This is a genomic window from Pseudanabaena sp. BC1403, assembly GCF_002914585.1.
Taxonomy (GTDB): Bacteria; Cyanobacteriota; Cyanobacteriia; order Pseudanabaenales; family Pseudanabaenaceae; genus Pseudanabaena.
Genome location: NZ_PDDM01000025.1, coordinates 1 through 57,671, shown reverse-complemented (window position 1 = coordinate 57,671; position 57,671 = coordinate 1). Strand labels below are relative to the sequence as shown.

Genomic DNA, 57,671 nt, shown 5'->3' with positions numbered 1-57,671 from the left:
GCGATCACATATTTTGCTTCAAAGACTTCATTTTCAGTTTTGACTAACCAGCGATCGCTTTTCCACTCAATGCCAGTAACGCCAGTATTATCTCTAAGCTCGACCCCTAGTTTTTGGGCTTGCTGCACAAGGTAATGATCAAAAACATCGCGGCGCACCATCCAGACGGGTTCTTTGGTTTCTAGGGCAACTAGTTCAGGATCGCCCATTTGCCATGTGTAGCGAATTTGTTGGACTGTCAACGAAACTGCTGGTGAAAAGTCAAAGTCAAACCACTCTTGTACCATTGGCGAAACACCACCACCACAAGGTTTGTAGCGAGGTAGGCTCTCTTTCTCGATCAACAAAACTGAGCGTCCTCGTTTTGCCAAGTGATAGGATGCTGAACCACCAGATGGGCCTGCTCCCACAACAATGCAGTCGTACATAGGATAAGTATTTTGGGTGAATAAGGCAGACAAAACTTTTTAGATTCTAGCTCTTTCTTAGCTCTTTATTTCAAAGAATGGTTAGTTTTGTTTAGCTATTGCAAGTGTATATGAATTAAAAAGCCCAGAAAAAAGATGCCACTCTATAAGAAATCTCTTTTTTATTTTTTGTAGCTATAGAAATGTAATACCAAAGCACAAAGTGGCGCAGCCATTTTGTGCTTTTAAAACCCTTACAGGGTTTGGTTTCTAATTCACAGAAGTGTTGTCACACTTTTGTGAATTGGTATAAGTTCTTGTACAAAACTAAAACCCGAAAAGATAAATCGCCCTCTGCACGGGCGATTTATCTTTTCGGGTTTTAAGGTTTCTTATGCTTAGCTACTTAATATAAAGCAAGACTTTAAAAAAAATTATTGGTTATGGGTTGATCGCAAAGCATAGCAAAAACTTATTGAATTGTATATAAACGCGATCGCGATAGACGATCTAAAAAAGGAGCAAGAAATTTGTCATTGGCTTGCTTCTCTTGAGGATCTTCAGTTTCCAACGCATGGGGTGCTAAACCGCGCAGAGCAGCTGTAGTTACACAAAACATCGACTTTTGGAAAGAAAGACAAATCTTGACCAACAAATCCTCTTCACCGCGATCGCCTTTTTTGTAAATCTCATGTAAATAGTCTGGCAAAAAATGTCGCATATCATGCATCAGCAATGTAGGTGGAATCCCTGCACCGCCTACAGGTAGATGATCGGCGTATAGTACACCATAATTGAATTGCGAAATTTCCGTAGAAATTTGATGCTCTTGGGCATTGTAGGAGACCGTGCCGCGAAATGGGAAAGATCGGAAAAATACGGCCTCCACATAGGGCACAGCTGTATCCATTAGAAACGTCAAATTTGCTGATGCAGGTACGATTTCGTAATCTTTGCCATTAATCGATACTTTATAGATGTAAGGCACACTAGCGTTGTCAACTAGACCATTTTGAACATGCTGAACGACATCGGGAATGCTCTTAATCTCACCGCGATCATAGCGATCGCTTAAGTCTAAAAACAGCGGCGACATAAATGACCAAAAATACCCCAGAGCACTGTAGTAGGTCATTAATCGCACCTGCTCTAGCAAAAAATCTGGAAATAATTGATTTACCAACGCCGTTAATGGATTCCGACCAACTTTTGCAGCGATCGCTAACTTGGCAAGTTTTTTAAATTCTTCGGAATCTAAATAGGCATCTAGACCGCCACCGCCATGCCAAAACATTGCTTTCATGCAATATTCGGCAAATTCAAAATTGATGCGATCGTGCCACCAATGGCGACCGAGTTTACTTAAGGAGAAATCACCATTAAAGAACTTTAAAAACGGAAAAAATACGAGAAACTGATGCTCAGAAATATAGGTAAGATTCCGATAATATTCACCCAGCACGACACCATAGCTTTTGAGGATGCCAACAACCTCTAGCAAGTTCTCAGGGGAATCTGGAAGCAATGCACCACCTGATTGTAGGCGTTGCTTCACCGCAGCAAGGGCTGGATCAATAGTTTTATTTTGACTCGATACACTCATAATCAAATTTTACAATGCTTCTGCCTAAAACCCAATAAGTAAGGTGGGCTATGCACCTTACTTATTGGGCTAATTATTTGGGCAACAGCAATTTTTTTAAACGCTTCAGCAGCTTTCGTAAGATTATTGCCAAAGGTACTAATTTTTTGACCAGTGGAGAGCTAACTTGCAGACTTGCCTCACTCCATGCATTGCGATGCACATTAAAGCCATCACGTTTTGCGATCGCATATTTAATGACATCACCTAAGCGTAAAGGCATTGCCCAATAAAAATGATAAAGCTCATTGGGATCATCAAAAAATGGGCAATCCATGAATGCCTCTGCCTCCTGTTGCGTTGGTGAGTTATTAAAAGCAAGAAACATTTCATCTAAGGCTTCACGCAATAATTTTGGAGAAGTATCAAAGGAGAAATCAGCAGGCGATCGCTCCACAAGATGACGCACAAAAGCAGTCACGGATTGCTGAAAAGATTTTAGACCCCAGCCCAGAGCGGGTTCATTACTTTTATGCTTGAGCAATGGAACTACAGAACCATCAGCTTGCAAAGTATACTCAAGGGTTGTGCCTTCACAGCCTGCACAAAAGACTTCCATCGCCGACACATAGCGATAGTCTATATCATTGCGAAGTCCCACAGAGTTATTTAAATTAAAGAAAAAGGCAAGTGCTTCTCCTTTATGTTTAAGTCCGCCAGTTGGTTTGTCCAAGGCAAAATAGAAACCGACAGGATTTCTAGTTCCAAATATCTCAAAAGCATTTTCTAGAGAAATTTGCAAACTGCCACGCCAGCCTACATCAACCAATCCAAATGCCTGTCCATCAAGCATTTTTTCCTGATGCAAATAAGCTTTTAAAACTTCACGTTTCTGTTCAGCCACTTGGAGAACTAATGATTGCAAAGGTTGATGCTGTTCTAACTTAGCTCGTAGCGAAATTCTTTCTTTTGCCGTTAAATCCTTTTGCCAAGACGCTTCGGGATAGCCCAACGGCTCAAAAATCGGCTTGGCAGATTGGCGATCGAGACACATTCGGGCAAGCAGACTATCAATTGTAAAAAAAGTCGTATCATCAAACATCCATTCCCAAAAAGCTTTGTTAATCTTGGTTAGCCCAGGCATTCTCAATGCTTGACGACTGACATATAGATAGCGGAGTTCTACTTCTGGATAAATCTTGGGAGCAATTTCCTTAGCGATTTGCAGCAACATTTCCCCATCCCTTGCTAAAAAGTAAATGCGGGCGAGTTGCTTAGCCTTTGCCTGTTGCAAAATCCAAATCGTATAGGCTGTTAAGATCGGTGCAGCAACAGAAGCCGCAATATCTCGAATGATTGATTCTTTTGGAGTTCCCGTCTCTCTAGTTAGGCGTGTATAGCGAGATATACCTGCCCAAAGAGAAGTGATTCCATTCGTAACATCGGCATATTTTTGGAGTATTAATTCATAGCGATTAGGATTTGCATCATTAAAGTAAATAGAATTAATCCCTAATGATCTAGGCATAGCAACATCAGGCTGCCAACTATTGCCAATGTGCGTAAGATCTTGGGGCTTTAAGCTTAAATCTTCCAGTACTTTTAAAAACAGATCCCCATTCCCCTTGGATTTCCGCAACTGTGAAGATACATATAGCCGATCGCCTTCTTGCCAAAAGCCATGCTGCTTGAGGCGCTCTTCAAGAAAGGCTTCGGGTAAGTACATATCTGATAGAAACAAAACATTGGGATGTGATCGCCTTGCTTGTTCAATCATTTCGTATGCTTTTGGCACAGGAATAAGATATTTACTTTCAACTTCAAGCTCAAGTTCCTTGAGTTTATGTATTAGCTCTTCAGATAAACCTAGAGTGTCTGCAATCTCATGATAAATTTCATCAAGCGTGTTTTCCCCGCCTTCAACAAACAAGCAAGATCGATCCCTATCCTTGACGCGCACATGTTGAAATTCAAGAGAAGAAATTGTTAGCCATCCGAGTTTTAAAGCGCGAGTCCCACAAACACGGAAAACTTCTGCTGGATCAAGCACTGGTCTTGTTAAAATTGTGTCAAATATATCAAAACTACATCTTCTCATAGTCAATCATCTTACAATTTAAGTTTAGTTTATTTGACTTAGATTTCAGCAATTCTCATTTTATAGAACCAATTTGGGGTTGTCCAACGCCCTAGGCACTGGACAACCCCAAATTAATTTTTTAAAAGCCAGTCTCAGGCTTGCTTTTAAAAAATTAATTGTTAAAATGAGAATTATTGCTTAGATTCAGTAAGCCAACTTATTAAATATTATGCTAATTTTAGGTCTAACTACAGGACAAAAAATGAAAAACAGAACGGTAAAAACGCCTGAAATTCTTGATCTAACATTATGCAGTAAATTTTTTAGTCAAAAGATTTACTGAGAAGGCTTTTGAATCATTTTGTCCCGCACCTAGAAATTAAGAATCAAAATCTATAATGAATGCAATATTATGAGCAGTCAAAATCATACATCACCTCAAAGTGCTGGAAAAATTTTATGCATCTCTCATGTTTTCCCTCCTAAGATTAACCCGCTTACTAATAGAATCAAAAAATTATTAGAACAGTTTCAGGGAAATTGGCAGGTAATTGCATTAACTAGTACAGAGAACGGATTTTTGAATGAGAAAACTAATGTTCAAATTGTTAAAGATCCCTATCCAGCCAAGCTAATTAATTTTTTAAACAAATTGAAGCTCAACAAGTTTACATATTTTTTTATCTGGCCTGACATGGCTATTTTCTGGATTTTACCTGCAATATTAAAAGGGTATCAATTAATTAAAGAACATAAGCCAGATGTAATCTTTGTATTCATGATGCCATATTCATGTTCTTTGGTAGGAATTGCATTGAAGTGGTTGACTGGTATACCTCTAGTCCTTAGCTTGGACGACTCAATCAGTTGTACTGACATGCATCCAGCAACTTCTAGTCGGCTACACCATTATTTGGACTTATGCTTAGAAAAATTCTATGTTCGCCAGTCCAACGCAATAGTTTATGTTTCTCAATTCAATCTAGAATTAGTAAGAAACAATCAGCCTCTCTCCGAGCATTCAAAGTTCCACTTAATCCGATGCGGCTCGGACATGTTAGACTTCAATCTACCTGTTGAAGAATTAACTAATGAAGAAACATTTGAAATTGTTTACACAGGGGGTATGAATGGATGGTACAAGTTTCATGATCCCATTCAGAAGACCAGCTTAATCAAAAAAATTTACAGATTTTGGATGGAGTTGGGTGTTTATAAGTTAGTGGAAATAGATTATCGTACTTCTAGTCCAGTATTTATTGGAAAAGCTGTGCAAAAAATAATTGATCAAAATCCTAATTTGAAAGATAAAATCAAGATCAAACTATACGGCAATAAATGTGCAGAATCTATAGTTAAAGAAGTTTTAGAATTGCATAATCTGTCAAATATAGTATCGGTTTTCGATCCTTTACCTCACACTGAAGTCGTCAAGTTATCTAAACAAGCCGATTTATTATTTATAACATTACCTGATCGTCTTGATGGCTCTGAAGGCGGTCGAATTTCATGTAAAACCTACGAATATCTCACTACTGATCGTCCGATTCTTGCGGCAGTTCCTAAAGGAGAGAATTGGAACTATCTGAATGGAAAATCTGGCACTTGGTTAGTACAACCAAATGATATTGAGGCAATGAGCAAAGTGATTGACGCTGTTTTATCTGCTAAATTTGCTGGAGCACCATTACGATATGACCGTACTAATCTTCAAAAAGAACTTGACTATGTATATTTAGCAAAAGATTACTTGAAAATCTTTGATAAATTGTGTAATAGAAGTGTTGATCTAAATAACATTTAACCAGAATTTATGTCTGATATCGCTAACGTAGTGCCGCATTGCTAATTGCTTAGTGTCAAACTTGTCGGAATATATAAACTGATCATCAACATTCATTATATATTTTTTGCTATCCAAAGCAATGCCGTTATTACGTTTAATCGTTAGATTGACAATTGTTTGTTCAGAAAAATAATTTGGAGGCTCTTTCAGGCTAGCCAATCTTTGTATGGATTCATCCCAATCTAGGGCTTTTTTGAATAGAATAAATCCAGCATTAATTGGATTTTGCTGTTCGATATCCTCATAAATGAGTCGTTTGTCTAGAGAGTTTTTGCAGTCGGGTAAATAATAGGTATGTGGATCCTCTGAAGCCGCTAAGTCAGCTAAATCTGACGCTCCTCGAAAGAACAAAATATCTGAATCTGTGTAAAGTGTTGCTTCATCAATGGGAATGGACATTAGTGCCGCTAATTTTTTGCCCATAGCCTGCTGAGATGCGTAATCATAGACAGATTGTGGCAAATTATCTCTTTGGAAGTTGGTCAGAAGTTGAACATCTACACAGGGATGCACGCGACGCAGCAATTTAATACTCTCATCCGTATAACTTCCATCAGACATGATCGTAAATGCTTTAGGAATTCCCACATGACGAAGGAAAGAGCGAAGACTGGCTACTTGCTCAGGTAAATCTCTTTCACAGGATAGGGCATAAACCTTAATAGGGACTTGGCGCTTTTGGGCGATCGGGAAACTCACTAAACTTGAAAGGCTAGATTTGTAGACGGATCTGAGAAATTTACCTTGGATCTTTGCCGTGTGATAACCAATGTTTACCATTCATCCCTCATCAAAGTTGTTTGTTTTACAGCGCTTAGATTTCAATCCCGAACAAATAACTTTTTTAAAAGTTTATTATGCTTTTTTGATCGTAAATTGCTGTAATTATTATTACAAAGCAATTATAAAGCCTAAATATTACGATCGCGAATAAAATAAAAAGAAAGTAAATGAGTTATTGAATGTTTTATTTACTTTCTTTTTCATTTACCTCGTTTTTGGGATGAGGGATAGAGCCAAAAGGCTAGTATTTTAGTTGTATATGGCATAACTGGATAGGACAGTAAAGCAGATATAAAAATCACAGAAATTAGCAAGCTTAATAATGGTGGTAGTCCTTGCAAAAATGGAGTTAAGAGCAAGTTTGCGAGCAAAATCAGGGGATAAACTGTAATCACACCAATAATTACTTGTTTGTAATACGGGGGCTCAATTGGATTTCCTGATTTGCTCTTAGGTAGGGTAAACCATAGTTCTAAACCATTTTGTTGGTGTTGTTGCGATCGCTTAGAGATAAACTCTTGAGATCTTTTCATCCATTGTTGATAAATAGTTGAAGTAAGCCAGTTTTTACAATGAGCATAGTTGTCAAATTTAACTATAACTACATACTCTGGATATTGATGATCGCGAGGACGAATGATTTCAACCCCCATAAAGCCCTCAAACTGCTGAGCTGATTGATTAATTCCTTTTGTCCAAGTTTCATATTCTTCTATGAGATGTGGTTCAACAACTTCTGAGATAACTAAGGTAATTGGATCCGAATGCTGTCCAAGTTTCTGCATAGAGTAGTTAGATAGTCTAGCTATAGTTGAGCTTATCTAAATTATATCTCTAAATAAAACCCAATATTTGGTGAGGCGGGCGAAGCCCGCCTCACCAAATATTGGGTTTGTGATCTTAACTACGACTAGAAGCCATATTCTCAAACTTAGTTAAGCGTGGTTCAAATAGTAATTTAACTGTACCAACTGGCCCATTACGATGCTTGGCAATAATAATTTCGGCAACTCCGCGATCGGGAGTTTCTGGATTGTAATATTCATCACGATACAAATTAATCACTAAATCCGCATCTTGCTCGATGCTATTATGAACATAAAAATTATTTGCCGTAAAGTTAGCCAAGCTTGGCACTGTCAAGTCATATACCATTTCCTCCTCAAGTAAATCAATAGCTTCTACTTTGTCCCAGTAAATATCACTGGTTGCAAGATTAAGAATTTCCTTTGATTCTAAAATAATTGCTAGTTTGTTCATGCGATCACGACCAATCGCATTTTTATAAAGACTCGAACCGCAATACTTAGTGCCGAGATGAGCTTGCATTTCTCTAGTTGTTAATCCAAGTTTTTCCCTAGCAACATTAATGTGTGTTTTCCACACTTCTTTTGATATTAGATCTCTATTTGTATTAGCACTTCCAGAATTACTGATATACAAGTTAATCTCTTGTAAACTTTCCTGCTTATATTTGCCAACTGCACTAACAAGGTTAATAAATTTTTCTGGGTCAGTCTTTCCTGCTACCCAAATTTGATGTTGATCGCGTCCCTTTTTTCCTTGAGAGACAGTTCTCAATGTTGCATTAATTCCCAATCTTAGTAATAAAGACTGAACTTCTTGAGCTAGTCTTTTACTGCTAGATGCATAGTAAACACTAGGGTATCTTGATTTTTTGTTTGCTCGAATACAGCCATCAGTAGCCCATAGATGACGCAAAAAGATCGCTATCGATTCTTGAGGTTGTTGAAAAACTTGTGACGGTATAAATTTTTCATGCGATCTCAAACCGAATATATCAAGATTTTGTAGCCATTTAGTAATAGGATTCTTAATTCCATGGGTTAAATGATAGGCAGATGACAAATAGACTTGATACCAGTCTCTTTCTTTTTTGATTCTTGGCACTATTTGATCGCGAAATACTTCAGTTGCGAGACTAGCTACTAATTCTGCTAAATCTAACTCTCTAGTTGTGTACTGAATTGCATGGCGCGGTAAAGTACAACCATCGCCAATTAGATGTCCAAGCAAGGCTAATTCAGCATCACTCATTGTTTGTAGTTCTTGGCAGGGAATCTGACGAGGCATGGCAATGCGATCGCCTATTTGTAATTCATCAAGCCTTTTCCATCCCTGAATTGTCAGAAATTTATGGTTTGTAGTCGCTTTGATTGATCGCCCCAATTGAGTTTTGAGTTGATAAACAGGTTTGGAGCCAGTACAAAAAGCATTGCTCACTATTGCTCGTTCCATTTTGAAGGTTTGGGAATTAACTGCCCAGATTGAAAAATGTGACTTGCCGACAAGTTCACGGATGGGAATTTCGGCTCCTGTGTCTGCCATTGTGATTAAGGAATCACCACTGAGACATCCAGATTCTCTCAAGTCAGATAGCATCGGACGCTTATTAGTCCTCGCTTCTACACCTCGACTTAATTGAGATAGAGCAATTACAGGCACATTCAATTCACGGGCTAAAGCTTTAAGCGATCGCGTAATTCTAGAGATTTCCTGCACCCGATTATCGGAACCTGAGCCTTCCATTAATTGTAAATAATCAATCAAAATTAGACCCAGCACGCCTCCCTTTTCTGACTGCAATCGACGAGCCTTAGAGCGTAATTCCGTAATTGGTGGATTGGGAGTGTCATCGATAAATAGTGGTAATTCCGAAAGTCCACTAATCGCCATCGCCACAGTTCCCCATTCATTTTCACTAATTTGTCCAGTGCGGAGGCGATTACTATCTATGCCCATATCACTAGAACGAACTTTAGACTGACTAGCAAGTAGACGATAAACTAACTGTTCCTTCGACATTTCCAAACTAAAGATGGCTACAGGCAGGCGATGGATTTCTGCCATCTTTCTCGCTATTTCTAGCCCGAAGGCAGTTTTGCCCATTGACGGCCGACCTGCGAGGATAATCAAATCCGATCGCTGCAAGCCGTTAGTCATTGCATCAAAATCGTAGAACCCCGTAATTAAACCTGTGGCTGTGGAATTGCCAGTACCCAGAGAATTAAAACGATTTTCTAATTCATAAAAGGTTTTCGTGAGAATATCAGCAGCAGGAGTAAGTCCTTGTTGGGCACGGGATTGGGTAACCGCAAAAATCTTTTGTTCCGATTGGTCAAGTAGCTGGGGCAATTCGATTTCATTGCTGTAACTTATCTCGACTACTCCTCTGGCCGCTTCGGCAAGTTTGCGTCTTGCATACTTGTCAGCGACTAATTGAGCATAAAAATCGATATTGACGGCGCTGACAGTGCGATCGCAAAGTTGGGCGATTTTAGTCTGGCCACCAATTTTTTCGAGCATATCGCGATCGCTTAGCCATGTGGTCAAACTCATCATGTCCGTGGGATTAGACTGATTATGTAACATCAGGCAAGCCCGAAAAATCTCCTGATGTGCGGCTACATAGAACATTTCAGGACGCAAGGTATCTAGTACACGCGAAACTGCCTCTGGATCGATCAAGATACCACCTAAGACAGCCTCCTCTGCCTCAATATTCTGTGGCGGTAGGCGATCGCTGATAGATTCAAAGTCTTTGCTCATATAACTTACTGACTATTTTGCTGTCTGGGAAAAAAGCCTAGAAAGTTGGAGGCTAGGTTTGAGTGCATTCATAATTCTAGGTTTTAATTGCAAAATTAAAACCTAGAATTAATCGCGATCCCGCAATTCTTATTTATGAAAACGATTTTGGTGCTTCCAACACCACAGGCGCTATAAACACCAAGAAAACGATTTTTATCATGAGAATTGCTGGATCGCAAGAACAATAATGGCGATTGTCATATAACAATGCAAGTTTTAATGAGGACATAAAACCAAAAATAAAGAGAGGTGGCGCTTCGCGCCGCCTCTCTTTATTTTTGGTTTTGATTCCAAGCTATCTCTTGCATTGCTATAGTGCTTGTAGTGATGAGCAATTGATATGGGATTTGAGGAAATATTTATTTTTATGGTGGTGGGGTGCATAGCGATCTACTATCAGCGATCGCATCTAAGCACCAGCAATCAGATCCAAATATTTATTTTGTGGGTTATGGCTATTGTCTTACCTAGTTTAGCGATCGCATGGACAACTTTTAATCCTACAGTTTTGCCATTAACTTTTGTTGCGGTTGTGTTTTTGCTTTGCGTAGGGATATATAGCAATTTCTTCACATCCTTCAACTCAACTTCTGAAGTCATCAAACTTGATCTTAACGAAGAAAAACAACTCAAAGATTGCTTCTACTCATCTGTTTATCGTCTGACAGGTTTAGAATATCGTCCTCAAGAAATATACTGTCGGGGCAATCTGCGATCGCAAAATCCTAAATATGCTTACGAAACGATTAACCAAAATATCCAAAAAATATTTGGCGATCGCTTTATCTGTTATTTACAAGAAAGTCCATTAGAAAATATAGGCACAAGTTTTGGTAGCGATCATGATGATCAAGAAAACACGACAAACTATAACTTCTATTTGACACCTAATAATTTCGTTAACTCCCAATCAGCTTTAGTCCATTGCCAAGTTTGGGTTGCAAGCATTATCAGTATTATGCTTACAGTCTTCACAGTATTAGTTGTAGGCGCAAATCAACGAATCGAAAACCTAAGCTTGAGTAACTTATACCAAGGGATCCCCTACCTCTTAGGCATCACGAGCATCATTATCTCTAGATCAATCGCACAGTACTTCGTCGCTAAACATTATGGGTTGCAACTTGCTCCTCCACTTTTACTTCCATGCTTAGGTGCTTTTGGATTGTTAGGCAGTTTAAATACCAATTTCCCTACATGGAAAAAAAATACAAATCAGCGTCGTATCCTTTTTGATCTTGCTGCGACTCCAGCCATTGCAGGCTTAGCCATGTCCATAGTTTTATTATTATTGGGCAATTGGATATTAGTTCCCGTAACTATGCCGCCGATTGATTCTGCGATCGCGCCATCCATGTTAATTACAAATCTATATACCTTTGATATCAAAAACTCAATTTTTGTAACGCTATTGCAAACAATTTTTTCCGTAGGTAAAACAACAATTGATTCAGACCCAATCACTGCCTTTTCGCCGCTAGCCTTAGCTGGCTGGGCTGGCTTAGCGTTAAGTGCTTTGCAACTAATGCCATTTGATTTACTGGATGGAGGCAATCTTGTGATATCCATGTTTGGACATCGGCAATCCCTCCAAATTGCACGGCTATCAAGACTACTACTGCTAGCGATCGCTTTACTTACACAGCCATGGCTGAGGATTTATAGCCTCTTGATATTTATATTGCCCACCCCACGCCATCTTATTTTGAACGAAGGTATGGAAATTGGTAAAACTCGCGATCTAATTGGCATGATTTTAATTGCGATCGCTTTACTGATCATCCTGCCTATACCAAAAGCTCTCTTGTTATAAAAAGAAGACAAAGCAGTAATGCTCGTATAAAAAATTATTTTAATGGAAGTTAGCCAATGGTTTACTTGCATTAAAGCAAATTTTTGGGCTTCATGCGCCGTGGACGCTGAAATCCTAGCATTTCTCATTATAAAAATCGGTTGTTTGAAAGCCCGCCAACGGCGGGCTTTCAAACAACCGATTTTGGTGTTTTCAGCGCCGAAGGCGCTGAAAACACCAAAATCGGTTTCATAATGAGAATTGCTGCTGAAATCCCAAAAATTGAGGATTTATGCCAATCATAATAGCGCTTAGTGCCATTATGATTGGTTTCGTTTTAGGGAAATAAGGATGGTGCAAAACTCAGCCTTTACTTTATTAATGTTTTATTTTGAATTTTCAAGACTTTAATGTGATTTTGGGATTATCATTAACCTTGGCATTAGGTAGCCACGATTTGTTGCTACTGGTAACATCAGTTAAGTCAACAGTAGATACATGTTCATCCTGAAGCGCCAAGACGTTGATATCGTTAACGTCCAAAATCCACAAAACAAAGATCAACAAATACCGATTTTGCAATATCAGGGGCAAACATTTCGGTTGCTCAACATGTTTGGCGATAATCGAAATGAGGCTTTAGCGCTTTGGCGTGACTTAACTGATAACAAAGGCAAAGCTTGCGTATTATTAGAAGAGCCTCAGCGTTTTAGCGTGTGGGGCAGAGTCAAACTGGACCAACTCCATATAGCACCTACCCAGAGTTCTTCAGTAGGTACACATCTTGTTCAAGGTTGTTTACTGATATTGCAAGCTGTGTATATTGATGTTGAAGATCTGCTTGGCGTTAGGCAAGCAGGTTCTTTTAAACAAGATTTGCTGAAGTTTATGCAACAAGGTAAATTTGCTCAAAGCGAAACAATTTCGGCTCTGGAAGGTGTTTTGTCAATCAATCCACTTAATAGTGTGCAAATTCCCAACTGGGATGAAAGCAAATTGCAACTTCTTTTAGGTGAAATACATCGATTAGCATCTTCCTATTTTGGAAATAATAGTTTTGTCGATAGTGCGATGACAGCCTTAAATGAACTACCCGAATCAGCATCCGTTACTGCTTGGCTGATAAATACCCCTAAAGGCAAACTCTGGAAGTAGTCTAACTGGCTTCTTTCTACGTTTTCTTCTAAAGTTATGACTTGTAACTCAATACTTGTTATTTTCTTTTTTTAATACTTTGATTTCTTATGGTTGTAGCTAAGGTGCAAGATTCATGAGTAGAGCTAAATCTCCCTCACCGTCAGGGATTTCCACGCAATCTATTGTTTGGGCAGCGATCGGATGGGCAGCCCTAGCTCTTATGTTCTACCTGTTTTTTAATGTCCCAACCGATGGACCACATGTCATCAAGCCCGAAGAATGCGCCAAGCCAATAAAAGACCTATTCGTAAGACCAAATTGGTATCGATACGGAACGTACATTTTTCAAACTGTAGCTATCTCTTGTTCAGGCATACTCTGTCTACGTAACTGGCGTAGTTCTAAAATTATTAGCGGTCGAAATGTTTGGTTAGGGCTTGGGATAGGTATTCTGTCTTGGGGGATTGGAAATTTAATTTTTGGTTATCTAGATTTTCAATATCAAAGTGGATTGATTGCTGGCGGAGCAAAAGGGGCTAAGGATTTAGTGGAAACTTTTCCATCAATCGCCGATGTCTTTTTCACAGCAACTTACGTGTTTTTGTCATGGGGTATGGCAATGTCTGTGATTGGCAGAAGACTAAATCTGTATCCTAAGCAATGGGGGATCGTTGGTGCTGTTGGCTTTGTCGGAGTCGTTGTAGCGGCGTATGTTACCTTCGGCGTAGGTGGAGAGTTTTCTCTAGATACAGGCAAAATCCTGAATATTGTTTATGCACTTGGCGATATTTGGTTACTAATTGTTGCAACAATTCTTTTACTCGCTTTTTGGGGTGGTAAAGCTGCTCAATCTTGGCGATTGCTTGGTAGTGCTGGTATCGCTATGTTCTTTGGCGACTTATGGTTTAACTACAGCATCAATACTGGTATCAGTAAAGTTTGTGAAGGTAAACAATATCAAAGTGGAGAGCCTGCTGAATTCTTCTGGATTCTTGCATTTATTCTGTGGGGGATGGCAGCAGCTTTAGAGTTTGATTTATCTTCGCGACCAACAACTCGTAGTCGTAGAAATTAAAAATAATAAAGGGGCGCTTAGCGCCCCTTTATTATTTTTAATATGCTCCATTCCCTTTGGGGAAAATCACAACCAAAATAGTTTTAAATATAAGATGCAGATCAAGCAAAAAACTCATGCGTCTAACATAGCTTGCATCAATCTGTACCCTCTTGGCGTAAGGAATATCGTTTCTTCCTGAAACTTGCCATAGTCCCGCAATACCAGGTCGAACACTAAGTACTCGATCGATCGCAGTGCCATATTTACTTAGTTCATCTTGAACCAATGGTCTTGGACCAACTACACTCATATCGCCAATAAGTACATTCCAAAACTGGGGCAGCTCATCCAAACTGGTAGTCCGCAAGAACTTACCAATTTTGGTAATCCGAGGATCATGTTTAAGCTTAAAAGATGATTCATATTCAGCACGGCTAATCGGGCATGAATTTAAATAATCTTCAAGAGCTTGATCTGCGCCATTAATCATAGTTCTAAACTTGATGCAATTAAATTTAGAACCATTTAAACCAACTCTAGGATGAATATACAAAACTGAGCCAGGAGAACTAATGAAAACCAGCAACGTAATTGCTAAATAAACTGGAGAAAACGCAGTTAAAACAATTGATGCAAATGCGATATCAAAGACTCTTTTTCCCCAACTTGCATAGTAATCTGTACGATTTGTAACCGATTTTTTTGGACGGAGGCTAACTTGACTATTTGCTTTGCTTCTAGTAATCATCAAATCTCTACACCACACCACATAGTTGAACTAATCATACAATGCCTGTCTACTTTTATTGGGGCGATGACGACTATCAAATTTCTCAAGCAGTAAAAAAACTGATAGACACTCATGTCGATCCGATGTGGCTTGACTTTAATTACGTCAAAATCAGTGCTACAGGGGATCTTGAGGTGATGGATGGGCTAAACCAAGCTGTAACTTCGCCCTTTGGGATGGGTAGTCGTTTAACTTGGTTAGCTGATACGGCGATCGCCCAACGTTGTTCTGAATCGCTACTATTAGAGCTAGAAAGAACTTTTAACCATTTACCTTTAGACTCCTACATCTTGTTTACATCATCAAATAAGCCTGATGGGAGAGCCAAATCTACCAAGTTGTTGCAGAAGTATTCCCAGATTTTAGAGTTTTCGCTAATACCTCCTTGGAAAACTGATGCGATCGTCCAATTAGTGAAACAAACCGCCACAGAAATTGACTTAAAAATAGCATCAGATGGCATAGATCTCCTAGTTGAAGCGATTGGTAATGATACGCGCCGACTGACAATGGAATTGCAAAAGTTACAACTGTTACACTATGGGAAAACGAAGCCACTTACAGCTAAAGAAATTGCCCCACTTGTGCAAGTCTCGGCTCACAATAGCTTGCAATTAGCTAGTGCGATTCGCTCCGCAAATACTAGTCAATCACTCTCTTTGATTGCGGAATTACTGCGAAATAATGAAGTGGGTTTACGGATCTGTGCAACTTTGGTGGGCCAGTTTCGCACATGGCTTTGGATTAAGCTGATGCAAGAATCGGGAGAACGAGATGATAAGGCGATCGCTGATGCTGCTGAAGTTGGTAATCCTAAGCGAATATATTTTCTGAAGCAAGAAGTACAGGGTCTAAATAGTCAAAAGTTAATGCGATCACTAAGTATTTTGTTGCGATTAGAAGCCGACCTCAAGCATGGTAAAGACGAAACGGCAACATTGCAAACCGCAATTATTGAGCTATGCCAAGCTATGACCAAATAAGAATGTAAAGCAGCGCTTTGCACTGCTTTACATTCTTATTTGGTTGCGAGATTTGAAACCATGATCGCTGCTACCATGAGAATTAGATCATTTATCTAGAAATATGTCTGAAAACTCCGCAACAGTTACCGTTGCTCTAAATAGCGATAACCAGCCTAATCGTAGTTATGACATTGCGATCGCATCGCATAGCCTCAAAAACTTAGGCGATAAATTAGTAGAAATTGGTTTAGGCAAAAAAAGCAAAAAAGTTCTTATTGTCTCCAATCCCGTTATTTACAAGCACTATGGCGAAACTGTCCAGACTTCCCTAAGTAACGCAGGTTTTGATGTTGCTTATTTAATCTTGCCCGCAGGTGAACGCTTCAAAACCGCGAACTCACTTCAAAAGATTTATGACGCGGCTCTTGCCCATCGTTTAGAACGCTCATCAATGATTGTTGCCCTCGGTGGTGGAGTGATTGGCGATATGTCGGGCTATGCGGCAGCAACTTGGTTACGCGGTATTGATCTTGTTCAAGTTCCCACCACACTTTTGGCAATGGTGGATTCCGCCATCGGTGGCAAGACGGGGATCAACCATCCACAAGGTAAAAACTTAATCGGTGCTTTTTATCAACCCCGACTAGTTTGGGTCGATCCTGAAGTCTTAAAAACTTTGCCAGCTCGTGAGTTTCGTTCAGCGATGGCAGAGGTTATTAAGTACGGCATAATCTGGGATCGGGAATTGTTTGATTTATTAGCTAATTGCGATCGCCTCGATCAGTTACGTTATATTTCATCGGAATTGCTGCAAACAATTTTGTATCGTTGTGCCAAAGCTAAAGCTGAAGTCGTATCCAAGGATGAGAAAGAAGGAAATCTTCGCGCCATTCTCAACTATGGTCATACAGTTGGTCATGCGATCGAATCGGTTACCAACTATCGCCTTTACAATCATGGTGAAGCTGTCGGGCTAGGAATGGTAATTGCGGGTGCGATCGCCGTCGATCTTGGCCTATGGTCTGAGTTAGATCAAGTTCAACAAGTAGCATTAATTGCTAAAACTCATTTACCACAGACAGTACCTGCGGACATTAATCTTGAATCAATTATTGAGTCGCTATCTACCGACAAGAAAGTAGAAGCTGGCAAAGTTCGCTTTATTTTACCTACAGCGATCGGATCGGTAACCCTAAGCGATCGGGTAACCTCGGATATGGTTAACCAAAATTTACGAAAAATGATGGCATAATGCTTGACACATTAAATGGTAGTTCGTACTATACTTAAACATTTATGTCAAGCAAAAAAATGCTAAGCTAGGACATACCAAATATTTAGTTTGCATGTATCGCTTAGTATAAGTATATATTTGTAAACCATTAGTAATTTAAACCAATACCCCCAAGAGTCTAGACAACAGAGATTTCATGACTAAAAAGCCAATTAAAGACCTTCCCCAAATCAACGAACGTATCAGATATCCAAAAATTCGAGTCATTGATATGGAGGGGGAGCAACTCGGCATCCTAACCCCCAAAGAAGCCTTGAAAATGGCTGAAGAAAAAGAGCTAGATCTTGTGCTAGTCAGCGATAAAGCTGATCCTCCTGTATGTCGAATCATGGACTATGGCAAATTCAAGTTTGAGCAAGAGAAAAAGGCACGCGAAGCTCGCAAAAAACAACATACTTCCGATGTCAAAGAAGTCAAGATGCGCTACAAAATTGAGGAGCATGATTATAAAGTGCGAATCAATCATGCAGAACGCTTTTTGAAAGAAGGCGATAAAGTCAAAGCAACAGTAATGTTTCGTGGTCGCGAAATTCAACACGTTGATCTTGCTGAAGTTTTGTTGAATCGCATGGCTAGTGATTTAGAGTCTGTCGCTGAGATTCAGCAATATCCTAAGCGCGAAGGAAGAAATATCACTATGTTGATGGCTCCAAAGAAATAATCAAAAAGCTTCGCATCGCGAAGCTTTTTGATTTATACCTGTTTGCAGTTAGCTCTAAACCCAAGTAGTGATTCACTACTTGGGTTTAGAGCTAACTGCATATTATCCACAATGCAGTTATACCAATTCACAGAAGTGTTGTCACACTTTTGTGAATTAAAAAGCAAACTCTGTAAGGGTTTTAAAAACACAAAGTGGCGTAGCCACTTTGTGTTTTGGTATTAGATACGCCTGAGTTAAGACCCAAAGCCTAAAAGAGAGTTGCGGCGCAAAGCCGCAACTCTCTTTAGGCTTTGGGTTTGTCCTAACATAAATGGCTATAGCTATAAAACTCAAGTCCAGAGAGTTTTTTAATACCTCCAAATGGCAACGCCATTTGGAAGATGGATATTTATTATTGAGCAGGAGGCAATAGCGTAAATGGAGCAGTAGTAGGGGAATTTGCAGGGTTAGGGGTGGCTGGAGCAGCGGCGGGGTCAACAGGTTGATCAGGATTAGAACTAACAATTGGAGCACCTACAGCACGTAATACCTCAACTCCATTTTGCTGTAGCACAACAATTGGTGGCTCTGCATTGGTATCAATTCGCTTCACCAACACCTTCCCGTTGGAAATCATTTGACCAGCCCTAACATAACGAGATGTTGACTCACCAAAGGCACTAATAATTGCGTAGATCGTACCTGCAACTTCGACAGTCCCTGTGACTTTTGTGCCATCAGCAGCTCTGGTGTCAGGTGGCAACACGATTTTACTCGGACGGTTAGATGTTCTTACAACTACAGCAGCACGCAGGTTAGGAAGTGCTTTGGGCTTTGCCAACAATGTTTCTAACTTTGGTACTGGATTAATCACAGTACTAGTGAATGGATCTCGCGATTGTTTGGAGTCAACCCCAATTTTCTGTTCTAGCTCCTGAACTCTTGCCTGTTTATCAGTGATGGTAATCAGATCCTGTGTTTTCTGCCCAGCGACAAATGGGGTATTAAAAGTCGGCGCGGGAGGAGTTGCGGCAGCCTTGGGTGCAGTACTTGTAGGTGCACTACCAGCAAGAGTGGGCAATGGCTGCCCAGATTCTGCAAGTCCTCTCATTTGCTCGCAATCTGTACCAGGAGCAAATTTGGCTGTTTTGACAACGCCTTGTCTTCTTTCACTTGTCGTGGTGATCGTACATTCGACTGGTGTACCCTCACCGCAAGCACTAAGGATTGTAGTAACGCTAAGAATCACGCCAGCTAGGTAATAAATACGCATAATAAAGTTCCTCTGCTGCCTACTTGGTTTTCGGTACAGCGTCATCCGAATTTTGTCGATTTTGACTGCAAGATAGTAAAGCATTATGGTAATTTTGGCAATCATTAACAAGAGATAACAACAAGTTTTATGATGAATCCAATTCTGGGGTTGTAGTTTTTATAGTGCTGTAATCCCAATAATCAAAATGACAACGACATTTTGATTATTTAAAGCCCTTACTGAATTTGGTTATACCAAATTCAGTAAGGGCTTTAAATAATGGCAGTTTACGCTTTAGTAAAACTGCTGAAGGTAAATAGTCAGATTGCTGTCATCTATACTTTGAGTAATAGTCATTGGCGGAGAAATTTGTGGAAACTAAATCTGAAGTTTATCAAGGCCAGTTTGGTGAGTTTACGATTACAAAAGACGATCGCTTTGGGGTAATTGTGTACCGTAGTGCTTTAGCGATCTCTGCTCTATGTTTTAGCGTGGGTGCAATATTAGTGCTGTTGCAGCCCAATAATCCTGAAATCCTAAATTGGTTGACTTTGCTGTATGTCGGGTTTTCTGTCGGGTTAGGTGTTGCGCTATGGACGATTCATATTTATCTGGAGTTACTACATCGGGTTTTGCAGAGCTTTTGGGTGATCGGGACGATCGCTGCGGTGGTTGTAGCAATTTACTCTCCTGAGCCTTTAGCGATCGCTATTTACAATCATCCAATCGCACTAATTGCTGTTGGGTTTAATTTTGCAGCATTGACTGGCATCTTTTTTAAAGAAACTTTTTGTTTTAATCGCTTTGAGACAAAATTTTTAGTACCCATATTGCCTTTGCTAATTCTTGGACATTTAGTTAATATTTTGCCTGTAGCGATCGAGCGAGGACTATTAGGTGCTTGGGCAGTTTTGTTTGTAATCTTTGCGATTCGTAAAGTGACTCAAGAAATTCCACCTGATATTGGTGATAAGTCGGTCTTTGCCTACCTCAAAGCTCAAAAACAACAAGCAGTTTAATCCAGAGTTTTTGATAAGCGAATCTAGTCAACCTATTCTAGCTTTCAGGAATATTTGTTAATTGATCGGGTAAAACCCCATGTAGAGCGTTATATTAAGCAATCGAAACATCAATGATTGTTTATCGAGTATGACCATCCATTTAGATGCTCGGTTTATGCTGTCATCGATTGGTGTTGAAGTTAGCTTGGCAGATCTATACGAAAATATTAATTTTTGAAATAAATTTATGATAGTTCGTGCGATTTTAGAATGGGATGAGGAAGTGCAATCTTATTCGGCAACCTGCCCAGAGTTAAATTTTGTATCTTCTCATGGAGATAGTCGTGAAGAAGCAATATCTAATCTTAAAGATGCTATTTTTCTAATGCTAGAGCCATTACCTGATCATTTATTAGTTAAAAAGCCAAGCTCTGAAATGGTTGAGTTAGCTCTTTAAGTTTTTATGTCTAAATCACTTGCCAAAATCCAAGCGCTGCTTTATTTTGCGGGAAGTTTAGTTGGCTCTGTAAAAATTTTTTATGCCTAAATCACCGCGATTAACTGCTAGTCAAGTTATTAAACAACTTAAATCAGCAGGATTTTTAGAAGTATCTCAAAATGGCTCTCATCTCAAGTTATTTAATCCTGATACTAGGCGGACTGTTATTGTTCCTGTTCATAGCAGCAAAATGATTCCAATAGGCACTTTGAAAGCGATCGAGAAACAAGCAGGTATTAATTTTTTATAGACCTTAAATAATGAATAAAGCTTTTACATCTCAAGCTGATGACTGGACACCTGCGATCGCTACAGTGCAGAAACGCTATGATCGCGAATATCGTAATGAAGCATTTGATTTGCCCGCTGAGGTGGAGTCGATGCCGCTTTTTCGGGAGTGGGTAAGTCATGCTCTATCTAGCAAAATTGCTTCGCCATTTTGGGAATTGGCACAATTTCAAAAAAATCAGCGTTGCCTAGATATTGGCTGTGGGGTAAGTTTTTTGATTTATCCTTGGCGTGACTGGGAAGTATTTTTTTACGGGCAGGAAATTAGTTTTGTGGCTAAAGAAGCTCTTAATTCAAGGGGTTCACAACTAAATTCTAAATTATTTAAAGGGGTACAACTTGGGGCAGCCCATCAGTTAAGTTACGAGAATGGATTTTTTGATCGCGTGATTGCGACTGGATTTAGTTGCTATTACCCGCTTGAGTATTTGAAATTGGTTGTGCGTGAGGCTAAACGAGTACTAAAACCAAATGGGGTATTAATTTTTGATGCGATCGCACCTGATTTGGAGTTTGCCGAAAATTGGGCGATTTTAGAAACCTATTTAGGTTCAGAGGTTTTTCTGACACCCCTTAGTGAAGTTACGGAGCTTGTGCAGTCGATGGGTGGCAAAATTACTGCCAAAAAAGACGGGTTGCTATTTTCTATGTATCGCGTTCAATGGTAGTTTGTTGAGAGTGGCGCAAAGCACTAATCTCAACAAGTATTTGGTTTTTATTTATGTCCGAAAATTCTCAAACAACTGGTGCTGATGCTATTGATGTAGCGATCTCTCAAGGTATCGACTTTGATGGCACACCAATTGACCCTAAGAAACTTGATCTCTATAGCAGCGTAATGGCACTTGAAGCAGGTCGTCAGCGCAGTGGCGTAACTAATACCATGCGATCGCGCATTGTCCGTATTGGCGCAAAACATATTCCTCAAGATGAACTCAATCAAAAATTACTGGATGCAGGCTTTGCCCCACTGAAGGACAAAGACATAGCCTTTTTTTACAATAAATAACTTGTTCTTTAAGAAAGGTTTCGCTAAGTGAAACCTTTCTTATTTATTGAGCCTTTTGGCAGTTTTTCAGTAAATTTTGGGCATACTTGTTGATATGCAACCTTGCGATCAACATGATTAAGTATTGGAAAACTAGATCTACTGCTTTAGTTACCGCTTTGCTCTTAACGGGACTGAGCGGCGGAGTTAACTTAATTAATTTAGATAGGGCGATCGCACAAACTGTATCTGGCAATGTTAGAAATCAAGATATTCAGCGTTTAAAGAGATCAGGCCAACGTTGGATTGAGATTAATCGGCGTAGCCAGACCCTTATAGCATGGCAAGGCAATAGACAGGTTTATGCAGTGATTGTTTCTACTGGTAAAAGTGACACGCCAACACCTACAGGGATATTTAGCATTCAATCTAAATATCCCACTGCAAGAATGCAGGGAGAGGACTATAACGTGCCAGATGTGCCTCATGTGATGTACTACAGTGGCAATTATGCTATTCATGGGGCATATTGGCATCGGAGCTTCGGAATACCCATCAGTCATGGCTGTACTAATGTTGCTCCCGATCATGCGGCATGGCTGTACCGATGGGCTTCTATAGGGACATCTGTAGTTGTGCGTTAAGTAACTAAGTCCAACCTAAAAAACTGTACCGCCCGCTACGCGGGCGGTACAGTTTTTTGGATTTTATATTTTCAAGTTGTAAATCTCCTTTTGCTAAATAAAACTTAATGGGCTAGAAATAGACAGAGGCGAACGCCTCGCAGTAACCTAGAGACGGTATCTGTAATCATTTTATTTTTCACATTACAGTCTTTAGGAATAAGGATAAAACTATGGCAGTTGCACGTGGTTCTAAGGTTCGTATTTTGCGTAAAGAGTCCTACTGGTATCGCGAAGTCGGTACTGTAGCTTCTGTTGATAAGAGCGGCATCATCTACCCAGTTATCGTTCGTTTCGACAGCGTAAACTACTCCAACATCGCAACCAATAACTTTGCGATCGATGAAGTAGAAGAAGTCGCCTAGATTCTTCTAACTCAAAACCCAAAAATGAGAGAGGGCGCTTAGCGCCCTCTCTCATTTTTGGGTTTTAATATAATTAAGTATGAAAATTGGCGTAAAGCGTTACATATAATGCCCGAATTACCAGAAGTTGAGACGGTTCGTATCGGTTTAAATGAAAATACGCTAGGTTGGCAGATTGAAGGCGGTGAGGTATTGCTCCCCCGTGCGATCGCCTATCCCGAAAATTCAGAGAATTTTTTAGCATCGGCAATTGGTGCTGAGTTCATTGAGTGGCAGCGTCGGGGGAAATATTTAATTGCTAAGCTTTCACAAGGCAATCAATTAGGTGTGCATTTGCGAATGACTGGGAGTTTGCTCTGGTGCGATCGCGATACTACTGTGGGCAAGCATACGCGGGTAAGGCTATTTCTAAAGAAAAAAGGAAAAGGGGAAAAAGGAAAAAATGGCGGATTGAAGGAGTTGCGGTTTGACGATCAACGAACTTTTGGTAAGGTTTGGTGGGTTCCATCTAATCAAACAACGGAATCAATTATTACAGGGTTGCAGAAGTTGGGTTTGGAACCCTTTGATCCTAAGTTTACGCCAGAGTATTTAGCCGCTAAGTTTAATCGTACTGGTCGTCCGATTAAGACTGTGCTTCTCGATCAGGAAACTGTCGCGGGGATTGGGAATATCTATGCTGACGAATCATTGTTTCTTGGCAAAATCCATCCTCAGAAAGCGGCAAATTCTCTTGATTTGGAACAGATCACATCTCTACGTCAAGGGATTATTCGCTCTCTTAGTGATGGTATAGCTAAGGGTGGAACGACATTTAGTTCTTTTCAGAATGTTGCTGGACTTAAGGGAAACTATATTGATACAGCTTGGGTGTTTCGACGTACAGGACAGCCTTGCAATGTCTGTGGGACAGTAGTTTCAAGGATTAAACTCGGCGGACGATCTACACATTTCTGTTCTCAATGTCAGAGTCTATAGCGATCGCAACTCCTCTTGAATTGATTGTGCAGTTTTTTGATTAGCTTGTGATAATTGGAAAACTGCACAATCGAGATTAATAAGTTCCTGCTTTATTTGCGGTATCTTTGAGATTGGCATTAAAGAACATCGGAATGAACTTCTCGACAAAAGAAGAAGGATCTTTATCCCATGCTTTCTTGACTAGATCGATTCTAGTCTTTTGCAAATCAGAAGAGAACAAAGTCTGAGGAAGTTGATCGATTAAGTATTGTGGACGTTGCCATAGCGGAAGTGTATCGGCAATCTTCATCAAGTTCTCAACGCGGCGAACTTCTGCACCAGCAAGAACATCCATTCCCGACTCATAGGCAGCTTGCTCGATCGCAGTATATTTACGCTTAGCAGTATCCACTTTGGCATGAAGAGCTTCACTCTTTTTCGCAATTTCCGCCAGCTTACGATTGCCCCACCGAACATGTTGAACCTCTTCAGGCATGATCTTTTCGATGGTTTCGCGGATTTTGATGTTTTCGGGGGTTTGCTCAGACTTTTGCAAGGCGCGGATATGGGCGGCGAAGTATTCACAACCGCGCTTTTCGGTGACATTGATCGCTGCGAGAGATTCGATGATGCCATCTTCAGGATTACTACCGATAGTGTCGTAGCTAATCATCCGCTCAAACTCATCGATATAGGAAGTCCCTGGGGGAGTGCCGATGTCCTCACCAAGTTCGTAGAGTAAATCAGTTAGCCAAAGAGCATGACGCGCTTCGTCAGCAACGTGATGCGATAAATCTTTAATCAAGTCGCGGGGCTTGCCATCGAGTCTTTCGATTAGGTCGGTCAGGTCTTTGCAACTACGCTGCTCATTAAAACGGTAGCGATTGAGCGTTACCATGTGGATTTCACGCTGGCGCACCACTTGATCGAGGATGTCTTGGGCGCTTAGCTGTCCACGAAGTTTACGAGGATATGCAACTGTCATTTTTTAAACCTAGATAATAACGGTAGGATAATTTGCGCTATGCGCCGCTTATTCTATGTAGCTACGCAAAATTAAATACAAAGCCCCAAGATATGCACTGCCCACGTAGCGGGTGGTACATATCTTGGTTCTGTTTTTTTAATTATGTTTAGTTACTTATAAAGATTTTAATCTTAATTTGTAAAGAAGTGTGAAGACTAAACCCATTACTCATTTATCTACGCCCTACGACTGGCTCGATCGCTCATTAGAGTCCATCCACAAAGCTAACTGGTATCGCTCTACGCAAACTATAAGTAGCAAAGCAGGAACGATCGCTACTATTGATGGACGCGAGATGTTGCTGTTTGCTAGTAATAACTATTTGGGGCTAGCAGGCGATCGCCGATTGATTGATGCAGCGATTAGCGCTACAGAAATGTATGGGACTGGCTCGACAGGATCTCGTCTGGTAACAGGACATCTGGCTTTGCATGAAGAATTAGAAACTGCGATCGCTGATCTTAAAAATACTGAGGCGGCGTTAGTATTTAGCTCTGGTTACTTGGCAAATTTGGGAGTGATCGCTGCAATTGTGGGACAGCGAGATTTGATTTTGGGTGATGAATATAATCACTCTTGTTTGAAAAAGGGTGGTTTGCTGAGTGGTGCAACTGCCATCGATTATCAGCATTTGGATTTAGCCGATCTCACCGCTAAATTGCAAGCAAATCGTGCTAAATATCGCCGCTGTCTAATTACCACTGACAGCGTGTTTAGTATGGATGGCGATCTTGCACCATTACGGGCAATCATGGATTTAGCTAACCAATACGACTGCATGGTATTAGTCGATGAAGCACATGGAACGGGAGTATTTGGCGATCGCGGTGGTGGCTTGACGACTGCATTGGGGATTCAGCAGGATTTAATCCAAGTGGGAACTCTGAGTAAGGCTTTGGGAAGTTTGGGCGGATATGTGGCAGGTTCGGCTAAACTTATCGATTTTTTACGCAATCGGGCGGCAACTTGGATTTATACTACGGGGCTTTCGCCTGCGGATACAGGTGCAGCGATCGCAGCGATTAACATTGTCAAGTCAGAAAATACTCTCCGTCAGCAGATTTGGCAAAATGTGGGATTCTTTAAACAAGGTTTACAAAGTTTAGGTATTCAGGCGATCGCATTTGATTCACCAATAATTGCGATCGAGATGGCTGATATTGCTCAAACGCTGCAAATGGCAACAAATTTACGCGAAAATGGAATCTTTGCCCCTGCGATCCGTCCGCCCACTGTACCGACTCCACGCATCCGTCTAACCTTGATGGCAAGTCATACCCAAGAACAAATCCAGTATTTGATGCAATGTTTACAAGCTTGGTAAATCTTGATGTTCAGACAATGATCTTTATGACTAGCATTGATGCCGTATTACAACTATCAATGCTGATTTTTTTATGTTGCTTGGTAAATCAATACCGAGGCATTAAAACTTTCACCCTAGGTAATATTTTTACAATAATTAGCTATATCATTAGCTTCAGTAGAACCTTTCAGCTATCAGCCACATTAGTTACTGCTGGACTCTTCCTATTGCTAGGTAGTTCAATTTCATGTATCGGTATCGCTCAATTTACCGACAAAAAGATTAAGCTCCATTACTTTCTCATACTTCACCTTCTATTCATTGGGATTCAATCATGTTTTGTGATTTTTAAAGACGTTTTCCTATTTAAGACCATCACTCAATCAGCTTTTCAAATAGTAGTCTTTGCGCTTTCTATTTACTATTTGTTAAGCAATTCCCATAAAAGCTTTGTTGGGGCAGCAAGATTTATGGCGAGTGTCATATTTGTTTTAATCTTGCTATTAATAGCAAGAATTGTAATCTTGATCGGAAATCCACCTGACAATCTATTTGCACATGCTGATATCAATTCTGCTTCTTTACTCGTAATTTTTATCTCTAAGTTTTTAATGACCTCTGGATTTATCATGATGGTCTGCCAGAGGCTCTATCACGATTTACATAGATCCGCTAATACTGATGTACTGACACATTTGCTCAATCGGCGGGCGATGATGCATCAGCTTGAGATCGCCATGAATCAGTTTTATCGTAGCGATCGCTTATTTGCGATTATTTTGATTGATGTCGATTTCTTTAAGCGAGTTAATGATGTCTATGGACATGGTGGCGGTGATACAGTTCTTATTCATCTTGCGCAAATCCTCCAAACCAAGATGCGGAAAGCTGATTTAGCAAGTCGTTGGGGAGGTGAAGAGTTTTTGATTTTGTTGCCCGATACGATGCTCGATCAAGCACATGAGCTTGCTGAGCGATTACGCTCTTATGTAGAGACAAATCCCACACCATCAAATATCCAAATCACGATTAGTTTAGGAATCGCAGTAATCCGTCAGCATGGAAATTCACTGGAAAGCTTAATTACGGCTGCCGATCATGCCCTATATGCAGCCAAGAACAATGGTCGTAACTTAGTAGCGATCGCGAACCAACGCTAAAAAAAAGATGGTGGTGTTTCGCGCCACCATCTTTTTTTGAATTTATAAAACGCCTTTGGAGCTAGGAATCGTACTGACGCGACGTGGATCGACTTCTACTGCCATCCGTAAAGCACGAGCAAAAGCTTTAAAAGAAGCCTCAATAATATGATGAGAATTCCCCTTCTCTAACAGCCTGACATGCAGTGTCATCTGGGCATGATTGACTACGGCTTGATAAAACTCGCGGACTAACTCTGTGTCATAAGTTCCCACCCGCTGATTGGGAATCACTAATCCATAAACCAAATAGGGACGACCCGAAAAATCAAGGGCAACTTGAACGAGCGCTTCATCTAGAGGCGCAACAAAATGTCCAAATCTTGCAATCCCTTTGCGATCGCCTAATGCTTGTCCAAGAGCTTGCCCTAATACAATCCCCACATCTTCATTAGTATGATGATCATCAATATGCAAGTCACCCGTAGCTTGAACATCGAGATCAATTAATCCGTGAGAGCAGATTTGATGCAGCATATGATCGAGAAAGGGAATACCAGTGTTGATATTTCCTTTACCTGTGCCATCAAGATTCAGCGCCACAGTGACTTCGGTTTCGCCAGTTTTGCGGTGGACTTTTGCAATGCGAGGAGTATCGTAGGACATAGCGCAGAAGAGTTGATAAAAGTTGTAAAGTGTCAGCTTTACTACACTTTAACCTTAAATTGCGATCGCGTTGCTTGATTTGGAAATTCTCATTATGAAAACAATTTTGGGTTTTCCAGCGCCGCAGGCGCTGGAAAACCCAAAATTGTTTTTTTGAAATTCAGCATTGGATTTCTCTAAAGCTTAAACAAGTTGTAAAGAGGATTTAGCAATAGCATGGACTCTGATAGGCTAAAACAGAGATGTGATCATCCTGATTGCTGACAAAACCCACAATGAGTAATTTACCAACAAATCAAGTTTGGCATACCCTTACGATCGAGCAAGCGATCGCTGCTTTGGATACAAACCCAGAGTTGGGTTTAGAGTCATGGCAGATCAGCGATCGCCAAGCTGTCTATGGGCGCAATGAGTTAGATACAAAATCAGGGCGTTCAAAGCTAAGTATTTTTGTTGATCAGTTTACTAACATCATGTTGTTGATGTTGATGGGGGTAGCAGTTGTTTCAGCAGGTTTAGATTTGCGGGCGGGAAGCTTTCCTAAAGACGCGATCGCGATCGCAGCGATCGTCATTCTCAACGGCATTTTGGGCTATGTACAGGAGAGTCGTGCTGAAGAGGCTTTGGCAGCCCTAAAACGCATGGCGACTCCGAATGTGCGGGTATTGCGTGAGGGTAAAGTTGCCGAAATCCGATCGGTGGAACTGGTAGTGGGGGATATTGTGTTTGTTGATGCGGGGATGCAGATTGCAGCAGATGGGCGGTTAATAGAGGCAGTAAAGCTGAAAGTAAGAGAAGGGGCACTTACAGGTGAATCTCAGGGAGTGAATAAGTTTGCTGATCAGATATTTGATGAAAATGAATCTTTAGGCGATCGCTGCAATATGCTGTTTCAGGGAACTGAAGTATTGCAAGGACGCGGCATGATGCTAGTCACGGCAATCGGAATGCAAACTGAATTGGGAAAGATTGCCAATTTATTACAAGATGTGGAAATAGAAGAAACTCCATTGCAAAAACGCATGGCTGAGCTTTCACAGGCTTTAGTTATTTCTTCTTTGGTTCTAGTAGCGATCGTGATTGCTTTAGGACTATGGCGCAATGGTGACTTTGTCAAGTTGTTAAATACATCCTTGAGTATGGCAGTTGCTGCTGTACCAGAAGGTCTGCCAGCAGTAATTACTGTGACACTTGCCCTTGGCACGCAAAGAATGGTTCGCCGTAATGCTCTGATTCGCAAGTTGCCTGCGGTGGAAACACTGGGTTCGGTGACAATGATTTGTTCTGATAAGACAGGAACCTTGACCCAGAACAAAATGGTGGCGGAAAATATTTTCACCACCAGTTATGCTGCTCAAATCAATGGAACTGGCTATGAACCAATTGGCGAATTTGCCCTCTCTCGACTAGCAGGAGATATGCTGGCTAGTGATCTTAATATTTATCAATGTGCAGAATTACAGATTTTACTCGCAGCAAGTGTAATTTGTAATGATTCCTATTTACAAAAAAGAACCGTTGAACAAATAAGCGATCGCCCATCACCACGAGGCAAGAAGGACTTAAGTCCCTTGCCTATTCGTTCACCAGAATCACTATGGAAAATCATCGGTGATCCTACCGAAGGAGCGCTGCTAACCTTGGCTGGGAAAGCGAATTTTTGGCAGTCGCACTTTACGCAATATTTCTCCAGAGTTGCTGAGATCCCCTTTACGCCTGAGCGGAAGCTGATGAGCGCGATCATCGCCATCAAAGATATGGATGCTGAAGATACACCTGAAACGATACGAATGATCGCCGCATTATTGCCCAACATACCTTATTTTCTATTTTGTAAAGGTTCGCCTGAGTTGGTTTTGAGTCAATGTGATCGCATTCAAATAGATAAACAAATCGGCTTAATTACAACCTCCTATAAAACAGCCGTTAATATTCAAAATACCCTGCTTGCCTCTAAAGGAATGCGTGTATTAGGATTCGCCTATCTGCCTCTAAAAAATTTACCGACAGAAGATGAACTTGTAGATATAGAGAAGAATCTGGTTTGGCTGGGACTTGTGGGTATTCGTGATGCTCTCAGAATGGAAGCGGCGGCGGCAGTACAAATCAGTCGTCGGGCAGGAATTCATACGACGATGATTACAGGCGATCATCAACTGACGGCGCAAGCGATCGCTCGCGACTTAAATATTTTTTATCCAGAAAGCGATCGCGTATTAACTGGTCAAGAAATTGAACAAATGGATGACGATGAACTAACTGCGATCGCTCAACAAACTGCTGTCTATGCCAGAGTTTCACCTGAGCATAAACTGCGGATCGTGCAAGCATTACAACGAAGCGGTAAAATCGTGGCGATGACGGGTGATGGAGTAAATGATGCGCCTGCTCTAAAACAAGCAAATATTGGAATAGCTATGGGCATTACAGGAACAGATGTTGCTAAAGAAGCTAGCGATATGATTTTGCTGGATGATAACTACGCGACGATTGTGGCTGCAACCGAGGAAGGACGAACGGTTTACGCAAATATTCGCCGATTTATTAAATATATTCTTGGTAGTAATGTCGGTGAAGTAATTGCGATCGCATCGACTCCCTTTCTAGGTTTTGGCGCAGTTCCGCTTACCCCTTTACAGATTTTGTGGATGAATCTAGTTACTGATGGCGTGCCAGCCTTAGCTCTTGCAGTAGAGCCTGCTGAAGACGATATCATGGAGCGTCCTCCTTTTCATCCCCAAGAAAATATTTTTGCTAGGGGCTTAGGCTGGTATATTCTGCGAATCGGTGTTATCTTCGGTTTGCAAACAATCGGCTTAATGGAGCTCGTCTATAATTCTGGTAATCCCTCATGGCACGAACATTGGAAGACGATTACATTTACGACGCTCTGTATTGCTCAAATGGGTCATGCTCTATCCTGTCGTTCTGATTCCAAACTAATCATTGAGTTAAGTCCGATTTCTAATCCCTATCTATTAATTTCCGTAATTTTTACCACGGCTTTACAACTTGCTTTGCTCTATGTCCCAACCTTACGCCAGTTTTTTGGCACTGATGCTCTTTCTGCTTCAGAGCTAGGCTTATGCTTTGGATTCAGTATGCTATTAGTTTTGTGGGTAGAATCAGAGAAACTCTTCTCAAGATGGTGGCGCAAATCTCATCCTTCAAAATCTACTGTAAAACCTCAGCCCTAAGCCAATGAAAAGAAAATTTCCTTGGTTGCGATCGCTACTTGTCTTAGGCTGCTTTGGTCTAGTAATTTCGTTTATCATTCCCTTACTTGATCGGATTATTCAAATCTACCAACTTGTGGCAGCCTCTTCCCCGATTTTAGGCGGTTTCGTAGTTCTCTTGCTAATAGGCTTATTTGTAGGATTGTTTTTGATCATTTGGCGGTATTTACGCCTATTTCAATCTGAACCATCTAAACCACGTCCCATTCCTGAAGTACCTACCGATAAGATCGAAGCGGCTCAAGACAGTCTTGAAGCCTTAGAGCGGCAGGTCGAGCAAATCCAAGATGAGGTAATGCGCCGATCTCTATCTGAGCAAACCGAACAACTCAAAAAGAACTTCATCCGTCAAGAATTGCGAGTGGTTGTGTTTGGGGTTGGCTCCGCAGGCAAAACTTCATTAGTAAATGGATTGCTTGATCTATCGCTTCAAGATATCACCGTCAAAGGTGAAGTCGGTGCGGTTATGGGAACTACTCAACTTGGTAAAGTCTATACACCTGTGAGATTTCATGGTCTAGAAGTACCAATTCAATTTACTGATTGCCCAGGGATATTAGAAGCTAGTGCATTGGGTAGCGATCGCGAACAGGAGGCGCGAAAAATTGCGACAGAAGCAGATTTGATTATGTTTGTCGTTGATGACGATTTACGGAGTTCGGAATTTGAAGTTCTCAAAGCCCTTACCGATATCGGCAAGCGCACAATTCTTGCTTTCAATAAAATTGATCGCCTAACTAAAAGCGATCGCGAAATCATCCAAACTAGTTTGCGATCGCGCGTACTTGATTTTATCGCGCCCGAAGATGTAGTCGCGATCTCCGCAAGTCCTGCGGCAATTACCCTAGACTCTGGTGAAGTCGTTACTCCCAAACCCAAAATTCAGCCACTTTTAGTAAGAACTCTTGATATTCTCAGTTATGAAGGCGATGAACTCGTGGCGGATAATGTGTTATTGCGATCGCAACGTCTCACTGAAGCAACTCGCGAAGCGCTCTCACAACAACAACAAGCTGAAGCTGAAAAAGTAGTTGAGAAATTCCAATGGCTAGTAGTTGGCGTAGTTTTTGCTACGCCTTTACCAGTGGTCGATCTTCTGGCTACAGCCGCGATCAACGCCCAAATGGTTGTGGAAATTGGTAAAGTCTATGGCTGCGAAATCAATATTGATCGCGGTAAAGAGCTGGCCAATTCACTCACGCGCACGCTTGTTAGTCTCGGCATCGTCAAAGGTGTAGTCCAAATCATTACCACATTAATTTCCGTAACTGTAGTCGGGCTAGTTCTTAAAGCAACAGTTCAATCAGTTACAGCAGCCTATCTCACGCGCATTGCGGGTAAGAGTTTTATCGAATACTTTAGTCGCGATCGCGATTGGGGCGATGGCGGTATTGCCGAGGTCGTTCAGCGCCAGTTTCAACTAAATCGCCGTGATGAGTTTCTCAAGATTTTTGTGCAAGATGCTGTCAATCGAGTGATGGTGTTGGTAAAGCAAAAAACAACTTAATGATCGCATTCAGGCAAATTTCTGCGACTATATATTCAGTTTGGCTCTAGAAATTGCCGAAGAATATAGGCGATCACAAAGCTAAAAGCTTGTTGATTTGGCTGTTCATAGGATTTAATCAGCATTTCTAAATCTGCTGTCGTTAATTCTTCTAATCCTTGTAAAGCACCAATAATTGCAGCTTCTCTCATAGCCGTTAAATTTTCATGCTTGAGATTTAGCGTTTGGATAGTTTCTAATGCGGCTTGCTGTTTATCAGAATCTTCGACAGGGCGTATTTCTCCAGAACCTGTATATCGAAAAAAATCAGCGCAATCTGCTTGCAATGGTGAGACTGAAAGCGGATTATTTCCTCTTTTGCAGCCACAATGCTGTAGGCAGTGCAGAACAGTTTCATATTTTTGCTCAGGATCGGATATTTTATATTTCTCTGAGAAACCACATGATGCTAAAAGATTTGAGAAATCTATTGCTAAAGCGAGATTTTTTGGTTGTTCTGACTCTTTTTCATTTTGTGGTTGCAGATGTTCAATATGGCTGATGTCACTGTCAATTTTCATTCCGCAATAACAGCAGGTATAACCTTGTTCTTTCAGTAAAGCGTCATGGACATCAGATTTAATTTGACCGCGCAAATCACTGTAGGTTGGTTTCCAATCATCATTTTCTTGAGATTTCCAGTCAGTAAAACTTGGTGGTTCATGCCCCTTTTTGATATATCTCATCTTCCTAAAACTTCTTTCCGATGAATTAACACATCTGCCCTCGCAAATTCTGGCTCATCAAAGCCTATTTCCTCTTTTAGGGATATTTGTAGCTCTTTTGCTTGAGTTAAATTACCATCATCAATTAGTCTGAATAGATTTAATAAATCATCTTTAATTTTTTGATTCCGTTTAGGAACTCCCATTTCATCTTCGAGAATGCGATTGCTATCTCTGCCATAGGTTCGGACTATTTCTGCTGTAACGCCAGATTCTGTATTAGCAAGTCGATAGATTTTTCCATCTTTGACTTCGCCTAGCACTTGTGGTGAGTGGGTTGTAATTATAAATTGACAGTTGGGGAAAGTTCGTAGTAATGCAGGTATAACCATACGCTGCCATTTAGGATGCAGATGTAGCTCGATCTCGTCAATTAAGACTACACCGCTACCCTGTTCAGGTTTTTTCATCTCAGGATTAGCGATCGCCAATCTTCTCGCCAAATCACCAACCATCGCTAACAAGTTTTTTTCGCCATCAGACAATTGATTGATCGTAAGTTCAGCACTATTTTTGGTAACAGTCATGCGTAGTTCAGGACGACGACGAATTCTGAGATCTTTAAATTCTGGCAGAAAAGTATAAATTGCTTGGCGTACAGATTCTAATTGTTTATCTCGATAATTTGGGTCATCTCTAATCAGCTCATTTTCTAATTCTTCAAGTAACTTAAACCATTCAAAAAATTCTTTAAAAACAACTTGCCCACCTGTAAATGCACGAATATAAGCATCAAGAAGAGTATCGCTCTTTTCTGATTCATAATCTAGACATTCTTCAAATAAAATATCACGTTTCACTGAGTAATAAATTAGAACAGGTATGCTAGTAGAATGAATGAAGCTTTGTAAAAGATCAGATGGATTATTGTCTAATATGTTTGCTGATACTTTAGATTGATCTCCTCTATTTTTTTGTATGAAAAATTGAAAATCTAAAGACTTAAGAGTAGTTTCTAGCTGAACATTAGCTTTTTCATTATTAGCACTAATATCATCATCTAAAAAAATATTTTTAGGTCTTGGATTCCTAAAATCAGTTATGTTGTTTGAATTTACATACAATGCATTTACAAGATCACAAATATGTCTGAGGAAAGCGCCCAAGCAATCAAGAATGCTAGATTTACCTGAGCCATTATTACCAATTACAATATTAAGCTGTGGATCAAAATCTATAGTTAGATCATTGATGCCTCGAAATGATTGCATTCTTAATTGTTTGATTTTCATTATTTTCTAATAGATATAACTTTTACTAAAATTACATAAAGTGAAGTCTTCAGACACCAAAATAACGCTTGCGAATATTTTGATATTTGGGCTTTGCTAATATACGTTCAATTTTTAGATAATCCCATTTTTCTATACCTATTTTTCGGTTTCTTGATATTGCATCAAGTTTGTCATGCAAGGTCGCATCAATAACGCCATTTGTCATAATCCAGAATCCTTCAGCACCATATTGATCGATGACATCAGATACTTGCACCTTTGATCCTGCCAAAGTTGCAGATCTTTGAAGTAGTTTGCATTGGACAATCCATTTAGATTTTGGTTTGTTTAATCGGCTTCGAGTATAAACTTCAATATCTCTTCCCCCATCACGCGAACGAGATTTACCCATTTTTTGTCGAGTATCTAAATCAAAATTAGAAGAATAAGCAATCAAGTCATAGCAAAGTTGTTCAAACAGTTCATCATCTAATTTATTCCACGGACAGGATATATCAATATGATTTCCTGCTAAATAACTCAGTTTATCTGCAATTATGTCAAAAGCATTTTGATAGTCTTGCTCTACAGAAACATCAAGATTTTTGAGTGAAATTTCCGCGTCAGAAGAGTAGTCGTAATGATCAACAGAGTAGTCGTAATGATCAACGAAAAATATATATTGAGCAAAATTATCTCTAATTGTCATCAAACTACCATCTTCTGAAAGTAAAATTTGATATGTTTTAGCATCTCTGAAATGATTGACTTTTGGATTGAAGTTTGAATAACTATCTGAATCAATATCTTTTTTAAAAATTGAATATGCACACTTTTGAGCAATATTAAACCCTATTCTAGGAAATTGCATCATTACTGACTGGCTCAATACTATTGAAGGAAGACTGTTAAATACTAAGTTATCTGCTTCTTCCATGATAAAATTTTCACTCATCCCTCCATATGATAAAAGTAGAGTTTCTATATTATGTGGTTCTTCACTTTTGTTAGCATGATAAGGAATAATCCATGCCCAAGGAGAAGAGTATAAGTCATAATTAAGATAAGGACTAAGAAATGAATGCCAAAAGCCAAATTCTTCTTCAGGATGTAAACTATAATGAGATTTGGCTGAATCTTCGTCATAGTCTAAATCAGATTCCCCAGCTACTAAATTAGCCATATAACTATCAGCTAACTCATGAAAAATTAATCTTGGTTTGTTTGACTCAAACAATTTATTTTGAAAATTTATTTTTAATTCTTGAAAACTATCAAGTATTGTTTCATTGCAATCATCCTTCCCTTCTGAGTAACACACTTCAGAAAATCTTAGAAGAATTATTCCTAACTCACAAGGATTTTCTACAGATAAATCAAAATCAATACTTCTTAAATTAACTAGACAAGATATCGAGCTACAAAATGGATAAATACTTTCTCCAAGAAACAGAGAAAACAAATAATCATCTGCTATGCTTAGATTTGAGTTAGCTGAATCAAACATCTCGCACTTGACTATCAATTTAATTGATTTATGACTTTCCAAATATTCACAAAGAGAATCAATTGTAAATAGTTGATCAATCTTTTCTAAAGCAAGTATTTGTGTTGACATAAATAACTCAATAAACTTCAGAATATTAAATAAGATTTATCTTTGCTATCTTAGAAAAGATATAGGCTAACTGATTCCTGCTCAATTAATTTTACTGCATCTGCCAAAATCTCATCGCGATCGACCATTAACAAGCTCTAGACTTCTCCAACAATTCGCTTAAATTGAATTTTATCGAAATACGCAGAAAATACTCCGTTAATTTAGCTTAGGGCAAGCAGCAGCAGCAAAACTTGCAGTCGGACATTGTTGCTTTAAACATGGTTGTTTATGGTCTGGATCATTTGCTGGATCGAGGGGGATTTGACCAAAAATCATTTTGCAACTGAGATCTTCAAAGTTGGGGGTCATGGTGAGCGGAATCCCAAATTTCTCAGTAAAAAATTCTTGAGTAGGAACTTTACACATATTGACACACATGCCCACGCAGCCACTATCTACCAAATAACGACATTTTTTAATCTGTACTGCTGAAGGTTGCGATCGCGCCGTTCCATCTTCCAAAATTATCTCAGCTTCCTCGACCTCACAAGGCCCGACTAACCACTCAAACAGTTTGGCTGCAAACCACGCATTAAGAACGCATACCAGTCTTGTAGGCGAGGAAAATGTCCGAATTGCCCATAGTGCTGGTGATGGCACTAAAGAATGCAGTACTTTTGCCACAATTGCTTGCTGCTCTTTAGCATTACGTCCCTGCATAATTTGTTTCGACAACTCGACAAAGCCATCATATCCACTGATTTCAGTCCCCTTGCCCAGAGCCTGTGACATCTTGAGAGAAAATAGCCAGATAAACATGCGATCAATTAAATTGTCCTTATATTCATCTTTAGCTACAGTTTGTAGGGCTTTAGGCTCCATAGATTCCTTTAAATCAGACTACCAAAATTTTCTATGACGATATTATACCAATTCACCAAAGGGTGACTGCACTTTTGTGATTTGGAAATCAAACCCAGTAAGGTTTTTTGCAGCAGTTCTCATTATAAAAATTGGTTGTTTGAAAGCCCGTCGTTGGCGGGCTTTCAAACAACCAATTTTGGTGTTTCTAGCGCCTTCGGCGCTAAAAACACCAAAATTGGTTTCATAATGAGAATCGCTGGTTTTTTTGAAAGCACGAAATGGCTAAGCCATTTCGTGCTTTGGTATTAACTTAATTGGCAATCATGGCTCGGATTAGTTAGGGGCTAAACTTACGCACAATTCAATATAAAACCCAAAAGAGAGCTGCGGCGCGTATCGCTGCAACTCTCTTTTGGGTTTTGTTTTTAAATTAGAAACTTAGCTAATCCATTCGGGAATTGCTTCTTCTTTGGTGTTAGTGCGTCGCTCAAGAGTTTGACGCTCGAACTTCATGTGAATAGCCCGATTTTGTTCTCCATCCGCAGCAACTGCAAAGATGGGATAGTCTTGAATGCCATCTTGGAAAGAAGTATGGAAACGGAATGTACCATCAGCATTGAGCTTGATAGGACGACCGCCAATTGTAACTGAAGCATCAGGCTCAGTTGCCCCATAGACAATCAACTCAGCGTCAGCAACCAACCAGAACTGGCGAGGACGAATAGGTGCTTCGCTAGAGAAGAAGCTGTAGCTAGACATGCCAATGCCAGAGTAGTTAATACCGCTTGCACTGACTGCACCTGCTGCACCCGCAAATAAACCTGCACCAGAGGGGAAGACGTAGGAGCTAAGAGACTGAGGAGCCATAGCTTCATGCTGCATAGAGCCATAGAGAGAGCCAGAGATTCTTTGGACTTCTGCTTCACGGGCAATATTGAAGATTTCGTCGTAGGAACCATCGCTAGTTGTCGTTGATTCTTCAGGCGCAGGTGCAACTTTCTTGGCTGGAGGAACCAGCGTGAAGAAGGTTTGACCCTTAAGAGTTTGATCCCAAGGAACGGTAATAAAGTTATCTTCTACCCATTCCGAAGGGAATACAGGAGGAACGTGAACTACTTTAGAGCGGGTTAGGACTAACCAACGACCATCAGCACAACGATAGCCAAGTTCAGCTACATAATCGCGATCGCTAATTGGGATCGGCAAATACCATTCACGAGCGAGTTCATCGCTATTATATTCCTGTAAGTTATTAGGAGTTTGGTAATCCAAATTAACATCGGTGGCATCATACAAACGAAGTGCCAACTGCTGTCCACCTTGCTTTCTCAACTCTTCTTTTTGAGAATTAGGAACATCCCAATATACATAAGCCCATTGGGGATCACGAGGTAATAGGACGATTCGGCTTTCACCGTAACCACTTGGCAAATCACCGATACTTTGATCAATGGCAGCAAGCGATTCTAGGTTTTCTTCTGTTTCTTCACTACCGACATTAAACTTTGATGCTTCCACGATTTCTTGTGTCTCCGAGTTACTACGATCTACTTGGTTTGAGGCTGCACCTTGAGCTGTAAGAATAGTTTGGATATCAGCTAGTAACTGAGATTTGCGCATCCGACTGTAACGAGAAATCTCTAGCTCTGCTGCTACTTTGCGAAGCTGACGCAAGGTCATTTCTTCTAGGGGAGGACGTTCCCTCGCCATACAATTAACCTCCAACTGCTTTTAATAGTGTCTATCTCAGTTGCTTGGAACTGAGGATTCTGCATGTAGCTAAATACATTCTGCCAAATTTTCTGAGAAGGTCAATGGCTGGAAGGGTTATCTTCTATTGGTTTAGACCAGTTTATCTAGTTGTTGCAGTACAAACACTCAGCCAAAACCAAATGCCTGTAATTGTTGTGGAGATCATAGAAGCAAATTTGATGGGGGATCATAATGTCAGGAAATCATAACATTATGATCCCCTCCTTTTGATACTGGGGGAGTTTGTCCGAAAAGCCATAAGATTAGAGTGAAAACAAATATGTATTTTTATAAATATGAAGGCAAAATACGAGTCTTTATCTAAGTCTCTAAAAGGTTTAAATGTTGCTTTACAAGGCTTCTGTCGATCCGTGATCGCTTTTGCATTAGCGGCTCTAATGTTATTAGGTGGGTTTACCCCAACGGCAAATGCCGCATTGTTTGAAAAAAAGGGTGATTCTTTATCAACTAAAGAAATACAAACGCTTGTCAATGCAGGTCTGACAGGTAATTACATCGCCGATACAACCGATACGATCAATACTATGCGCGAAGCAGTCAATCTGGCTGACGATGCTGAAAACCGTGCTGTGGTAAAAAAATCGGCAAGATATAAAATCAATGCCTATGTATCGCGTTATCGCGCCGATCACGAAAAAAGTGGTTTGTATTCCTATACAACAATGTTGACGGCGTTGAATACATTGGCAGGATATTACAATGGCTCAATCAAGCGTGCAATCCCAGCTAAAGTTCGCGATCGCCTATTACAAGAGTTTGACCGCGCAGAAGCTGCTCTTGCCCAAGGTCGTTAATTTTATTTTTAGGAAACGGCACTTATCAAGGTTTTCACATTGTGACCGCCAATGTGAAAACCACAAACCAAGAATAATTTGGGTTTTGAATTTTCAAGTTGGCATAAACAGCTTGAAAATTCAATAGTGAATTTTCCTAGAAGCGTAAGCATAAAATAGCTTGAGGACGACGAAACATTGGCAACAGGATTGGCAACAATATATGAGGCTCTGCATCATGACCAACAAACCCATGAGTTTGTCGAAGAGTTGCACCAAACTGATGCAAAAGAATTCTGGTACCGCGCGATCGCTGTTCTCCAGCAATTTTCGATTCAGAGTCAGTTTAAAGGTCTGTTGCTAACTCATCATCCGTATATTTTCCCAAATGTAGCCTATCGCCAACCTGAATTACAAAATTGGGTATTTACTAGCAGTAAATCTTCACTGTTTCCCACTGCTTCGTTACCGATTGGCAACACACAAGTTGTATCGATCCCCAAATCCGATGCTCTAAATCAAGAATGGTTTTGTATTTTAGCCACCGAGAATTTCAGTGTCTTAGTATTATCTTCCTCTAAAAATCATAGCTGTATCTGGTCGCTGCATCCCATTGCCATTCAAGCTGCGATCGCAGTACTTTTACCGCGAATTCGTCGTACAGAACAACAGGCTTTATTGCAAGCTAAGCTACAACAGTTTCCACTCACCTTGCCACCCTATCAAATCATGGCAAGATTTTGTGCAATTTTGATGGCGCAATCTTCGATTCATCAGGAGTTGCCGATTCCCGAAATTCAAGAAGTCGATATCATCAAAGCTATTACCCATGAGGTGCGTACTCCTCTCACGACGATTCGGATGCTGGTGCGATCGCTAAAACGGCGCAAAGATATATCGGCGGAGGTAAAAACGCGATTAGATAGAGTTGATGCTGAATGTACAGAACAGATTGAAAGATTTAATTTGATTTTTGAGGCGGCACAACTCGATAGCTACCCAATCATATTGGAAGCGACACAAATCGAAGAGATTTTGAGTGATGGATTTATGCGTTGGCAGGAACATGCAGGAAGACGACAGATTTCCTTGGAAATGATTTTGCCGACCGAGATTCCTGCAATTTTGAGCAATAATCTACTTCTCTCTCAGGTTCTGAATGGGCTAGTCGATCGCTTAGTTCGTAGTTTTCCGCCAGATAGTCATATTCAGCTAATCCTAACCAGTGCTGGCGAATATCTAAAATTACAGTTTCAATCGCAGGTAACGCAACAAGGTGGTGGTGATTTACCATTACTTAAGGCGGTAGGACAATGGCTAATGCTCCAACCTGAGACAGGAACCTTAAGTTTGAGTTTGCCAACTACGAAGACTTTGCTAAAAGCTCTTGGCGGCAAGCTTACCGTGAGAATGCATGCCACCAGCGCCGCCTACGATGGCGAAATTCTGACAATATTTTTGCCATTTATTTGAATATTAGTTTAACCGTAGAACTTTAAGATATATTGAGCAAAATCGTCTGTCCAATTTCCCAATGAGTGACGAGCTATATAAATTACTTTTAATAGATGCCGATCGCATTTTTCGGATGGGGATGCGATCATGGTTGGCTCAATTTTTAGATTTGGAAGTGGTTGCAGAAGCGGAGACGGTTTCCGAAGCTTTAGCGATTTTACAAGGAGAATTAGATCTTGATTTAGTAATCCTTGATCTGAATTTAGGTTCAAAAAATTTGGAGTTAGGAGAAAGCAGTCATCAATCGGGTTTAGAACTATGCCAGCGCTTAAAATCTGAATATCCTAAATTGCCAATTTTGCTGTTGAGTTCTACACAATCTCCTGAATTTGTGCAGACAGCTTGGCATGTTGGTGTTGAGGGATACTGCTTGAAGGGAGCTAATCCTGACGAATTAATTACCGCTATTCGCCAAGTTGCTTCAGGAAATAGATATTTGGGCGATCGCATTAGACTCGATATTGATCAAACCAATCAATTCGATGCAGCCGATCGCTTAATGAAAAACTTACCTGAGCAGAATGTTGTAGCGATTGTACGGCGCAATTTCTATTTGTCGGGAATGCGAGGAATTGATCGAGTATTGGCAGAGGTAAAAGCAAATTTAGCTAAAACTAATAACGATCAGCTTAGCGATCAGATTACCAAAATGGTTTTAGCGGGACAGGCGCGGGAATTGCAAGCCGCACGTTGGCTAGTTAATCGCTTATGGGGACAAAAAGCATTGCCAATTAATACTTTCGCAAATAATGATTCTAATATTTTTGAGGGGATTTCTAAACCTAATGTGGAAATAAGCGATCGCTTAGCTGATGCATCACAAAATCAGTCTGAGCAGAAATCAAGTAATAATGCTTTAGCAGTTCAAGCGAGTCTATGGGATAAGGCAGTTAACAAACTGCAATCTAGCTTATTAAATTCCAGCAAAATGCCTTTGGAAATTGATGTTTTAAAAGATGAAAAAAAACGCCAACTTCTTTATATTGCTTTGCGTCAAGTTGAACAGAGTATTACTGATTTGCGGTTTTCTCAAATTAGTCCGTCGCAGTTAGAGTTAAAAACAACTGATATTTTAAAAAGTATTTGGCAGGAAACTGTGATCAACTTCTTTGGTAAGTATTATGCTCTTGAGAATATGGCTAATGTTGATGCCGAAGTTAACGTTGTTGATGTTTTGCTTGATGATATAGAGATCATCCAGATAGAATTTTTAGATAAAATCCCGCAATTTGATAATTTTCTATCACATTTATTATTCGAGACAGAATTAATAGTTGATAATTCTACTGCTGCTATAGGTACAACTGAAGCGATGCAACGATTAGAATTGATTTTGGATAATTTGATTATTCAAATTGCTAATGCCGCGATTCAACCACTTTTAAATAATTTTGCAAATGTGGAAGAAATTAAACAAAATTTCTATCGCTACAATCTACTTGCTACCCGTGAAATAGAACGATTTCGCAATGATTTGTCTTGGAAATATCGCTTAGAAAAGTATATTACTGACCCACAATTAATCTTTGAAAGTCGCCATATGCTGTTGACATTTGCCGATCGCGGTATCAAAAGAGTCAGTATCTATACTCCCCGTAATCAGGAGCTACAAAACCTAGAAGGAGTGCAGCTTGCTTTGACTTTGGCGCTGGAACTACAAGATGCGATCGCTCCACGCCTAAAATCTGCGATCGCTTTTATTGGTAGTGGATTTGTTTATGTATTAACTAATGTGATCGGTCGAGGTATTGGCTTAATTGGTCGTGGTGTGGTGCAAGGAATTGGCAATGCTTGGCAAGATAGCCGAACCAAAAAGTAGATAGGTTAACGGATGCCCCATACGAGGCTTTGTGCTTTAAAGGCTATCCAGCAACCTAAAAAAAGTAAGGATAGTCGATGCAAAGCCCCATCTATCCTTACAATGGAGCTACCTGATGATGTAGGATAATTAGTGTAATTTGGGGTCTAAGTTTATAATTAATTTTGTTTTTCCTAATGTAACTTGCTTCAATCTGTAGATTAGAGCACTTAAAATAAAGCTAATTTGTACTAAGTTATTTCAACTTAATAATGATTAGTTGAGCTAGGAAATGCGGGGGCTTATCTTTAAGTAACATCAAAAATTGAGCCAGAAAATCGCCCTTTAAATTTTTAATCAAAAATGAATATTAAATGAATACCAGTAATTTTGAAAAAAAAAGAGATCTTGCGACCCCAGCTCAGATTCTTGACTATAAAATTGTTGAAACGGTTTATTCAGGAAGCCGTACTTTAGTCTATCTAGCTATTCGTACTTATGATCAGTTACCTGTAGTCATTAAGCTTCTTAAAAGTGAATATCCGACCTTCAGCGAACTAGTACAATTTCGCAACCAATTTATAATTGCCAAAAATTTTAATGCCCCAGGTATCATTAAAACTTATGGTTTAGAACCTTACCAAAATAGCTATGCATTGGTGATGGAGGATTTTGGGGGGATCTCCCTTCAGAAATGGACGTTACAGCAGAAAAATGCTCTCTCTTTACAAGAGTTCTTGGAGATTGCGATCGCTCTTTGCAATACCTTGGATATCTTATGTCAGGAGCGAATAATTCATAAAGATATCAAGCCAAGTAATATTCTAATCAATCCTGCGACTAAACAAATTAAGCTAATTGATTTTAGCATTGCGTCAATATTGCCAAGGGAGATAAAAGAGCTGCAAAATGCTAACTCTCTAGAGGGGACTCTTGCCTATCTCTCTCCAGAGCAGACTGGTAGAATGAATCGGGGTATTGACTATCGGAGCGACTTCTACTCGTTAGGAATCACCTTCTATGAGCTGCTATCAGGAAGTTTGCCTTTTAAGTCCACCGATCCGATGGAATTAGTCCATTGTCATTTAGCCAGAGTACCTATTCCAGTTCATCAGATCGCCACCCATGTTCCCTTGGCGTTATCAGGAATTATCAGCAAGTTAATGGCAAAAAATGCCGAAGATCGCTATCAGAGTGCTTCAGGGCTTAAGCACGATCTGGAGATCTGTTTAGCTCAATGGCAAGCTAATGCCCAAGTTGAGAGCTTTGAGCTAGGAACGCGGGATTTGAGCGATCGCTTTATTATTCCTGAAAAGTTATATGGCAGAGACACTGAAATAGAAACGCTCCTGCAATCCTTTGAAAGAGCCGCTCAAGGCAGTACCGAAATGACGCTAGTGGCGGGATTTTCTGGGATTGGGAAAACTGCGGTGGTGAATGAAGTCCATAAGCCGATCACAAGAGAACGGGGATACTTCATCAGAGGGAAATACGATCAGTTTCAGCGTAATATCCCGTTCTCCGCCTTTGTGCAAGCATTCCGAGACTTAATGAAGCAATTGTTGTCGGAATCAGATGCACAATTAAATATATGGGAAATCGAGATTCTAGCTGCATTGAGCGATAATGCCCAGATTTTGATCGATGTGATTCCCGAACTAACCCAAATTATTGGGAATCAACCCTCCGCGATCGCCCTATCAGGAATCGCTGCCCAAAATCGATTCAATCTGCTCATGCAGAAATTCGTGCAGGTTTTTGCCACAGCAGAACATCCTCTAGTCATATTTTTGGACGACCTTCAATGGGCTGATTCAGCATCTCTGAAGTTATTATCATTGCTGATGGAGGAGACAAAGTATTTATTGATCATCGGTGCATACCGAGATAATGAAGTCTCATCGACTCATCCCTTTATGATGACCATCAATGAAATTTTGAAATCTCGTGCGATCGTTAACACCATTAATTTGCAACCATTGAGTCTGAGCGATATGAATCAATTGGTTGCGGATATCCTCCATTGCGAATTGTCTTTAGCCAGTCCCCTAACAGAATTAGTGTATCAAAAGACAAAGGGTAATCCTTTTTTTGCCAGCCAGTTTCTCAGAACATTGTATGAGGATGGACAGATTAAATTTGAAAGGGAAACAGGATGTTGGGATGCCGATATTGCAGAGATTAAAGCGCTAGCTATCACTGATGATGTGGTGGAGTTTATGGCGAAGAGATTACAGAAACTACTGCTGCCAACTCAAAATGTTCTTAAACTAGCAGCTTGTATTGGAGCGCAGTTTAATTTGGCGAACTTGGTAGTTATTGCCGAAAAATCGCCAGAAGAAGTTGCAAATGACCTATGGATGGCTTTAGGAGAAGGATTAATCCTACCTGCTTCTGATATTTATAGATTTTTTGCTCAAAGCGATGATACTTTAGACCAGACTCAAACCTCTGTGAATGTGACCTATCGCTTCCTGCACGATCGCGTGCAACAAGCAGCTTATTCCTTAATTCCTGACGAGCAAAAGGCGCAAACCCATCTCAAGATCGGTCAATTACTTCAAGCAAATCTATCAGAAATAGAACTTGAAGAAAAGCTGTTTGATGTTGTCGGGCAACTGAATCTTGGGAAGTCCTTAATCGAGCATCCAAAGGAACGGGAGATTTTGGCTCAACTAAATCTTAAAGCTGCGATCAAAGCCAAAAACTCTACTGCCTATAATGTCGCAAAAATGTGTCTTCAATCAGGGATTGATTTGCTAGATGTAGGCTGTTGGCAAAGTCAATACGATCTAACATTAAAACTCTATACGGCTTATGCGGAAGCTAGTTATCTCAATGGCAATTTTGAGGGAATGGAAGAGATCGCAAAATTAGTGTTACAGAATGTGCAGACTAATTTAGACAAGATCAAAATTTATGAGATTCAAATTGCTGCCTTGTCTGCAACCCAACAGATGTTAGAGGCGATCGCTGTGGGACGAGATGCTCTTCATCAATTGGGGGTCTTGATTCCCAGCGAACCTAACGATGCTTTAAATAAACAGATTCTCCAGACTCTTGCCGAAAAACTTCAGCATAGAAGGATTGAAGAACTAGTTAACCTACCTGAGATGACGAACATTTCCACTCAGGCGGCAATGCGAATACTAAGATCGTTGTTTTCCCCAGTTTTTGTTGGAGCACAGAATTTGCTCCCTTTCCTTAGTTCTATAATGGTGGATTTATCTCTCCAGTATGGCAATACCTCTGCATCGGCTGTAGGGTATGCTCTGTATGGTTTTGTATCCTGTGCTTTGTTGGAAGAAGTAGAGGTGGGATATAGCTTTGGCAAACTGTCCCTCGCGATCCTAGATCGCTTTAATACCAAAGAGTTTAATTCGATGATTCTTTGTCTCTTTGGCACTTTCATTCAACATTACAAGGAACCAATCAGAGAAAGCATCCCCATCCTAAAACAAGGTTATATATTAGGTAGAGAAACTGGTGATTTTAATTATATGGGCTATAGTATCTTCAACTATGGTTATACCAGTTTCTTTAGTGGCGTGGAATTAGGTGATTTAGAAGTAGAGTTGGCAAACTATAGTTCGGTTATAACTGAAGCCAAGCAATATTCTGCCAAGGGTTATCTTGATCTTTTGCGGCAGATGGTGCAGAACTTGAGGGAGGGCAATGGCTGTTCGGATTGTTTGGATGGTGATATTTATAGCGAAACTGTGATGCTTCCCAAACATTTACAGGATAACGATAGCACCGTACTTTTCACTCTTTATTTCTATAAGCAGTTACTAGCTTACCACTTTGGCAATTATACATTGGCTTTAGAATGTAAAAATAATGCCGAACTATATTTGTTAAGCGCCTCAGGCACATCGATAGCTGCAATTTTTCCTTTCTATGCCGCCTTAACATGCTTAGCTCTCTGCCACCAAGAAACAGAGAAGGAGGCACTACTAGTATCGTTACAGAATTATCAAGATAGTCTATATCAGTGGTCGCAAAATAGTCCTACCAATCATTTGCATAAATGGTATTTAGTGGAAGCAGAACGCCAACGAGTTTTGGGGAATAAGGCAGATGCGATTGAATATTACGATCGCGCTATTACCCTTGCCAAAGAAAATCAATTTCTCAATGATGAAAGTTTAGCGAACGAACTGGCGGCGCAGTTCTATCTTGACTGGGGTAAAGAAAAAATTGCCCAAGATTATCTGACTAATGCCTACTATGGGTATGTTCGATGGGGAGCGATCGCCAAGGTCCAGGATTTAGAACGTCAATATCCTCAACTACTCGCGCCAATTTTACAACAACAGATATCGCTATCCCCGACTGAAACCGTTTTTGCTCCATTTTCCCTAACTGCTTCCCAAACTCGCGGTAGTCAGTCCTCCAGCACTAGTATTTCTTCTACCCTTGATCTGGAAAGCGTCTTGCAAGCTTCGCAAACCCTTTCTAGCGAAATTCAACTCGATAAACTCTTGGCTACATTACTGAATACAGTTCTAGTCAATGCAGGGGCGGATAAAGGAGTATTGTTGATGCTCCGTGATGAGCAGTGGTATGTGGAGGCAGTGTCTACAATCGATCAACCCGCAAAGGTACAAACTATCGAGCTATCTAGCAGTCAAGAAGTTCCCCATAGTTTGATTAACAATGTCAAACGTAGTCTACAAACCGCTGTTATTGACAATGCTACCCTTCATCCTTCCCTAGCATTGGATGCCTATATCTTGCAACAGCAACCCAAGAGCCTACTTTGCACCCCAATTTTTCAACAGAGTAAATTGATCGCTATTTTGTATTTGGAGAACCAAATCGCTACAGGGGCATTTACTAGCGATCGCTTAAGAGTAATTGAGATTCTCTGCACTCAAGCGGCGATCTCTCTAGAAAATGCTCGACTTTACCAGCAGTCTCAAGCCAATTTAGCGGAACTAAAGCAAGCCGAAATCCAATTACAAGAGTCGAAAGATTTCTTGCAATTAATCATCGATAATATTCCCCAGTCGGTATTTTGGAAAGATCCGCAATCAAATTATCTGGGTTGCAATCGACTTTTTGTTGAAACTGTTGGCTTTAAATCCTCACAGGATATTATTGGCAAAACTAATTACGACATGCCTTGGCAAAAAGAAAAATCCGATTTGTTTCGAGAAAGTGAGTACCGAATTCTAGAATCGGGTGTTGCCGAATTGGGGATCGTTGAATCTGTAATACTGGATAATGGCAAGCAAGCATGGGCAGAGGTGAATAAAATTCCTTTGCGAGATATGCATGGAACGATAATTGGTATTTTAGTAACTTTGCAAGATATTACCGATCGCAAACAATTAGAACAAGAGAGATCAAGGCTAATCTCTATTCTAGAAGCAACTTCCGACATTGTGGGGATTGCGGATGTACATGGTCGTAGTCTCTATCTGAATCAGGCTGGTCAAGAGATATTAGAGGTTCCTGCGGGGGAGGCAAATCAATTTCATATTTCTGAAGTCATCGCTCCTGCCATGCTAGAAACATTCCAAACAAACATTATTCCCGTGGCGATGCGTGAAGGGATATGGTCAGGTGAGATGTGTGTACGTAGTCGTAGTGGCGAGGAAATCCCTGTGTCTCAAGTTCTGATGACCCATAAAAATGATCAGGGGGAAGTTGAGTTCCTCTCGACGATTATGCGTGATATTCGTGATTTAAAACTTATTCAAGCTGAGCGGCAACGAAAATCAGACGCTCTTGAGCAAGCTTTACAGGAACTACAGGCGACCCAGCTACAGATGATTCAAAGTGAAAAGATGTCAGCCTTGGGAAATTTAGTCGCTGGCGTAGCCCATGAGATGAATAATCCTCTAGGGTTTATTTCAGGAAGCCTCAAGCAGGCCAAACCGTCGATCGCGGATATTGTTGAGCATCTGAGGATCTATCAAACAAGTTTGCCTCACAAGAATGAAGAAATCCTCGAACATGAGACCGAAATCGATTTGGAATATAGTCTTGAAGACTTACCGAAGATGATTGATTCGATGATGATGGCTTGCGATCGCCTTAGAAATATTAGTACTAGTTTAAGAACTTTCTCCCGCGCCGATCAAGACTATAAAGTGCCGTTTAATATCCATCAGGGTATTGACAGCACCATTCTCATTCTTAAACATCGTCTAAAGGCAAGCGAGCTGCACCCCGAAATTGAAGTCGTTACTAACTACGGCAATTTACCGCAAATTAAATGCTTCCCTGGACAATTAAATCAAGTATTTATGAATATTCTGGCGAATGCGATCGATGCTTTAGAAGAATCTAATCAAGGGCGCAGTTTCGAGGAAATCAGAGACAACCCAAACTGCATCACCATTACAACATTACTAGATGAACATCTTGTGAAGATTATCATTGCCGATAATGGCAAAGGAATGGATGAAGAGACTAAACAGAAAGTGTTTGAGCATTTATTTACAACAAAAGCTGTTGGACGGGGAACAGGATTAGGTTTAGCGATCGCTAGACAAATAATCGAAGAAAAGCATCAGGGAAATATCGTGGTTGATTCTATCCCTAGTGTGGGTACTACATTTTCAATTTCTATTCCTGCGATAGGTGATTAAATGGCTGATGTTACGTGGAACGCAGATGATGAACTCTTTCTGGTGGCTAAGCAGGGCAACCAAGGGGGGATTGCGCCAACCCCAAAATTCAAAGGTTCTCGTAGGGGCTGTTCCCCTGTAGGCTAGTGTTGATTTGTTGGGCTAAAATATTTTTCTGGATTTTCCCCATAGCATTGCGGGGGAGTTCCGAAACAAAAAATATTTGCTTTGGACATTTGTATGGGACGAGACGACTTTTACAATGGGCAATTAACTCTTCGGCGGTTGTACTAATCTCATCTTTAAGAGCAATCGCTGCCACGACTTTTTCGCCAAAATCAGTGTCTGGCAATCCTATTACTGCGGATTCTTTGACAGCCTCGTGAGATTCCATTACATTTTCGATTTCTTTGGGATAGACATTAAATCCACCAGTGATAATAAGTTCTTTAGCGCGGCCGACTAAGTACAATCTGTTGCCATCATTAGGATCTTGAAATCCGAGATCGCCTGTGTGAAACCATCCTTCAGTAAATGATTCTGTTGTTTTTTCGGGCATTCCCCAATATCCTTGAAAGACATTTGCTCCACGTATCCAGATTTCGCCTACTTCAGTGATTGCTACATCATTACCATCACGATCAACAATGCGAATTTCTACACCTTCTAAGGGGAATCCAACGCTCTTGGCTTTACGATGTTCTGGCGTAATGTGATTAGAGGCATTCATTCCTGTTTCGGTCATGCCATAACGTTCAAGGATGCGAAACCCTGTAATATTTTCAAATTGATAGAATTGTTGATCGCTTAGAGGTGCAGAGCCAGATATAAATAGGCGCATCTTTGTTGGTTCTGGCTGAGGCTCCAATTTCCCCCATTCATTGATCAATCGTTGATAAATGGTGGGAACGCCCATGAACAAGGTACAGTTTTTTGATGCCAAGGTTTCCCAGACTTGGCGCGGCTCAAATTTCTCGAACATGATCATGGTTGCGCCTGCGTAGAGACAGCCCAGAGCGGCGACATTCAATCCATGCACATGAAATAAGGGTAAGACATGGAGCAAAATATCGCGATCGCTCCATTCCCAAGCTTTATGTAAGGCTCTAATATTGGTAATAAGATTACGATGAGAAATTGCCGCGCCCTTGCAGCGTCCCGTTGTGCCTGATGTATAGCAAATCATCGCAATATCGTCATCCCCCGTGGAGTATTTTAGAGGAACTGCTTCTGATATCGGTGGCAATAATTCTTCTTTTAGTAGGATTTTTAATTCTGATAAATGTTGAATCGCCGATCGCACTTTGCTTAGATGCTCACTAGTAGTCACAAACAGTGAACTACTTGAATCCGTTAAAAAATAGACAATTTCTTGAGGACGATAATCTGGATTTAGTGGTAAGGAGATTGCACCGATGGAGAGAATTGCAAAGTGAAAGAACAAAAACTCGACGCATTTTGGCAGTTGAACTGCTACGCGATCGCCTTTTTTGATACCTAAGCGATCGAGGGTATTTGCGTAATCCTGCACTTGGCGATCAAAATCTCGGTAAGTCCAAGTTTTGCCAGCAAAGATGATCGCTATTTTGTCGGGGGATTTTGCTGCGGTTTCGGAAATTAGCCGAGCTAAATTCATGACTAGATTTACCTAAATTTTCTAATTGTTGCAGGGAAAACGATTCTCGCTGCTCCTAATTTTATACATAAAATCCCAAAAAACGAGTGGCGGCAGGCTTTTAAAAACCTAATTCTCATAATGAGAATTGTTAGTGCTTTGCGCCGCCACTCACTTTTTTTCATCAAATTTATCTACAGAGATAGACTGATGCTAGGGCTAACTGTGCGATGATAATTTCTAACTATCTTGTCTTTAGGTTTTGTTGACTGTGAATACCGTTCGTACTGTTTCTGATACTAAAAAAGATTTTTATTTAGCCTTCCCCAAGCCAGTCAATCAAGTCTATAGACGGGTTGTGGATGAGCTTTTGGTGGAAATCCATCTGTTGAAAGTAAATCAAACGTTTGTTTATGATGCAATTTTCGCATTAGGTTTTGTGACAACTTTTGATCGCTTTACAGTGGGGTACAAGCCCGAAACTGATCGCTTTGCGGTATTTCATGCATTATGTTCAGCTCTGCAATTTGACTCTGATCGCATTCGCCAAGATGCCACAACTCTGAGCGACCTAGCGACGCGATCAACCAATGAGATTAAAACCCTCTTGACGAATTTAGACTCTGGCATAAATATTGAACCTTTGTCTGGGCAATTACACACGATCGCTAACAAAGAAAACTTTAAATACAGTCGTTTGCTTGGCGTAGGACTGTACGCATTGCTAGAGATCAGTAATCCTGACGATATCGCCGATAGCGCTAAGCGTGAAGAATTGATCAAGTTAGTAGGTGAAACGCTTAAATTTGGTAGCGATCGCTTGCTCAAAGATATAGATCTATATCGTTCTAACCTCGATAAGATTGAGCAAGCACGTCAAATGATCGCGGATATGGTGGAAGCTGAACGTAAAAAACGTGCTCAGAAAGAAGCTGCGTTAGTTAGTGCTGCAACTCCCGAACCCGCAAGTGAAACTCCAGAAACTACTGCGTAAAAATAAAAGAATGGAAGACAGCACCTTCCATTCTTTTATCTGTGATTAATAATGTCAAGCTCAGAACCGACTTTAATCGTGATCATGACGACTCTACCTGATGCTAATCAGGCGGGCATTATTGCCAATTTATTGGTTGCAGAAAAACTTGCTGCTTGTGTGCAAGTGTTGCCTAGTATGACTTCCACCTATATGTGGGAAGGCGAGCTCTGTCACGAGTCCGAGCATTTGGTCTTAATCAAAACTTTGCAAACCAATTATGAAATGCTGGCGAGTAGACTGCGATCGCTACATCCCTACGAAACTCCAGAAATTATTGCCATACCTGCGATCGCTGTTGATCGAGACTATCTTCTCTGGGCAACCTCAAACCAATAATTTTATAGCGCGGCTCCGCCGCGCTATAAAATTATTGGTTTGAATGCAACATGCTATGTGCTTTTTCTAAAGCTTGTATTAATTCCTTAACTTGAATAGGTTTACTCACATAATCTTGCATTCCAGCTTCTAAACACATCTCGCGATCGCCTTGCATGGCATTGGCAGTTATTGCAATAATCCAAGGCTTATTTGTAAACTCGGCAATAATTCTTCTTGTAGCGGTTAATCCATCCATTTCTGGCATATATACATCCATCAGAATTACATCATAGTTTTGGCGATATATCGATGCTAAAACCTCTGTGCCACTGGCAACCACATCGACACGATAGCCTAAGCGATTGAGAAAACGGGTAGCAATTTTTTGATTGACAATATTATCTTCGGCTAGAAGGATCTTTAAAGGGAATTTATTAGCAAAATTTTCATCGAATATTGAAATGTCTTTGTTTTTTGCTTGGCTTCTAGCTAGGGGATGATGGCTACAAAGCTTTTGTAAAGATTTATATAACTGCGATCGCTTAATTGGCTTGCTTAGGCATGTTGTCAGAGGGTCAGGACTTAAGAAATCACAACTGAAGGAATGGGAAAGCAAAAGCAATGGCAGTGAGCTTGAGTTCATTCGCATTAACTTTCTGATATCGCAATTGTCACACTTATCACTAGAGCTATCTGCATTAATAGTAATTGGAATACCAGCATCAACAATTGCTAGATCAAATTGTTTTTCATTCTGGAGCCATGCGATCGCTTGCTCACTGGAGTTAGTTGCTAGTACTTCCATTTGTAAGGTTTGCGCAAATATAGTTAAATTTTCACGACTAATGTCATTGTCTTCGAGAATTAATAGGCGTTTACCGACAAGACTCAAATCCCATTCTTCGCGCACTGGTTCATTTGTATGAGCAACTGTAGATATCGTAAAGGTAAAAGTGGAACCAACTCCGACTTCGCTCTCTACAGACATCTCGCCGCCCATCAGTATAGTTAATTGATTAGCGATCGCTAGACCCAGACCCGTGCCACCATATTCACGAGTTGTGGAGGAGTCTACTTGGCTAAATGGTTTAAATAGGCGATCGTAGCGATCATGGGGAATTCCAATGCCAGTATCTTTAACTGCAAATTGTAATTGATAATTTTGATGCTGTTGATCAATTTCTTTTACAGATACTCTTAATGTCACTGCTCCTTGAGAGGTAAATTTGACTGCATTGCTAAATAGATTGACTAATACTTGTCTTAAGCGAGTTATATCACTGACAATCCATTCAGGTACATCGATATCTATGCAGTAGGCTAGCTCTATCCCTTTCGTAATTGCGGTAGAAGCTAAAAGATCTAGGGACTCTTCGATACAATGGCGTAAGATGAAGGGATGAATATCTAATGTTAATTTCCCTGACTCAATTTTTGAGAAGTCGAGAATGTCGTTAATAATTGTGAGTAAATTATCTCCACTTAACCTAATGATTTCTGCAAATTCATTTTGTTCAGAATCCAGTTCTGTATCTAGCAGTAAACTTGTCATGCCAATCACCGCATTCATCGGCGTGCGAATTTCATGACTCATCGTTGCAAGGAATTCGCTCTTAGCACGATTAGCTGTTTGGGCTGATTGCATTGCTTTTAGCATTTCCATTTTTGCTTGCTGGCGCTCTAGATGCATAGCCAAAGAGGTTGCTGAAATTCTTAATAGACTCACCTCTACAGAATCACGTAAGCGATCGCTTACATAATCATGAAAACTCAAAAAGCCCCAGAATTTTCCACTAACAACAATAGGAATCATTAAAATCGAGTGAAGATTCTTAGATGTTAGAATCGGTCTCTCGGCTTCAGTACTTGTTGATAAAGACTCATTGATGATTTCTCCATTGGCAAGACGTGACAACCATTGCAAACTAACGATCATTTGCTTGAATCTAGTCTGTACTGATTCTTCAGGATGACTTATATATTCTGCAAACCAAGCAGAATATAGTTTGAGTTCGGGTTCATCAAATTTATCACGCTCACAAACAAATAATTTAATACTTGAAAAATCAGAAGCTTTGCCCAGTATTCCTAAAATATTGCCATATTCCTGAGTGCTGACATTTTCGGCAAGTAGATGGCGCTGGATCTCGACGAGCATAGTGAGGTAGCTTTCTCGTTTTTCGAGAGCGGCGATCGCAAGTTTGCGATCGGTAATATCTTTGTTTGTACCGACCATGCGAATTGGCTTATCTTGTTCATTCCACAAAGCTTTAGCCTGAGTTGCTATCCATTTATAACTGCCGTCTTGACAGCGCATTCGATATTCGGTGATATAGTTAGGGATTTTATGAGCAAAATAATCTTCTTGTATCTGCAAAAGGCGATCGCGATCCTCTGGATGAATCAAATCTACCCAATCTAATGGCTGTTCATTGTCAATCATGGGATCCAGACCCAACATCGTGCGCCAACGGTCTGAGCGAAATGTTACTCCTGTTTCAATATTCCAATCCCAAATGCCATCATCGGCAGCTTGGCTCGCCAACTGCCATCTTTCTTCGCTTTTAAGGAGTTCGGCAGTGCGTTCTTGGATGCGGATCTCTAGGCTTTGATTTACTTCTTCTATTTCTTGGAACTTCTCTCGGAGGGCATTAGCCATGACTTGGAAGTTATAGCCGAGGGCATCGATTTCCTTCAAATTGCTATCATTCCAAGTAAGATCTTTCTCCGCTGCTAGATTCTGCTGAAGATCTGTGGTCAATCTCATCAATTTGGCGAGATGTCTTGCAAACCTGCGACTAAGAAAATTTGCAGCTATTGTGGCTGGCAAAATAATTGCAAGTAAAATCACGAGAATTTTAGTATGTAGTTTTTCAAGACTATCAATGTATGGCACTGGCGACAAACGGATAACTAAACTCCAAGGAATATCATTGCTGATCGTAACTTGCTGCAAATAATAAGAATTTCGCCATCGGGTCATGGCTGTAATTCCTTTTGTGTTTGGGAACCATTGGAGCTGATCGGTTGCAATGGTATGAATTTCGCCTCCCTTAGCCAAATCAAAAAGCTGTCCCGTTAGTAAATCTGGAGAAGTACTAGAAATTATTTTATTCTGGCGATCAAGTAGAAAAGCTTCAGTTCTCCATGTTTTTGATTTCTCAGTTAAAAAATTTTTAATATGAGAGATATCTAAGGCTGCAATAACGATGCCATTAAAACGATTGTTTTTGAAGATTGGGACAGCAGCATCAATATGTGGATTAGATGTCATGTCATCAATGTGGATATCTCCAAAAGCAATGCTCAAAGTAGATTTAACCTGCTGAAAGATATCTTCCTTACTAATAGCTTTACTGAGACTAGCTCTGGTTGAATCCGAAGTATTAGGAAAAGCTGTCAAAATACTTCCTTCAGCATCTGTAATATAGATAGAGAGAAATGATGATGTAGCTTTTCCTAGAGTAGTAGTAGCAAACTGTAATCGTTCTAGGTTCTGCGTATCAGTACTGATTTCGGCTAGCTCTCGCAAGATCTTTGAATTGTGTTGATGCCAAAATTTTAGATCTGAACTAAGGGAAGAAGTACTTGCACGTAATTGACTATCAATTTCAAGGTTAATATTTTGGAAAGACTGCGCTCCTGTCAAAATAGCGATCGTGAAAATCGGAATAAATACAGCGGCTAACAACAGATGAAATAACATTTGTTGGATGGTTTGTTGATTGCGATCGCTTTGTCTTTTCTGAAACCATTGCCTTAGTGGCAGATAATTAATACAAAGGCTCGCAATTAATGCGTTAAATACGCCATTAATTACTTGCTTGAGAACAACTAGAATAGCCGAGTTAAATCCAAATTTTAGAAGAAAAAAATAAAATATAAAACACAAGGGTGCACCCAAACATAGCCAGTAGGAGAGCGCAAGCACGACTATGTTGCGCGATCGCCCTTGTTTTTCTTGATAACGTATCCCAATCGCCACCCAGAGGCTTTCTAAAACTAATAGAAATGCAGCATAGGGATGTCCCCATAGAAAATAAGTACATGTACTAGCGATCGTAGAGACTATCACCCCCATTGTGATCCCATAAAAATAGGCGGCGCTCAGTACAAAAATGCTGCCGAACAAAAAATCAACACCAGAAAACAAAGGTAGTCGGAAATAATTTCCTAAATACCCAAGAGTTGAAAACAGTAAAAATATGAATAAGTATTTCAGGTTGAATTTATCCTGAAACTTATTTTTAGATTTATTGTTGAAAAATTTTGTGCTCAGCGAAAAAAAGTTCATACAATAATCACTACTCTTAGTCCATTTTAACGTACAGAGACAAAGCTAACAGTTAATTAATAACTTTCAATACGCAGATAGAATTCCTGCGATAGCTGAGGTTTAGGACTGGCACTAAGTGCAGTCTCTACAAAACATGAACCATTCAGGTTGATCCAAGAGGTAATCCTCCAGTGGTCGCCCTGCTATGCTAGCAGCAACAGTCTCATCATCTACGTTCTGTGTAACTTCAATGTTAGAAAAGACTGTGCGTAAAATATTGATTGATATTCTCTGAAAACGTAATACTGAGGTGAGAAGGCAGCAAATTCTAGAAGGATGTCTTGAGGATTTGACTGAGCATTGATTTAGATTTTGCAGGGTAAAATATTCCCAATTCACTTCTAGATTATTTTCTGTCTCTCTATTTAAAGGAATGGGAATGATTAATACTTTCGTTCTTTCTGGAATAGATACAAGACTAGATAATATGGAATTGTTTATGCGATCGCACAAGATGCGATCATAATTGTCTCTGTTATGCATTTACATGGCGTTGTTGCATAAAAAGGGTAGGGGAAGGTAAATTAGATATTAATCAGGAGATGAAACCGTAACAAATGAAACAGCAATATCAGA

The 57,671-nt window shown here is 40.3% G+C and carries 43 protein-coding genes (1 of these 43 running past the window's edge); 25 read left to right on the top strand and 18 right to left on the bottom strand.

Translation table 11 applies throughout. The features are described from left to right. The 3 genes from CQ839_RS19400 to CQ839_RS19390 form a co-directional block, all read right to left on the bottom strand. Positions 1–428, bottom strand: partial view of a geranylgeranyl reductase family protein gene (locus CQ839_RS19400; RefSeq protein ID WP_103669951.1) — the 5' portion only. 700 nt of this gene lie to the left of the window's left edge; only the first 428 of its 1,128 coding nucleotides appear in the window; its start codon is at positions 426–428; its stop codon lies off the left edge, out of view. A 451-nt stretch (positions 429–879) separates the two neighbouring features. Further along, positions 880–2,010: a CO2 hydration protein gene (locus CQ839_RS19395; RefSeq protein ID WP_103669950.1), complete on the bottom strand. Its 1,131-nt coding sequence runs from the start codon at positions 2,008–2,010 to the stop codon at positions 880–882. A 73-nt stretch (positions 2,011–2,083) separates the two neighbouring features. After that, positions 2,084–4,087 (bottom strand): hypothetical protein, encoded by a 2,004-nt coding sequence (locus CQ839_RS19390; RefSeq protein WP_103669949.1) that lies wholly within the window; start codon positions 4,085–4,087, stop codon positions 2,084–2,086. A 394-nt stretch (positions 4,088–4,481) separates the two neighbouring features. Between CQ839_RS19390 and CQ839_RS19385 the strand changes: the two genes are divergently transcribed. Continuing rightward, a complete protein-coding gene (locus CQ839_RS19385; protein ID WP_103669948.1) occupies positions 4,482–5,873 on the top strand; it encodes a glycosyltransferase in 1,392 nt (463 codons plus the stop codon). Here the strand turns inward: CQ839_RS19385 and CQ839_RS19380 are convergent. From CQ839_RS19380 to CQ839_RS19370, 3 genes are all read right to left on the bottom strand, one after another. Then, the gene (locus tag CQ839_RS19380; protein ID WP_103669947.1) at positions 5,859–6,695 is read right to left on the bottom strand and encodes a hypothetical protein; all 837 of its coding nucleotides are present in this window, start codon (positions 6,693–6,695) and stop codon (positions 5,859–5,861) included. The two genes, CQ839_RS19385 and CQ839_RS19380, sit on opposite strands and share 15 nt — an antisense overlap. A 203-nt stretch (positions 6,696–6,898) precedes the next feature. Further along, positions 6,899–7,483 carry an antibiotic biosynthesis monooxygenase gene (locus CQ839_RS19375; protein WP_103669946.1) on the bottom strand — a complete coding sequence of 195 codons (585 nt, stop codon included), beginning with the start codon at positions 7,481–7,483 and terminating at the stop codon, positions 6,899–6,901. Positions 7,484–7,598: 115 nt separating this feature from the next. Continuing rightward, a complete protein-coding gene (locus CQ839_RS19370; protein WP_103669945.1) occupies positions 7,599–10,268 on the bottom strand; it encodes a replicative DNA helicase in 2,670 nt (889 codons plus the stop codon). 382 nt (positions 10,269–10,650) lie between these two features. Between CQ839_RS19370 and CQ839_RS19365 the strand changes: the two genes are divergently transcribed. The 3 genes from CQ839_RS19365 (at position 10,651) to CQ839_RS19355 (ending at position 14,314) form a co-directional block, all read left to right on the top strand. After that, complete coding sequence (locus CQ839_RS19365; protein WP_103669944.1) at positions 10,651–12,123, top strand: hypothetical protein; 1,473 nt, start codon at positions 10,651–10,653, stop codon at positions 12,121–12,123. Between the two features lie 477 nt (positions 12,124–12,600). Further along, positions 12,601–13,257 carry an Npun_F0813 family protein gene (locus tag CQ839_RS19360; RefSeq protein WP_103669943.1) on the top strand — a complete coding sequence of 219 codons (657 nt, stop codon included), beginning with the start codon at positions 12,601–12,603 and terminating at the stop codon, positions 13,255–13,257. Between the two features lie 115 nt (positions 13,258–13,372). Further along, positions 13,373–14,314, top strand: coding sequence for a hypothetical protein (locus tag CQ839_RS19355; RefSeq protein WP_103669942.1), 942 nt, complete (start codon positions 13,373–13,375; stop codon positions 14,312–14,314). 37 nt (positions 14,315–14,351) lie between these two features. Here CQ839_RS19355 and CQ839_RS19350 read toward each other — a convergent pair whose 3' ends face one another. Next, entirely contained in the window at positions 14,352–15,044 is a 693-nt protein-coding gene (locus CQ839_RS19350; RefSeq protein WP_103669941.1) for a sugar transferase, read from the bottom strand. A gap of 41 nt (positions 15,045–15,085) precedes the next feature. On the opposite strand from CQ839_RS19350, the gene holA reads away from it, so the two are divergent. The 3 genes from holA to infC all read left to right on the top strand — a co-directional run bounded on the left by holA (position 15,086) and on the right by infC (position 18,006). Further along, entirely contained in the window at positions 15,086–16,069 is a 984-nt protein-coding gene (gene holA, locus CQ839_RS19345; protein WP_103669940.1) for a DNA polymerase III subunit delta, read from the top strand. Between the two features lie 103 nt (positions 16,070–16,172). Next, complete coding sequence (aroB, locus tag CQ839_RS19340) at positions 16,173–17,303, top strand: 3-dehydroquinate synthase (RefSeq protein ID WP_103669939.1); 1,131 nt, start codon at positions 16,173–16,175, stop codon at positions 17,301–17,303. A gap of 178 nt (positions 17,304–17,481) precedes the next feature. Further along, complete coding sequence (infC, locus tag CQ839_RS19335; protein WP_009627301.1) at positions 17,482–18,006, top strand: translation initiation factor IF-3; 525 nt, start codon at positions 17,482–17,484, stop codon at positions 18,004–18,006. A gap of 394 nt (positions 18,007–18,400) precedes the next feature. Here infC and CQ839_RS19330 read toward each other — a convergent pair whose 3' ends face one another. After that, positions 18,401–19,261, bottom strand: a complete 861-nt coding sequence (locus CQ839_RS19330) for a hypothetical protein (protein WP_103669938.1) — start codon at positions 19,259–19,261, stop codon at positions 18,401–18,403. 353 nt (positions 19,262–19,614) lie between these two features. On the opposite strand from CQ839_RS19330, the gene CQ839_RS19325 reads away from it, so the two are divergent. From CQ839_RS19325 to CQ839_RS19290, 8 genes are all read left to right on the top strand, one after another. After that, positions 19,615–20,262, top strand: coding sequence for a DUF2301 domain-containing membrane protein (locus tag CQ839_RS19325; protein WP_103669937.1), 648 nt, complete (start codon positions 19,615–19,617; stop codon positions 20,260–20,262). A gap of 229 nt (positions 20,263–20,491) precedes the next feature. After that, a complete protein-coding gene (locus CQ839_RS19320; protein ID WP_103669936.1) occupies positions 20,492–20,701 on the top strand; it encodes a type II toxin-antitoxin system HicB family antitoxin in 210 nt (69 codons plus the stop codon). 82 nt (positions 20,702–20,783) lie between these two features. Further along, positions 20,784–20,993: a type II toxin-antitoxin system HicA family toxin gene (locus CQ839_RS19315; RefSeq protein WP_103669935.1), complete on the top strand. Its 210-nt coding sequence runs from the start codon at positions 20,784–20,786 to the stop codon at positions 20,991–20,993. A gap of 10 nt (positions 20,994–21,003) precedes the next feature. Next, a complete protein-coding gene (locus CQ839_RS19310; RefSeq protein ID WP_103669934.1) occupies positions 21,004–21,699 on the top strand; it encodes a class I SAM-dependent methyltransferase in 696 nt (231 codons plus the stop codon). A gap of 53 nt (positions 21,700–21,752) precedes the next feature. Further along, the gene (locus CQ839_RS19305; RefSeq protein WP_103669933.1) at positions 21,753–22,040 is read left to right on the top strand and encodes a DUF4090 family protein; all 288 of its coding nucleotides are present in this window, start codon (positions 21,753–21,755) and stop codon (positions 22,038–22,040) included. Between the two features lie 113 nt (positions 22,041–22,153). Beyond that, positions 22,154–22,663, top strand: coding sequence for a L,D-transpeptidase (locus tag CQ839_RS19300; protein ID WP_103669932.1), 510 nt, complete (start codon positions 22,154–22,156; stop codon positions 22,661–22,663). 212 nt (positions 22,664–22,875) lie between these two features. Then, positions 22,876–23,067 (top strand): photosystem I reaction center subunit IV, encoded by a 192-nt coding sequence (locus tag CQ839_RS19295; protein WP_009626231.1) that lies wholly within the window; start codon positions 22,876–22,878, stop codon positions 23,065–23,067. Positions 23,068–23,175: 108 nt separating this feature from the next. Continuing rightward, positions 23,176–24,045, top strand: a complete 870-nt coding sequence (locus CQ839_RS19290) for a DNA-formamidopyrimidine glycosylase (protein ID WP_103669931.1) — start codon at positions 23,176–23,178, stop codon at positions 24,043–24,045. A 76-nt stretch (positions 24,046–24,121) separates the two neighbouring features. On the opposite strand, the gene CQ839_RS19285 is transcribed toward CQ839_RS19290, so the two are convergent. Continuing rightward, complete coding sequence (locus CQ839_RS19285; RefSeq protein ID WP_103669930.1) at positions 24,122–25,012, bottom strand: ferritin-like domain-containing protein; 891 nt, start codon at positions 25,010–25,012, stop codon at positions 24,122–24,124. A 190-nt stretch (positions 25,013–25,202) separates the two neighbouring features. Here CQ839_RS19285 and bioF point away from each other — a divergent pair, with 190 nt between their 5' ends. Continuing rightward, the gene (gene bioF / locus CQ839_RS19280) at positions 25,203–26,378 is read left to right on the top strand and encodes an 8-amino-7-oxononanoate synthase (protein ID WP_258040798.1); all 1,176 of its coding nucleotides are present in this window, start codon (positions 25,203–25,205) and stop codon (positions 26,376–26,378) included. Between the two features lie 26 nt (positions 26,379–26,404). Then, positions 26,405–27,520 carry a GGDEF domain-containing protein gene (locus CQ839_RS19275; protein ID WP_181016257.1) on the top strand — a complete coding sequence of 372 codons (1,116 nt, stop codon included), beginning with the start codon at positions 26,405–26,407 and terminating at the stop codon, positions 27,518–27,520. 42 nt (positions 27,521–27,562) lie between these two features. Here the strand turns inward: CQ839_RS19275 and hisB are convergent, their stop codons facing one another. After that, positions 27,563–28,165 (bottom strand): imidazoleglycerol-phosphate dehydratase HisB, encoded by a 603-nt coding sequence (gene hisB, locus CQ839_RS19270; protein WP_103669928.1) that lies wholly within the window; start codon positions 28,163–28,165, stop codon positions 27,563–27,565. Positions 28,166–28,440: 275 nt separating this feature from the next. On the opposite strand from hisB, the gene CQ839_RS19265 reads away from it, so the two are divergent. Then, positions 28,441–31,362, top strand: coding sequence for a cation-translocating P-type ATPase (locus CQ839_RS19265; RefSeq protein ID WP_103669927.1), 2,922 nt, complete (start codon positions 28,441–28,443; stop codon positions 31,360–31,362). Positions 31,363–31,366: 4 nt separating this feature from the next. Continuing rightward, a complete protein-coding gene (locus CQ839_RS19260) occupies positions 31,367–32,908 on the top strand; it encodes a YcjF family protein (RefSeq protein ID WP_103669926.1) in 1,542 nt (513 codons plus the stop codon). A 35-nt stretch (positions 32,909–32,943) separates the two neighbouring features. Here the strand turns inward: CQ839_RS19260 and CQ839_RS19255 are convergent, their stop codons facing one another. The 5 genes from CQ839_RS19255 to CQ839_RS19235 all read right to left on the bottom strand — a co-directional run bounded on the left by CQ839_RS19255 (position 32,944) and on the right by CQ839_RS19235 (position 39,060). Then, positions 32,944–33,633 (bottom strand): retron system putative HNH endonuclease, encoded by a 690-nt coding sequence (locus CQ839_RS19255; protein WP_103669925.1) that lies wholly within the window; start codon positions 33,631–33,633, stop codon positions 32,944–32,946. Continuing rightward, positions 33,630–34,904 carry an AAA family ATPase gene (locus CQ839_RS19250; RefSeq protein WP_103669924.1) on the bottom strand — a complete coding sequence of 425 codons (1,275 nt, stop codon included), beginning with the start codon at positions 34,902–34,904 and terminating at the stop codon, positions 33,630–33,632. The genes CQ839_RS19255 and CQ839_RS19250 overlap by 4 nt, the downstream gene beginning before the upstream one ends. Before the next feature lie 49 nt (positions 34,905–34,953). Then, the gene (locus CQ839_RS19245; protein WP_103669923.1) at positions 34,954–36,504 is read right to left on the bottom strand and encodes a hypothetical protein; all 1,551 of its coding nucleotides are present in this window, start codon (positions 36,502–36,504) and stop codon (positions 34,954–34,956) included. A 198-nt stretch (positions 36,505–36,702) separates the two neighbouring features. After that, positions 36,703–37,368 carry a DUF4033 domain-containing protein gene (locus tag CQ839_RS19240; protein WP_103669922.1) on the bottom strand — a complete coding sequence of 222 codons (666 nt, stop codon included), beginning with the start codon at positions 37,366–37,368 and terminating at the stop codon, positions 36,703–36,705. 420 nt (positions 37,369–37,788) lie between these two features. Further along, the gene (locus tag CQ839_RS19235) at positions 37,789–39,060 is read right to left on the bottom strand and encodes a DUF4912 domain-containing protein (protein WP_103669921.1); all 1,272 of its coding nucleotides are present in this window, start codon (positions 39,058–39,060) and stop codon (positions 37,789–37,791) included. Positions 39,061–39,398: 338 nt separating this feature from the next. Here CQ839_RS19235 and CQ839_RS19230 point away from each other — a divergent pair, with 338 nt between their 5' ends. The 4 genes from CQ839_RS19230 to CQ839_RS19215 all read left to right on the top strand — a co-directional run bounded on the left by CQ839_RS19230 (position 39,399) and on the right by CQ839_RS19215 (position 49,811). Continuing rightward, positions 39,399–39,917 (top strand): photosystem II protein Psb27, encoded by a 519-nt coding sequence (locus tag CQ839_RS19230; RefSeq protein ID WP_103669920.1) that lies wholly within the window; start codon positions 39,399–39,401, stop codon positions 39,915–39,917. Between the two features lie 189 nt (positions 39,918–40,106). Further along, entirely contained in the window at positions 40,107–41,369 is a 1,263-nt protein-coding gene (locus CQ839_RS19225; protein WP_258040797.1) for a sensor histidine kinase KdpD, read from the top strand. Positions 41,370–41,430: 61 nt separating this feature from the next. Continuing rightward, the gene (locus tag CQ839_RS19220; RefSeq protein WP_103669918.1) at positions 41,431–43,230 is read left to right on the top strand and encodes a DUF3685 domain-containing protein; all 1,800 of its coding nucleotides are present in this window, start codon (positions 41,431–41,433) and stop codon (positions 43,228–43,230) included. A 353-nt stretch (positions 43,231–43,583) separates the two neighbouring features. After that, complete coding sequence (locus CQ839_RS19215; RefSeq protein ID WP_103669917.1) at positions 43,584–49,811, top strand: AAA family ATPase; 6,228 nt, start codon at positions 43,584–43,586, stop codon at positions 49,809–49,811. A gap of 88 nt (positions 49,812–49,899) precedes the next feature. On the opposite strand, the gene CQ839_RS19210 is transcribed toward CQ839_RS19215, so the two are convergent. Next, positions 49,900–51,426 (bottom strand): AMP-binding protein, encoded by a 1,527-nt coding sequence (locus tag CQ839_RS19210; protein ID WP_103669916.1) that lies wholly within the window; start codon positions 51,424–51,426, stop codon positions 49,900–49,902. 250 nt (positions 51,427–51,676) lie between these two features. Between CQ839_RS19210 and psb29 the strand changes: the two genes are divergently transcribed. Both psb29 and cutA read left to right on the top strand, forming a co-directional pair. Then, complete coding sequence (psb29, locus tag CQ839_RS19205; protein WP_103669915.1) at positions 51,677–52,399, top strand: photosystem II biogenesis protein Psp29; 723 nt, start codon at positions 51,677–51,679, stop codon at positions 52,397–52,399. A gap of 51 nt (positions 52,400–52,450) precedes the next feature. Continuing rightward, the gene (gene cutA / locus CQ839_RS19200; protein WP_103669914.1) at positions 52,451–52,777 is read left to right on the top strand and encodes a divalent-cation tolerance protein CutA; all 327 of its coding nucleotides are present in this window, start codon (positions 52,451–52,453) and stop codon (positions 52,775–52,777) included. 31 nt (positions 52,778–52,808) lie between these two features. Here cutA and CQ839_RS19195 read toward each other — a convergent pair whose 3' ends face one another. Together CQ839_RS19195 and CQ839_RS24865 are read right to left on the bottom strand one after the other, a co-directional pair. Continuing rightward, positions 52,809–56,840 carry a response regulator gene (locus CQ839_RS19195; protein WP_181016256.1) on the bottom strand — a complete coding sequence of 1,344 codons (4,032 nt, stop codon included), beginning with the start codon at positions 56,838–56,840 and terminating at the stop codon, positions 52,809–52,811. 327 nt (positions 56,841–57,167) lie between these two features. Then, positions 57,168–57,578, bottom strand: coding sequence for a hypothetical protein (locus CQ839_RS24865; RefSeq protein ID WP_146048773.1), 411 nt, complete (start codon positions 57,576–57,578; stop codon positions 57,168–57,170). Positions 57,579–57,671 lie beyond the last annotated feature (93 nt).

What these genes read in the sequence shown, in the direction of transcription:
- CQ839_RS19395 (WP_103669950.1), bottom strand. Translation starts at nt 2,010, where the DNA reads ATGAGTGTATCGAGTCAAAATAAAACTATTGATCCAGCCCTTGCTGCG.
- CQ839_RS19390 (WP_103669949.1), bottom strand. Translation starts at nt 4,087, where the DNA reads ATGAGAAGATGTAGTTTTGATATATTTGACACAATTTTAACAAGACCA.
- CQ839_RS19385 (WP_103669948.1), top strand. Translation starts at nt 4,482, where the DNA reads ATGAGCAGTCAAAATCATACATCACCTCAAAGTGCTGGAAAAATTTTA.
- CQ839_RS19380 (WP_103669947.1), bottom strand. Translation starts at nt 6,695, where the DNA reads ATGGTAAACATTGGTTATCACACGGCAAAGATCCAAGGTAAATTTCTC.
- CQ839_RS19375 (WP_103669946.1), bottom strand. Translation starts at nt 7,483, where the DNA reads ATGCAGAAACTTGGACAGCATTCGGATCCAATTACCTTAGTTATCTCA.
- CQ839_RS19370 (WP_103669945.1), bottom strand. Translation starts at nt 10,268, where the DNA reads ATGAGCAAAGACTTTGAATCTATCAGCGATCGCCTACCGCCACAGAAT.
- CQ839_RS19365 (WP_103669944.1), top strand. Translation starts at nt 10,651, where the DNA reads ATGGGATTTGAGGAAATATTTATTTTTATGGTGGTGGGGTGCATAGCG.
- CQ839_RS19360 (WP_103669943.1), top strand. Translation starts at nt 12,601, where the DNA reads ATGTTCATCCTGAAGCGCCAAGACGTTGATATCGTTAACGTCCAAAAT.
- CQ839_RS19355 (WP_103669942.1), top strand. Translation starts at nt 13,373, where the DNA reads ATGAGTAGAGCTAAATCTCCCTCACCGTCAGGGATTTCCACGCAATCT.
- CQ839_RS19350 (WP_103669941.1), bottom strand. Translation starts at nt 15,044, where the DNA reads ATGATTACTAGAAGCAAAGCAAATAGTCAAGTTAGCCTCCGTCCAAAA.
- holA (WP_103669940.1), top strand. Translation starts at nt 15,086, where the DNA reads ATGCCTGTCTACTTTTATTGGGGCGATGACGACTATCAAATTTCTCAA.
- aroB (WP_103669939.1), top strand. Translation starts at nt 16,173, where the DNA reads ATGTCTGAAAACTCCGCAACAGTTACCGTTGCTCTAAATAGCGATAAC.
- infC (WP_009627301.1), top strand. Translation starts at nt 17,482, where the DNA reads ATGACTAAAAAGCCAATTAAAGACCTTCCCCAAATCAACGAACGTATC.
- CQ839_RS19330 (WP_103669938.1), bottom strand. Translation starts at nt 19,261, where the DNA reads ATGCGTATTTATTACCTAGCTGGCGTGATTCTTAGCGTTACTACAATC.
- CQ839_RS19320 (WP_103669936.1), top strand. Translation starts at nt 20,492, where the DNA reads ATGATAGTTCGTGCGATTTTAGAATGGGATGAGGAAGTGCAATCTTAT.
- CQ839_RS19315 (WP_103669935.1), top strand. Translation starts at nt 20,784, where the DNA reads ATGCCTAAATCACCGCGATTAACTGCTAGTCAAGTTATTAAACAACTT.
- CQ839_RS19310 (WP_103669934.1), top strand. Translation starts at nt 21,004, where the DNA reads ATGAATAAAGCTTTTACATCTCAAGCTGATGACTGGACACCTGCGATC.
- CQ839_RS19305 (WP_103669933.1), top strand. Translation starts at nt 21,753, where the DNA reads ATGTCCGAAAATTCTCAAACAACTGGTGCTGATGCTATTGATGTAGCG.
- CQ839_RS19300 (WP_103669932.1), top strand. Translation starts at nt 22,154, where the DNA reads ATGATTAAGTATTGGAAAACTAGATCTACTGCTTTAGTTACCGCTTTG.
- CQ839_RS19295 (WP_009626231.1), top strand. Translation starts at nt 22,876, where the DNA reads ATGGCAGTTGCACGTGGTTCTAAGGTTCGTATTTTGCGTAAAGAGTCC.
- CQ839_RS19290 (WP_103669931.1), top strand. Translation starts at nt 23,176, where the DNA reads ATGCCCGAATTACCAGAAGTTGAGACGGTTCGTATCGGTTTAAATGAA.
- CQ839_RS19285 (WP_103669930.1), bottom strand. Translation starts at nt 25,012, where the DNA reads ATGACAGTTGCATATCCTCGTAAACTTCGTGGACAGCTAAGCGCCCAA.
- CQ839_RS19275 (WP_181016257.1), top strand. Translation starts at nt 26,405, where the DNA reads ATGACTAGCATTGATGCCGTATTACAACTATCAATGCTGATTTTTTTA.
- hisB (WP_103669928.1), bottom strand. Translation starts at nt 28,165, where the DNA reads ATGTCCTACGATACTCCTCGCATTGCAAAAGTCCACCGCAAAACTGGC.
- CQ839_RS19265 (WP_103669927.1), top strand. Translation starts at nt 28,441, where the DNA reads ATGAGTAATTTACCAACAAATCAAGTTTGGCATACCCTTACGATCGAG.
- CQ839_RS19260 (WP_103669926.1), top strand. Translation starts at nt 31,367, where the DNA reads ATGAAAAGAAAATTTCCTTGGTTGCGATCGCTACTTGTCTTAGGCTGC.
- CQ839_RS19255 (WP_103669925.1), bottom strand. Translation starts at nt 33,633, where the DNA reads ATGAGATATATCAAAAAGGGGCATGAACCACCAAGTTTTACTGACTGG.
- CQ839_RS19250 (WP_103669924.1), bottom strand. Translation starts at nt 34,904, where the DNA reads ATGAAAATCAAACAATTAAGAATGCAATCATTTCGAGGCATCAATGAT.
- CQ839_RS19245 (WP_103669923.1), bottom strand. Translation starts at nt 36,504, where the DNA reads ATGTCAACACAAATACTTGCTTTAGAAAAGATTGATCAACTATTTACA.
- CQ839_RS19240 (WP_103669922.1), bottom strand. Translation starts at nt 37,368, where the DNA reads ATGGAGCCTAAAGCCCTACAAACTGTAGCTAAAGATGAATATAAGGAC.
- CQ839_RS19235 (WP_103669921.1), bottom strand. Translation starts at nt 39,060, where the DNA reads ATGGCGAGGGAACGTCCTCCCCTAGAAGAAATGACCTTGCGTCAGCTT.
- CQ839_RS19230 (WP_103669920.1), top strand. Translation starts at nt 39,399, where the DNA reads ATGAAGGCAAAATACGAGTCTTTATCTAAGTCTCTAAAAGGTTTAAAT.
- CQ839_RS19220 (WP_103669918.1), top strand. Translation starts at nt 41,431, where the DNA reads ATGAGTGACGAGCTATATAAATTACTTTTAATAGATGCCGATCGCATT.
- CQ839_RS19215 (WP_103669917.1), top strand. Translation starts at nt 43,584, where the DNA reads ATGAATACCAGTAATTTTGAAAAAAAAAGAGATCTTGCGACCCCAGCT.
- CQ839_RS19210 (WP_103669916.1), bottom strand. Translation starts at nt 51,426, where the DNA reads ATGAATTTAGCTCGGCTAATTTCCGAAACCGCAGCAAAATCCCCCGAC.
- cutA (WP_103669914.1), top strand. Translation starts at nt 52,451, where the DNA reads ATGTCAAGCTCAGAACCGACTTTAATCGTGATCATGACGACTCTACCT.
- CQ839_RS19195 (WP_181016256.1), bottom strand. Translation starts at nt 56,840, where the DNA reads ATGGGGGTGATAGTCTCTACGATCGCTAGTACATGTACTTATTTTCTA.
- CQ839_RS24865 (WP_146048773.1), bottom strand. Translation starts at nt 57,578, where the DNA reads ATGCATAACAGAGACAATTATGATCGCATCTTGTGCGATCGCATAAAC.